This window comes from Kitasatospora sp. NPDC048722, assembly GCF_040650235.1.
GTDB lineage: Bacteria > Actinomycetota > Actinomycetes > Streptomycetales > Streptomycetaceae > Kitasatospora.
Genome location: NZ_JBEZGX010000057.1, coordinates 1 through 57,027, shown reverse-complemented (window position 1 = coordinate 57,027; position 57,027 = coordinate 1). Strand labels below are relative to the sequence as shown.

At 73.1% G+C, this 57,027-nt stretch carries 48 protein-coding genes and 1 tRNA gene; 16 read left to right on the top strand and 33 right to left on the bottom strand.

Going from position 1 to position 57,027, the window contains the following annotated elements; all coding sequences use genetic code 11:
* Nucleotides 1-102: 102 nt before the first annotated feature.
* The 15 genes from tatC to arc all read right to left on the bottom strand — a co-directional run bounded on the left by tatC (nucleotide 103) and on the right by arc (nucleotide 14,603).
* The gene (gene tatC / locus AB0C76_RS32330; RefSeq protein WP_359972421.1) at nucleotides 103-1,044 is read right to left on the bottom strand and encodes a twin-arginine translocase subunit TatC; all 942 of its coding nucleotides are present in this window, start codon (nucleotides 1,042-1,044) and stop codon (nucleotides 103-105) included.
* Nucleotides 1,045-1,120: 76 nt separating this feature from the next.
* Complete coding sequence (tatA, locus tag AB0C76_RS32325; RefSeq protein ID WP_359972419.1) at nucleotides 1,121-1,411, bottom strand: Sec-independent protein translocase subunit TatA; 291 nt, start codon at nucleotides 1,409-1,411, stop codon at nucleotides 1,121-1,123.
* A 192-nt stretch (nucleotides 1,412-1,603) separates the two neighbouring features.
* A complete protein-coding gene (locus tag AB0C76_RS32320; RefSeq protein WP_359972417.1) occupies nucleotides 1,604-1,780 on the bottom strand; it encodes a hypothetical protein in 177 nt (58 codons plus the stop codon).
* Nucleotides 1,781-1,822: 42 nt separating this feature from the next.
* Nucleotides 1,823-2,053, bottom strand: coding sequence for a hypothetical protein (locus AB0C76_RS32315; RefSeq protein WP_359972413.1), 231 nt, complete (start codon nucleotides 2,051-2,053; stop codon nucleotides 1,823-1,825).
* A gap of 3 nt (nucleotides 2,054-2,056) precedes the next feature.
* A complete protein-coding gene (locus AB0C76_RS32310) occupies nucleotides 2,057-3,013 on the bottom strand; it encodes a WYL domain-containing protein (RefSeq protein WP_359972411.1) in 957 nt (318 codons plus the stop codon).
* A gap of 73 nt (nucleotides 3,014-3,086) precedes the next feature.
* On the bottom strand, nucleotides 3,087-4,070 hold the full coding sequence (locus AB0C76_RS32305) for a WYL domain-containing protein (protein ID WP_359972409.1): 984 nt from the start codon (nucleotides 4,068-4,070) through the stop codon (nucleotides 3,087-3,089).
* Between the two features lie 175 nt (nucleotides 4,071-4,245).
* Nucleotides 4,246-4,623, bottom strand: coding sequence for an FKBP-type peptidyl-prolyl cis-trans isomerase (locus tag AB0C76_RS32300; RefSeq protein WP_359972407.1), 378 nt, complete (start codon nucleotides 4,621-4,623; stop codon nucleotides 4,246-4,248).
* Nucleotides 4,624-4,783: 160 nt separating this feature from the next.
* Nucleotides 4,784-6,088, bottom strand: a complete 1,305-nt coding sequence (locus tag AB0C76_RS32295; protein WP_359972405.1) for an FKBP-type peptidyl-prolyl cis-trans isomerase — start codon at nucleotides 6,086-6,088, stop codon at nucleotides 4,784-4,786.
* 203 nt (nucleotides 6,089-6,291) lie between these two features.
* Entirely contained in the window at nucleotides 6,292-7,278 is a 987-nt protein-coding gene (locus AB0C76_RS32290) for an FKBP-type peptidyl-prolyl cis-trans isomerase (protein ID WP_359972403.1), read from the bottom strand.
* A 139-nt stretch (nucleotides 7,279-7,417) separates the two neighbouring features.
* Complete coding sequence (gene pafA, locus AB0C76_RS32285; RefSeq protein WP_359972401.1) at nucleotides 7,418-8,779, bottom strand: Pup--protein ligase; 1,362 nt, start codon at nucleotides 8,777-8,779, stop codon at nucleotides 7,418-7,420.
* Nucleotides 8,780-8,894: 115 nt separating this feature from the next.
* Nucleotides 8,895-9,653, bottom strand: coding sequence for a proteasome subunit alpha (gene prcA, locus AB0C76_RS32280; RefSeq protein WP_359972400.1), 759 nt, complete (start codon nucleotides 9,651-9,653; stop codon nucleotides 8,895-8,897).
* A gap of 31 nt (nucleotides 9,654-9,684) precedes the next feature.
* Nucleotides 9,685-10,527 carry a proteasome subunit beta gene (gene prcB / locus AB0C76_RS32275; protein WP_359972398.1) on the bottom strand — a complete coding sequence of 281 codons (843 nt, stop codon included), beginning with the start codon at nucleotides 10,525-10,527 and terminating at the stop codon, nucleotides 9,685-9,687.
* 162 nt (nucleotides 10,528-10,689) lie between these two features.
* On the bottom strand, nucleotides 10,690-10,908 hold the full coding sequence (locus AB0C76_RS32270; protein WP_030242821.1) for a ubiquitin-like protein Pup: 219 nt from the start codon (nucleotides 10,906-10,908) through the stop codon (nucleotides 10,690-10,692).
* Nucleotides 10,909-11,082: 174 nt separating this feature from the next.
* Nucleotides 11,083-12,594 (bottom strand): depupylase/deamidase Dop, encoded by a 1,512-nt coding sequence (dop, locus tag AB0C76_RS32265; RefSeq protein ID WP_359972395.1) that lies wholly within the window; start codon nucleotides 12,592-12,594, stop codon nucleotides 11,083-11,085.
* Nucleotides 12,595-12,836: 242 nt separating this feature from the next.
* Nucleotides 12,837-14,603 (bottom strand): proteasome ATPase, encoded by a 1,767-nt coding sequence (gene arc / locus AB0C76_RS32260; protein ID WP_359972394.1) that lies wholly within the window; start codon nucleotides 14,601-14,603, stop codon nucleotides 12,837-12,839.
* 287 nt (nucleotides 14,604-14,890) lie between these two features.
* Here arc and AB0C76_RS32255 point away from each other — a divergent pair, with 287 nt between their 5' ends.
* Nucleotides 14,891-15,196, top strand: coding sequence for a ferredoxin (locus AB0C76_RS32255; protein WP_359972392.1), 306 nt, complete (start codon nucleotides 14,891-14,893; stop codon nucleotides 15,194-15,196).
* Between the two features lie 5 nt (nucleotides 15,197-15,201).
* On the opposite strand, the gene AB0C76_RS32250 is transcribed toward AB0C76_RS32255, so the two are convergent.
* The 3 genes from AB0C76_RS32250 to AB0C76_RS32240 form a co-directional block, all read right to left on the bottom strand.
* Complete coding sequence (locus tag AB0C76_RS32250; RefSeq protein ID WP_359972390.1) at nucleotides 15,202-15,843, bottom strand: hypothetical protein; 642 nt, start codon at nucleotides 15,841-15,843, stop codon at nucleotides 15,202-15,204.
* Nucleotides 15,844-15,937: 94 nt separating this feature from the next.
* Entirely contained in the window at nucleotides 15,938-16,897 is a 960-nt protein-coding gene (locus tag AB0C76_RS32245; protein WP_359972388.1) for a tRNA (adenine-N1)-methyltransferase, read from the bottom strand.
* A 48-nt stretch (nucleotides 16,898-16,945) separates the two neighbouring features.
* Entirely contained in the window at nucleotides 16,946-18,166 is a 1,221-nt protein-coding gene (locus tag AB0C76_RS32240) for a site-2 protease family protein (protein WP_359972386.1), read from the bottom strand.
* A 178-nt stretch (nucleotides 18,167-18,344) separates the two neighbouring features.
* Here AB0C76_RS32240 and AB0C76_RS32235 point away from each other — a divergent pair, with 178 nt between their 5' ends.
* Together AB0C76_RS32235 and AB0C76_RS32230 are read left to right on the top strand one after the other, a co-directional pair.
* Nucleotides 18,345-19,250: a RecB family exonuclease gene (locus tag AB0C76_RS32235; RefSeq protein WP_359972384.1), complete on the top strand. Its 906-nt coding sequence runs from the start codon at nucleotides 18,345-18,347 to the stop codon at nucleotides 19,248-19,250.
* Nucleotides 19,250-19,921 carry a response regulator transcription factor gene (locus AB0C76_RS32230; protein ID WP_030299918.1) on the top strand — a complete coding sequence of 224 codons (672 nt, stop codon included), beginning with the start codon at nucleotides 19,250-19,252 and terminating at the stop codon, nucleotides 19,919-19,921. Before AB0C76_RS32235 ends, AB0C76_RS32230 begins: the two co-directional genes overlap by 1 nt.
* Before the next feature lie 73 nt (nucleotides 19,922-19,994).
* Here the strand turns inward: AB0C76_RS32230 and AB0C76_RS32225 are convergent, their stop codons facing one another.
* From AB0C76_RS32225 to metH, 3 genes are all read right to left on the bottom strand, one after another.
* Nucleotides 19,995-21,605, bottom strand: a complete 1,611-nt coding sequence (locus AB0C76_RS32225) for an ABC transporter substrate-binding protein (protein WP_359972382.1) — start codon at nucleotides 21,603-21,605, stop codon at nucleotides 19,995-19,997.
* Between the two features lie 290 nt (nucleotides 21,606-21,895).
* Complete coding sequence (locus tag AB0C76_RS32220) at nucleotides 21,896-22,600, bottom strand: HAD family phosphatase (RefSeq protein WP_359972380.1); 705 nt, start codon at nucleotides 22,598-22,600, stop codon at nucleotides 21,896-21,898.
* A gap of 137 nt (nucleotides 22,601-22,737) precedes the next feature.
* A complete protein-coding gene (gene metH, locus AB0C76_RS32215) occupies nucleotides 22,738-26,250 on the bottom strand; it encodes a methionine synthase (protein ID WP_359972378.1) in 3,513 nt (1,170 codons plus the stop codon).
* A gap of 143 nt (nucleotides 26,251-26,393) precedes the next feature.
* On the opposite strand from metH, the gene AB0C76_RS32210 reads away from it, so the two are divergent.
* Nucleotides 26,394-27,482 carry a glycosyl hydrolase family 18 protein gene (locus AB0C76_RS32210; protein WP_359972376.1) on the top strand — a complete coding sequence of 363 codons (1,089 nt, stop codon included), beginning with the start codon at nucleotides 26,394-26,396 and terminating at the stop codon, nucleotides 27,480-27,482.
* Nucleotides 27,483-27,491: 9 nt separating this feature from the next.
* On the opposite strand, the gene AB0C76_RS32205 is transcribed toward AB0C76_RS32210, so the two are convergent.
* The gene (locus AB0C76_RS32205) at nucleotides 27,492-28,004 is read right to left on the bottom strand and encodes an SRPBCC family protein (protein WP_359972374.1); all 513 of its coding nucleotides are present in this window, start codon (nucleotides 28,002-28,004) and stop codon (nucleotides 27,492-27,494) included.
* Between the two features lie 160 nt (nucleotides 28,005-28,164).
* Here AB0C76_RS32205 and AB0C76_RS32200 point away from each other — a divergent pair, with 160 nt between their 5' ends.
* Complete coding sequence (locus AB0C76_RS32200) at nucleotides 28,165-28,962, top strand: SGNH/GDSL hydrolase family protein (protein WP_359972372.1); 798 nt, start codon at nucleotides 28,165-28,167, stop codon at nucleotides 28,960-28,962.
* A gap of 157 nt (nucleotides 28,963-29,119) precedes the next feature.
* Nucleotides 29,120-30,076 (top strand): PAC2 family protein, encoded by a 957-nt coding sequence (locus AB0C76_RS32195; RefSeq protein WP_359972370.1) that lies wholly within the window; start codon nucleotides 29,120-29,122, stop codon nucleotides 30,074-30,076.
* Nucleotides 30,077-30,150: 74 nt separating this feature from the next.
* On the opposite strand, the gene mshC is transcribed toward AB0C76_RS32195, so the two are convergent.
* The 6 genes from mshC to AB0C76_RS32165 all read right to left on the bottom strand — a co-directional run bounded on the left by mshC (nucleotide 30,151) and on the right by AB0C76_RS32165 (nucleotide 35,829).
* The gene (mshC, locus tag AB0C76_RS32190) at nucleotides 30,151-31,380 is read right to left on the bottom strand and encodes a cysteine--1-D-myo-inosityl 2-amino-2-deoxy-alpha-D-glucopyranoside ligase (protein ID WP_359972368.1); all 1,230 of its coding nucleotides are present in this window, start codon (nucleotides 31,378-31,380) and stop codon (nucleotides 30,151-30,153) included.
* Nucleotides 31,381-31,617: 237 nt separating this feature from the next.
* Nucleotides 31,618-32,460, bottom strand: a complete 843-nt coding sequence (locus AB0C76_RS32185; protein WP_359972366.1) for a carbohydrate-binding protein — start codon at nucleotides 32,458-32,460, stop codon at nucleotides 31,618-31,620.
* 131 nt (nucleotides 32,461-32,591) lie between these two features.
* Complete coding sequence (locus AB0C76_RS32180) at nucleotides 32,592-33,521, bottom strand: AraC family transcriptional regulator (RefSeq protein ID WP_359972364.1); 930 nt, start codon at nucleotides 33,519-33,521, stop codon at nucleotides 32,592-32,594.
* Between the two features lie 62 nt (nucleotides 33,522-33,583).
* Complete coding sequence (locus AB0C76_RS32175; RefSeq protein ID WP_359972424.1) at nucleotides 33,584-34,369, bottom strand: SCO1664 family protein; 786 nt, start codon at nucleotides 34,367-34,369, stop codon at nucleotides 33,584-33,586.
* A gap of 56 nt (nucleotides 34,370-34,425) precedes the next feature.
* Nucleotides 34,426-34,992: a DUF3090 domain-containing protein gene (locus AB0C76_RS32170; protein WP_329928749.1), complete on the bottom strand. Its 567-nt coding sequence runs from the start codon at nucleotides 34,990-34,992 to the stop codon at nucleotides 34,426-34,428.
* A gap of 144 nt (nucleotides 34,993-35,136) precedes the next feature.
* The gene (locus AB0C76_RS32165) at nucleotides 35,137-35,829 is read right to left on the bottom strand and encodes a histidine phosphatase family protein (protein WP_359972362.1); all 693 of its coding nucleotides are present in this window, start codon (nucleotides 35,827-35,829) and stop codon (nucleotides 35,137-35,139) included.
* Nucleotides 35,830-35,924: 95 nt separating this feature from the next.
* Between AB0C76_RS32165 and AB0C76_RS32160 the strand changes: the two genes are divergently transcribed.
* Nucleotides 35,925-36,914: a magnesium and cobalt transport protein CorA gene (locus AB0C76_RS32160; RefSeq protein WP_359972360.1), complete on the top strand. Its 990-nt coding sequence runs from the start codon at nucleotides 35,925-35,927 to the stop codon at nucleotides 36,912-36,914.
* A gap of 69 nt (nucleotides 36,915-36,983) precedes the next feature.
* Here the strand turns inward: AB0C76_RS32160 and AB0C76_RS32155 are convergent, their stop codons facing one another.
* Nucleotides 36,984-38,030 (bottom strand): LLM class F420-dependent oxidoreductase, encoded by a 1,047-nt coding sequence (locus AB0C76_RS32155; protein ID WP_359972358.1) that lies wholly within the window; start codon nucleotides 38,028-38,030, stop codon nucleotides 36,984-36,986.
* A 250-nt stretch (nucleotides 38,031-38,280) separates the two neighbouring features.
* Here AB0C76_RS32155 and AB0C76_RS32150 point away from each other — a divergent pair, with 250 nt between their 5' ends.
* The gene (locus AB0C76_RS32150) at nucleotides 38,281-39,261 is read left to right on the top strand and encodes an aldo/keto reductase (protein WP_359972356.1); all 981 of its coding nucleotides are present in this window, start codon (nucleotides 38,281-38,283) and stop codon (nucleotides 39,259-39,261) included.
* 46 nt (nucleotides 39,262-39,307) lie between these two features.
* Nucleotides 39,308-41,497 carry a helix-hairpin-helix domain-containing protein gene (locus AB0C76_RS32145; RefSeq protein WP_359972354.1) on the top strand — a complete coding sequence of 730 codons (2,190 nt, stop codon included), beginning with the start codon at nucleotides 39,308-39,310 and terminating at the stop codon, nucleotides 41,495-41,497.
* A gap of 87 nt (nucleotides 41,498-41,584) precedes the next feature.
* On the opposite strand, the gene AB0C76_RS32140 is transcribed toward AB0C76_RS32145, so the two are convergent.
* A complete protein-coding gene (locus tag AB0C76_RS32140; RefSeq protein WP_359972352.1) occupies nucleotides 41,585-42,190 on the bottom strand; it encodes a hypothetical protein in 606 nt (201 codons plus the stop codon).
* Nucleotides 42,191-42,575: 385 nt separating this feature from the next.
* Between AB0C76_RS32140 and AB0C76_RS32135 the strand changes: the two genes are divergently transcribed.
* Complete coding sequence (locus AB0C76_RS32135; RefSeq protein ID WP_359972350.1) at nucleotides 42,576-42,785, top strand: DUF5703 family protein; 210 nt, start codon at nucleotides 42,576-42,578, stop codon at nucleotides 42,783-42,785.
* A 193-nt stretch (nucleotides 42,786-42,978) separates the two neighbouring features.
* Here AB0C76_RS32135 and AB0C76_RS32130 read toward each other — a convergent pair whose 3' ends face one another.
* The 3 genes from AB0C76_RS32130 to AB0C76_RS32120 form a co-directional block, all read right to left on the bottom strand.
* Nucleotides 42,979-43,818 carry a chaplin gene (locus tag AB0C76_RS32130; RefSeq protein ID WP_359972348.1) on the bottom strand — a complete coding sequence of 280 codons (840 nt, stop codon included), beginning with the start codon at nucleotides 43,816-43,818 and terminating at the stop codon, nucleotides 42,979-42,981.
* Nucleotides 43,819-44,155: 337 nt separating this feature from the next.
* Nucleotides 44,156-44,398, bottom strand: a complete 243-nt coding sequence (locus AB0C76_RS32125; RefSeq protein ID WP_359972423.1) for a chaplin — start codon at nucleotides 44,396-44,398, stop codon at nucleotides 44,156-44,158.
* Nucleotides 44,399-44,785: 387 nt separating this feature from the next.
* The gene (locus tag AB0C76_RS32120) at nucleotides 44,786-46,117 is read right to left on the bottom strand and encodes a M20/M25/M40 family metallo-hydrolase (protein WP_329924428.1); all 1,332 of its coding nucleotides are present in this window, start codon (nucleotides 46,115-46,117) and stop codon (nucleotides 44,786-44,788) included.
* 291 nt (nucleotides 46,118-46,408) lie between these two features.
* Between AB0C76_RS32120 and AB0C76_RS32115 the strand changes: the two genes are divergently transcribed.
* From AB0C76_RS32115 to ngcE, 6 genes are all read left to right on the top strand, one after another.
* Nucleotides 46,409-46,493: transfer RNA gene (locus AB0C76_RS32115), tRNA-Leu, on the top strand.
* 187 nt (nucleotides 46,494-46,680) lie between these two features.
* A complete protein-coding gene (locus tag AB0C76_RS32110; protein WP_359972346.1) occupies nucleotides 46,681-50,217 on the top strand; it encodes a BTAD domain-containing putative transcriptional regulator in 3,537 nt (1,178 codons plus the stop codon).
* A gap of 299 nt (nucleotides 50,218-50,516) precedes the next feature.
* Entirely contained in the window at nucleotides 50,517-52,277 is a 1,761-nt protein-coding gene (locus AB0C76_RS32105) for a condensation domain-containing protein (protein ID WP_359972345.1), read from the top strand.
* Complete coding sequence (locus AB0C76_RS32100; RefSeq protein WP_359972343.1) at nucleotides 52,274-53,563, top strand: MFS transporter; 1,290 nt, start codon at nucleotides 52,274-52,276, stop codon at nucleotides 53,561-53,563. Before AB0C76_RS32105 ends, AB0C76_RS32100 begins: the two co-directional genes overlap by 4 nt.
* Nucleotides 53,564-53,575: 12 nt before the next feature.
* Nucleotides 53,576-54,607, top strand: a complete 1,032-nt coding sequence (locus AB0C76_RS32095) for a LuxR family transcriptional regulator (protein ID WP_359972341.1) — start codon at nucleotides 53,576-53,578, stop codon at nucleotides 54,605-54,607.
* 262 nt (nucleotides 54,608-54,869) lie between these two features.
* Nucleotides 54,870-56,819: an N-acetylglucosamine/diacetylchitobiose ABC transporter substrate-binding protein gene (gene ngcE, locus AB0C76_RS32090; protein ID WP_359972339.1), complete on the top strand. Its 1,950-nt coding sequence runs from the start codon at nucleotides 54,870-54,872 to the stop codon at nucleotides 56,817-56,819.
* Nucleotides 56,820-57,027 lie beyond the last annotated feature (208 nt).

The window sequence follows — 57,027 nt, the reverse complement described above, 5'->3', positions numbered from 1 at the left end:
CGCCGCCGAGCGACTCGCCGAGGGTGAACAGCTGCGCCCGGTTGCAGACCTCGACACCCGGGGGTGCGGCGGGCCGGGGCCTGCGATCAGCGGATCAGCGGATCAGGTGATGTCGTCCATCTGCTCCCGGCGCGCGGCCGGCACCGGAGCACTCGCCGCCGGCGCCGCCGAGGCCTCGACGGCCTCCGCCCCCGCGACCGTCTCGACCGAGAGGTCCACGTGCGAGGCCTCCTCGTCGTCCAGGTCGGCGTCCGGGTTGTTGCGGCGCTTGCGCCGGTCGTTGAACAGCGCGACGCCCACCGCGGCGAAGTACAGCGCCCAGATCGGCGCGGCCAGCACCAGCATGCTGACCGGGTCGGCGCTCGGGGTGGCGAACGCGGCGAACACCGTGATGCCCATGACCATCCCGCGCCACCAGCCGAGCAGCCGCTTGCCGGTGACCATGCCGACCATGTTCATCATCACGAGCAGCAGCGGGAACTCGAAGGCCAGGCCGAAGACCAGCACCATCCGGGTCGCGATGTCGAAGTAGTCGTCGGGCGGCAGGATCGGCGTGGTCTTGTCCGGGGTGAACGAGATCAGCACCTGGACCGTGGTCGGCAGGGTCAGGATCGCGCAGCCCACGCCCGCCAGGAACAGCGGGGCGCCGCACACCATGAAGATGATCGTGTACTTCTTCTCGTGCCGGTGCAGACCGGGCGCGACGAACGCCCACACCTGCCACAGCCAGACCGGAACCGCGCCGACCACGCCGGCCGTCAACGCGACCTTGAGCATCCAGGTGAAGCCGGAGGTCAGACCGATGGTGGAGACCTGGGCGCACCTGCCTGCGTACTGGCCCGACGTCTCCGCGGTGCACTGCGGCAGCGGCTCCAGCAGGAAGTGCTCGATCGGCTTGTGGTAGACCGCCGCCACGATGGTGATCAGCACGATCGCCAGGACCGACTTGACCACGCGATTGCGCAGTTCCCGCAGGTGATCGGCGAGGGCCATCCGCCCCTCAGGATCCTTGGACGCCTTCGGCGCCTTGGAGAGCTTGCTCAACCCCGGTCCTCAACTCGTGCGTCGAGGCCCGTCGGTCGACGGGCCTCCGTGGTCGCGTGCGTCACGTGCGCCGCGCTCAGTGCGGTCGGTCGCCGTCCGCGGCGGGCCGCTCGGCGGGCTCGGCCACCGGCCGGGCCGTGCCGGTGGCACCGGGCGCGGTCTGGATGGTCTTGGCCGCACCGCCGTCCACCGGCGGCGCCGGCGCGGGCTCCGCGGCCTCGCCGTCCGTGCGCATCGCCTTGGCCTCGCTCTTGAGGATCCGCATCGACTGGCCGAGGGAGCGCGCCAGATCGGGCAGCCGCTTGGCACCGAAAAGTACGATGCCGACCACCACGACCACGACGATCGCGGTCATAGAGATGCGCATGCTCGACCACCTTCAGTCAACGCGGCACCGGCGGACCGCCCGCGGCGGATGGTAACCGCTACGGATGACACCCCGACGACGTCCGCCCGAACAAGGACAGCGGCTCCCGGTTCGCAGTTCAGGAGCCACCTGAGAGCGTAACCCGCTCCTACGCCCGGGATGCAGTCCCCGTACGGCCTGGTGACGGAGCCCTCAGCGGGACGGCACCGCCGCCGCCAGCTCCTCGGCCGCGTCGGCCAGCGCCCGCGAGGCCGTGCCGACGCCCTTGGCCAGCGCCCGGACGTCCAGCCAGAGCCGGATCCCGAGGACCCCGAGGACCAGCAGGCCCGCGGTGGCGAGCAGGACGGCGGCGACCAGCATCCAGGACATGCCGCCCACCCTATACGGGCCCGGGGGCCCGTCCCCGGGCTCCTACCCCTCCGCCGGGACGAGCCGCATGGTGCGCACCCCGGCCCTGGTGAGCGCCGCCACGATCTTCTCCCCCGCCGCCTTGCGCACCGCCGCCCCGCACGACGGACAGCCGAAGCTGTAGTGCGCCTGCGCCGGAGTGCGGCCGAGGGTCAGGCGGAACTCCTCGGCCGGCAGCTCCACCTTCTCCCGGCACTGCGAGCAGTAGACCTTGAATCTGGTACCGGGCTCCACGGCTCAGTCCCGCCCCTCCCCGTAGGCGGCCAGCGCCTCCCGGGCCGCCGCACGCGCCTGCTCGGCGAGCTGCGGCGGCGACACGATCCGCCCGTCCCGGCCCAGCCGCAGCGCCAGCGGGCGCAGCTGGGAGGGGTCGGCGCTGCGCAGCGTGATCCGCAGGCCGCCGTCGGGCAGTTCCTCGGCCCGGTCGTGGGTGTAGTACTCGGCCACCCAGCGCCCGCCGGAGGACACCTCGACGACCACCTCGGGGTCGTCCGCCGCCGGGTTGACCAGCCCGCCGGACAGGTCTCGCGGCTCGCGCCGGGGCGGGTCGGCGGGCACGTCCAGGACCCGGATCTCGGCCACCCGGTCCAGCCGGAACATCCGGTGGTCCTCCGAGGTGCGGCACCAGGCTTCCAGGTAGGTGTGGCCCTCGGTGAGCAGGCGGATCGGGTCGACCTCGCGCTCGGTCATCCCGCCGCGCCCGTGCGAGTAGTAGCGCAGCCACAGCCGCCGGCCCTCGCTCAGCGCGCGGTCGATGTCGGCGAAGACATGGCTCTCGGCCTCGAAGGTCACGCCGACCCGGGCGCTGCCCTCGGCGCTCTCCCCCGCCGCGTTCTCGATCTTGGCGACGGCCCGGGTGAGCGCCTCCCGGTCCCCGGCCCGCAGACCCGGCAGCCCGGCCACCGCGCGGGCGGCGACCAGCAGCGCGGTGGCCTCGTCGGCGGCCAGCCGCAGCGGCTGCGCGACGTCGTCGACGTTGTGCCACCAGATCCGCTCGCCGTCGGTGTCGATGTCGAGCAGGTCGCCGCCGCGGAAGCTGGTGCCACACATCGGCAGCACGTTGAGGTCCCCGATCAGCTCGCGCTCGGTGATCCCGAACGCCCGGGCCACCTCGGCGACCTCGGCCCCGGGCCGCTCCCGCAGGTAGGTGACCAGCGACAGCATCCGTCGCGTCTGGTCGATGGCGTTGCTCATGCGTCCACCTCGCTGCGCTCGGCGGGCGCTCCGCACAGTGCGAACCTGCTCGTCGTTCGCTCGCTTCGCTCGTTCACGCCCGCACACCCTCCACCACATCCGGCCCGGCGACCGCCCGCAGCCGCTCGATCACGTCGGTCCGCAGCTCCTCCGGCCCGAGCACCACGACGTCCGGCCCGAACTCTGCCAGGTCGGCGCCCAGCCCGTTGCCGTACGGGATCTCCAGTTCGTCCCAGGCCTCGTCGACCCGGCCGGTGCTCAGCGCCTTGGTGCGCAGCGGGAAGCCCGCGCCCCGGCGGACCCGCACGGTCGCGGTGGCCGTGGCGCCCTCGCCGGCGAACTTGGCGACGGTCGCCCGCACGTCCACGTGCTCCGGCACGGTGCCGAGGAACGCGCCGGTCCTCGCCCGCACCTTGCCGGTGATCCGGCTGAGCCGGAACACCCGGGCGTCGCCGCGGTCGCGGTCCCAGCCGGCCAGGTACCAGTGCCCGCGCCAGCACTCCAGCGCCCACGGCTCGACGCTGCGCTGCTCGACGGCGGCGGCGCCGGCCTTGCGGTACTCGAAGGTGACCGGACGGCGGTCCCGGGCGGCGGTGAGCAGCGGCTCGAACGCGGCCTCCCGGGCGGGGATGCGCGGCTCCAGGGCGGAGCGCGACTCGGCCTCGGAGAACGGCACCCCGGCGGCCCGCAGCTTCTGCAGCGCGCCGCTGGCGGCGCCGGACATCTTGGCCTGCTGCCAGACCCGCGCGGCCAGCGTGAGGGCGGCCGCCTCCTCGGCGTCCAGCGCGATCTCGGGCAGCCGGTTGCGGTCGGCGCGGGCGAGGTAGCCGAGCTCGCCGTCCAGGGCGTTCTCGTCGACGTCGATCACCAGGCCGAGCTCGCGCAGGTCGTCCTTGTCCCGCTCGAACATCCGGTTGAAGGCGTCCTCGCTGCTGTTCTGCCAGGCCTCGCGGTACGCCTCGATCGATTCCCGCAGCTCCTTCTTGGAGAGCGGACGTCTGGTGTTCATCAGGCACAGGGCGAGATTCATCAGCCGCTCTGCCTTCGCGATCGCCATCGCTGACCCTTCCGGTGTGCCGCGCCGTGCGCGGGGTGCGCCGCCGGACGATCGTCACCCGGCGGGACCGACCGTACCGGTAGCGGTACGCACCGCAAAAGCCGCCTCCGCCTCATTCACGGACGTGCCCGTGGGCCGGGCCCCCGGAGGGGTCCGGCCCACGGCCGCGACGGGCTCAGACGCCCAGCAGGTCGACCACGAAGATCAGGGTCGAGTGCGGCGGGATGAGCGGCGACGGCGACTGCGCGCCGTAGGCCAGGTGCGACGGGATGACCAGCTCGCGGCGGCCGCCGACCTTCATGCCCTCGACGCCCTGGTCCCAGCCCTTGATGACGCGGCCGGCGCCCAGCGGGAAGCGGAACTCGTTGGGGCTCCGGTTCCAGCTCGCGTCGAACTCCTCACCGGTCTCGAAGGTCACGCCGACGTAGCGGACGCTGACGACCTGGCCCTTCTTGGCCTCCGCGCCGTCACCGACGACGATGTCGCGGATCTGCAGCTCGGTCGGAGCGTCGCCGCCCGGGAAATCGATCTCAGGCTTCTCGTTGAGGCTCACAGTCCCTCTTCTCACGGTTCTCTCTGCATCCATGACCAAGCGGCGGGCGCCCGCACCCCGGTCCGTCCGGACCACGGTACGGGCGCCCGCCGCCCGTACGGGACCGGCCACGCGGCCGGTCCCGAAGGTCACACGCACACCATTGTCACCCGAAAGTGGATCAGCCCTGACCCGCGTCCAGGATGTCGACCACGAACACCAGCGGAGCGTTGGCCGGGATGTCGCCCTGGCCCTTGTCCCCGTAGGCGAGCGCCGCCGGGATCACCAGCTCGACCCGGCTGCCGACGGTCTGGCCCGCCAGGCCCTGGTCCCAGCCCTGGATGACCTGGCCGCCGCCGACGGCGAAGCTGAACGCCTGGCCCTTGCCGAGCGAGGAGTCGAAGACCTTGCCGTCCTTGAACAGCGCACCGGTGTACTGGACGACGACCTTCTCGCCCTTCTCGACCACCGGGCCGGTGCCCTTGATCAGGACGTGCGTCTTGAGCTCGGTCGGATCGGCCGCGCCCGCCACCGGGGTGATCTCGGCCGGCTTCTTGCCGTTGTCCTTGACCTGCGGGAAGCCCGCCGGCGGCGGGGTGACCGTACCGCTGACCGTCGCGTCGGGCGCGTTGGTGTTGCGGATGTCGATCACGAAGATCAGGTTGTCCTTGGCCCCGATCGACATGTCCGGCTTGCCCTGCGAGCCGAAGGCCGCGGCCGGCGGCGCCACCACGAGGACCCGGCTGCCGGCCTTCTTGCCGAGCACCGCCTGGTCCAGCGCCGGGATCAGCGCGTCCGTGCCGGCCTGGAAGATCTGCTGCTTCTGGCCCTGGTCGAAGGAGCTCGGGATGTCCTTGCCGGTGTTCCAGTTCTTCGCCGTGTAGTCGACGGTGGTCCAGGAGTTCTTGTCCACCTTCGGGCCGGTGCCCTCGGACAGCACCTTCACCACGAACGAGCCGTCGGGCTGGTCGGACGGCACCTGGATGTCGGCCTTCTTGCCGAAGTCGCCGGTGATCGTCGGCAGGACCTTGGCATCGTCCTTGATCGGCGGCACCGGATCGGCGGTCGGCGTGGCGGGCGCGCTCTTGGCGGCGTCCGGCTTGGCCTCCGACGAGCCGTTGTCCTTGTTGACCATGTAGAGCGTCACGCCGCTGCCGACCAGCAGCACCGCGAGCACCGTGCCCAGGATCACGCCGAGGCGGCCCACCGACGGCGGGTTCTCGTCGTACCCGGCCTCGGAGGTGTCGACCTTGCGCACGTTGGAGGCGAAGATCTGCGGTTCCTCGGTCTTCGTCCCGCCGGCCGGTCGCGGCCGGTCCTCGGGGCTCGCCCAGCCGGCCTGCTGCTTCAGGATCGACGGCGGCACGACGATCGACTCACCGTCGCCCGGCATCGGCCCGCCGGGACGCGACGCCGCCGGGTCACCCGAGGATCCGTCGTTCGCCGCGGTACCCGACCCGCCGGGGTTCGGCGCTTTCTCAGTCATGACTCCCCATCCATCTCGCCACCGGTCATTCGAGCTCTGCCACCGGCACGCCCGGTGCCGGTCTGCCGTCGCACCGTCCGCCCGGGCCCCGGGCGCCGGAGGCGCCTGCCACAGTGCGAGGGCAGTATGACAGTTCAGGATGAGGGCGGGCGCTTCCGTGTGCGAGCGCCCGCCCAAGCGTACGGAATCCTGCGGGAGTCTTCCTAGACCGCTTCCAGAATGTCGATCACGAACACCAGCGTGGAGTTCGCCGGCACCGAACCCTGCGCCTGGTCCTTGTACCCGAGCGCGGGCGGCACCACCAGCTCCACCCGGCTGCCGACGTTCTGGCCCACCAGGCCCTTGTCCCAGCCCTCGATCACGCTCCCGGTGCCGATCTGCACCGCCTGCGCGCCGCCGTGCGTCCAGGACGAATCGAACTGCTGGCCGTTGCTCCAGAGCACCCCGGTGTACTGCACCACCAGCGTCTGCCCGGTCTTGACCTGCTTGCCCTCGCCCTTGATCAGCACCGCCTGCTGGAGATCGGTGGGCGGGGCCTGTCCGGGCGGGACGGTGATCGTCACCGGGGCCTTGCCGTTGTCCTTGACCTGTGGCAGGTTCGCGGGCGGCTGGGTCATCGTGCCGGTCAGGGTCGAGTCCGGCGGCAGGCTCTCCATGATGTCCAGCACGAAGACCACGGTGTCGCCCTTGGCCACGCCGAGCTGGCTGCTGCCCTGGTCACCGAAGGCCGCCGCCGGCGGGGCCACCACGAGCAGCCGGCTGCCGACCTTCTTGCCGATCACGCTCTGGTCGAAGGCCGGCACCAGCTGGCCGCTGCCCGCCTGGTACAGCTGCGGCTTGCCGCCCGCGTCGTAGGAGCTCGGCAGGTCCTTTCCGGTGGTCCAGTCCTTCGCCGTGTAGTTGACCGTGACCCAGTCGCCCTTGTTCACCACCGCCCGGTCACCCTCGCTGACGGTGTTCACCACGAACTGACCGCTGGGCTGGCCCTCGGGAAGCGTGATGGTGGCCTTACTGCCGTAGCCGCCACCCGAAAGGGTGGGCATCGGTGAGGCTTCGTTGACCGGAGTGGGCACGGTCGGGGCCGCGCTGGCCGTGGTCGGCGTCGCCGGGCCGGCCGCCTTGGTCGAACTGCTGCAGGCGACCGCCAGCAGCAGCGGAAGGGTGATCAGCAACCCGGCGGTGCGGCGCACGGTGGTCCTAACTGTCGTTCGAAGTCGGCTCTCCAGACTCGACGAACAGCGTATGCCCCGCACGGGTCCGGCCCCGGTAGACACCACCGGGGCCGGCTCCGCGGACTCGGTCATGGCTCCTTGGGCCACGACCGCTCGATCACATCCCCGCGATCAGCTTCTCCACCCGTTCGTCCACCGAACGGAACGGGTCCTTGCACAGCACCGTGCGCTGCGCCTGGTCGTTCAGCTTCAGGTGCACCCAGTCCACCGTGAAGTCCCGGCGCTGCTCCTGCGCCCGGCGGATGAAGTCCCCGCGCAGCCGCGCCCGGGTGGTCTGCGGCGGGATCGACTTGGCCTCGAAGGTCTTGAGGTCCGTCGTCACCCGCTTCGCCTGTCCCTTGCCCTGGAGCAGGTAGAACAGGCCGCGGCGGCGGTGGATGTCGTGGTACGCGAGGTCGATCTGCGCCACCCGCGGGTTGGACATGCTCATCTGGTGCTTCTCGCGGTAGCGCTCGATGAGCTTGTACTTCATGATCCAGTCGATCTCGGTGGCCACCCCGTCCAGCCGCTCGGAGCGGACGGCCTCCAGGGTGCGGCCCCACAGGTCGAGGACCTGCGCGATGGTGCCGGTGTTGATGCCCTTGCGGTCGGCGAACTCCAGCGCCTTGGTGTAGTACTCCTCCTGGATGTCCAGCGCGCTGGCCTCCCGCCCGTTGGCGAGCCGCACCTGGTGGGTGCCGGTGAGGTCGTGGCTGACCTCGCGGATCGCCCGGATCGGGTTCTCCAGGGTGAGGTCGCGCATCACCACGCCGGCCTCGATCAGCCGCAGCACCAGGTCGGTGGCGCCGACCTTGAGCAGCGTCGTGGTCTCCGACATGTTGGAGTCACCGACGATCACGTGCAGCCGGCGGTAGCGCTCGGCGTCCGCGTGCGGTTCGTCGCGGGTGTTGATGATCGGGCGGGAGCGGGTGGTGGCGGAGCTGACGCCCTCCCAGATGTGCTCGGCCCGCTGGCTCACGCAGTACACCGCGCCGCGCGGCGTCTGCAGCACCTTGCCCGCGCCGCAGATCAGCTGGCGGGTGACGAGGAACGGGATGAGCACGTCGGCCAGCCGTGAGAACTCGCCGTGCCGGGCCACCAGGTAGTTCTCGTGGCAGCCGTAGGAGTTGCCGGCCGAGTCGGTGTTGTTCTTGAACAGGTAGACGTCCCCCGCGATGCCCTCCTCGTGCAGCCGCCGTTCGGCGTCCACCAGGAGCCCTTCGAGGATGCGCTCGCCCGCCTTGTCGTGCGTCACCAGCTCGACCACGTCGTCGCATTCGGGGGTGGCGTACTCGGGGTGGGAGCCGACGTCGAGGTACAGCCGGGCGCCGTTGCGCAGGAACACGTTGCTGCTGCGGCCCCAGGAGACGACGCGGCGGAACAGGTACCGCGCCACCTCGTCAGGCGACAGCCGCCGCTGCCCGCGGAACGTGCAGGTGACCCCGTACTCGTTCTCCAGCCCGAAGATCCGGCGGTCCATGAGCACTCCTTCTTCCTGTCGGAGCTGTCCGAAACCGCCTCCACGACGGGCGAACCGCCGCAGGGGCACCGGAGTCCCGTGCGGCGATCGCTCGCCGCACGGGACTCCGAAGGCACTACTCGTCCGACGACGGGGTGGCCGCCGGACCTTCCTCGTCGTCCGCCGCGGACTGGTCCCCGTCGAGCAGCCGGCCGAGCTGGCCGCCCAGGATCCGCTTGAACTTCCGCTGCTGGAACCGCTGGCGGTCGAGGACGGCCACCTCCAGCTGTTCCGGCGTCAGGCTGCGGGCGCTGCCACCGTTGGGGTCCCGGGCCAGGGAGTCGACGGCGGTCCGCACCGCCTCGCCCAGCGCCATGCCTGCGCGGTGGCGCTGGCCCAGGTAGTTGCCGATGGAGTCGGCGTTGCCGCCGACCACCACGTAGTTCTTCTCGTCGACGATCGAACCGTCCGGCGTGAGCCGGTAGATCTGGTCCTCCTCCGTCGTCCGGCCGACCTCGGCGACGACCAGCTCGACCTCGTACGGCTTCTCGCCGACCGAGGAGAAGATCGTGCCGAGCGTCTGGGCGTAGACGTTGGCGAGGCCACGGGCCGTGACGTCGGCCCGGTCGTAGGAGTAGCCGCGCAGGTCGGCGTAGCGCACGCCGCCGATCCGCAGGTTCTCGAACTCGTTGTAGCGGCCGACCGCCGCGAAGGCGATCTTGTCGTAGATCTCGGAGACCTTGTGCAGCGCCCGCGAGGTGTTCTCCGCGACGAAGACGATGCCGTCGGCGTAGGTGAGCACGACCACGCTGCGACCGCGCGCGATGCCCTTGCGGGCGTACTCCGCGCGGTCCGCCATGGCCTGCTGGGGCGAGACGTAGAACGGTGTCGACACCGGCGGTCGTCCCTTTCCTGTGAGGTAGCGGCTAGAGCAGCGGGGCCTGCGGGCCGTCGGGGTGGGCGAGGCGCTGGTCGGTGATGGAGACGGCGATCCGCGCGACCTCCGGCTCGGTGAGCCGGCGGAAGCCGTCCTCGGTGATCAGCGAGACGATGGGGTAGATCTTGCGGGCGAGGTCGGGACCACCGGTGGCGGAGTCGTCGTCGGCCGCGTCGTAGAGCGCCTGGACGACCAGCGTGGCGGCCTGGTCGGCCGTCAGGCCCTCCCGGTAGAGCTTCTTCATCGAGCCGCGGGCGAACACCGAGCCGGAGCCGGTGGCCGCGAAGCCGCGCTCCTCGGAGCGCCCGCCGGTGACGTCGTAACCGAAGATCCGGCCGCGCCCGAGGTCGAGGTCGTAGCCGGCGAACATCGGCACCACCGCGAGGCCCTGCATCGCCATGCCGAGGTTGCCGCGGATCATGCTGGTGAGCCGGTTGGCCTTGCCCTCCAGGGAGAGCGTGGCGCCCTCGATCTTCTCGTAGTGCTCCAGCTCCAGCTGGAACAGCCGGACCATCTCGACCGCGAGGCCGGCGGTGCCGGCGATGCCGACCGCGCTGTACTCGTCGGCCGGGAACACCTTCTCGATGTCCCGCTGGGCGATCACGTTGCCCATGGTGGCGCGGCGGTCACCGGCGATGACCACACCGCCGTCGAACACCGCGGCCACGATCGTGGTCCCGTGCGGGGCCTCGACCACCGCGCCCTCGGGCAGCCCGCGCCGGCCGGGGATCAACTCCGGCTTGTGCTCGGCGAGGAAGTCGAGGAACGAGGAGGACCCCGGGGTCAGGAAGGCAGCCGGTAGACGCCCGGTGCCACGAGTGTTGGCTTCCACACGATTCCTTCCAGGTAGCTTGAAGCGTGCGATCCCCGCACCCTACCCGCCGACGATCAACGTCCACGCGTGGAGGGGCCGGAGCCGGGACGGGCGGACGGCCGAGGCCGCCCGGCCGTCCCCGACGGTCACGACCGTGAATTCCGCAATGCCCGCGGCGGACTATTGCCCACCCTTTTGGACAAATCCCCGCACGAAATCCTCGGCGTTCGACTCGAGGACTTCGTCGATTTCGTCCAGGACCGCGTCGACGTCGTCGTCGAGCTTTTCCTGGCGCTCCTTGAGGTCGTCGGAATTCTGGGTTTCCGCGGCCTGCTCCTCGACCTCCTCTGAGGAGCGGTTCGCCCGCTGCTGGCCGCCGCCGGTGTCCTTGCTCGCCATTTCCCTCACCCCGCTCGAATCGTCTGGCACGGTTGGGTCGCTGCTTACTGCACCGACCCTATACACAAGGTGCGACTGCCGCTCCCGGTTTGCCGGTGGCGCTTCGTGTCCGACACCCGCTGCCACCCCGGATGATTCCCATTCGGCGGACGTTCACCCGTGGTGATCGAAAAGTTACCCGCCGGAGAGGACCCGTAGCAGGTCCTCGGCCGTCCGGCAGCGGTCCAACAGCTCCTTGACGTGGTTGCGGGTGCCGCGCAGGGGCTCCAGGGTGGGCACCCGCTGCAGCGAGTCGCGGCCCGGCAGGTCGAAGATGACCGAGTCCCAGGACGCCGCCGCCACGTGCTCCGCGTACTGGTCCAGGCAGCGCCCGCGGAAGTACGCCCTGGTGTCGTCCGGCGGCTCGGAGACGGCCCGCTCGACCTCCTCCTCGGTGACCAGCCGCTCGAACCTTCCGCGGGCCACCAGGCGGTTGTAGAGGCCCTTCTCGGGCCGGACGTCGCTGTACTGGAGGTCCACCAGGTGCAGCCGCGGGTTGTCCCACTCCAGGGCGTCGCGGCTGCGGTAGCCCTCCAGGATCTCCCGCTTGGCGATCCAGTCCAGCTGGCGGGAGAGCGACATCGGGTCGCGCTCCAGACGGCCGAGGACGTCCTCCCAGCGCGCCAGGACGTCCACGGTCTGCGCGTCCGCGTCGGTGCCGAAGCGGTCCTCGACGTACTTGCGCGCGAGCTCGAAGTACTCCAGCTGCAGCTGGACGGCGGTGAGCTTGCGCCCGTTGCGCAGGGTGATCAGGTGCTTGAGGGTGGGGTCGTGGGAGACCCGGTGCAGGGTGCGCACCGGCTGGTCGACGGCGAGGTCGGAGGCGATGAAGGAGTCCTCGATCATCGACAGGACCAGCGCGGTGGTGCCCAGCTTGAGGTAGGTGGAGATCTCGGAGAGGTTGGCGTCCCCGATGATCACGTGCAGCCGGCGGTACTTCTCGGCGTCGGCGTGCGGTTCGTCGCGGGTGTTGATGATCGGCCGCTTGAGGGTGGTCTCCAGGCCGACCTCGACCTCGAAGTAGTCGGCCCGCTGGCTGATCTGGAAGCCGTGGGCGGAGCCGTCCTGGCCGATGCCGACCCGGCCGGCGCCGGTGACCACCTGGCGGGAGACGAAGAACGGGGTGAGGTGGCGGACGATGTCGGCGAACGGCGTCGCCCGCTTCATCAGGTAGTTCTCGTGGGTGCCGTAGGAGGCGCCCTTGTTGTCGGTGTTGTTCTTGTACAGGTGGATGGTCTGCCCGTTGGGCAGTTCCAGCGCGCGCTGCGCGGCGGCCGCCATGATCCGTTCGCCGGCCTTGTCCCACAGCACGGCGTCGCGCGGGTTGGTGACCTCGGGCGAGCTGTACTCGGGGTGCGCGTGGTCCACGTAGAACCGGGCCCCGTTGGTGAGGATGACGTTGGCGAGGCCGATGTCCTCGTCGGTGAGCTGGCTGGCGTCCGCCACCTCGCGCGCGAGGTCGAAGCCCCGTGCGTCGCGCAGCGGGTTCTCCTCCTCGAAGTCCCAGCGGGCCCGCCTGGCCCGGTGCATCGCCGCCGCGTACGCGTTGACGATCTGGGACGAGGTGAGCATGGCGTTGGCGTTGGGGTGACCGGGCACGGAGATCCCGTACTCGGTCTCGATGCCCATCACGCGCCGTACGGTCATGCGGCCCTCCTTGCCCCGGTGCGCCGCCCCCCTGGGCGGAACACGCTGACGTACCGCTGAACAACACCGGTGCCGGCGGTCTGCCCGCGAACGGTGCGTCGAGCCTAGAACGCGGGGCCGGTGGCCGGGCCCCGAGACGCGCCGTCCGGCTGCGGGGCCGCGAGGCGCCACAGCCGGACGGGGTGCGTGCTGTTCCGGGGCCGGGTGCCGGCCTCGTCCTGCGGATCGAAAGAGTGGTGCGATTACAGGTACTGCCCCGTGTTGGCGACGGTGTCGATGGAGCGGCCGGACTCGGCGCCCTGCTTGCCCGTGACCAGCGTCCGGATGAAGACGATCCGCTCGCCCTTCTTGCCGGAGATGCGGGCCCAGTCGTCCGGGTTGGTGGTGTTGGGCAGGTCCTCGTTCTCCTTGAACTCGTCCACGCAGGCGGCGAGCAGGTGGGAGACGCGCAGTCCGCGCTGACCGTGGTCGAGGAAGTCCTTGATGGCCATCTTCTTCGCGCGGTCGACGATGTTCTGGATCATCGCCCCGGAGTTGAAGTCCTTGAAGTACAGGACCTCCTTGTCCCCGTTGGCGTAGGTGACCTCCAGGAAGCGGTTGTCCTCGGTCTCCGAGTACATCCGCTCCACGACCGACTGGATCATCGCGGCCACGGTGGCCTCGACCGAGCCGTCGTGCTCCTTGAGGTCGTCGGGGTGGAAGGGCAGCGAGCCCTTCAGGTACTTGGAGAAGATGTCCTTCGCGGCCTCGGCGTCCGGGCGCTCGATCTTGATCTTGACGTCCAGGCGGCCGGGTCGCAGGATCGCCGGGTCGATCATGTCCTCGCGGTTGGAGGCGCCGATGACGATGACGTTCTCCAGGCCCTCCACGCCGTCGATCTCGGCCAGCAGCTGCGGGACGATGGTGTTCTCCACGTCCGAGCTGACACCCGAGCCACGGGTGCGGAACAGCGACTCCATCTCGTCGAAGAAGACGATGACGGGGGTGCCCTCGCCCGCCTTCTCCCGGGCCCGCTGGAAGACCAGGCGGATCTGCCGCTCGGTCTCGCCCACGTACTTGTTGAGCAGCTCGGGGCCCTTGATGTTGAGGAAGTAGCTCTTGCCCTGGGGGCGGCCGGTGACCTCGGCGACCTTCTTGGCCAGCGAGTTGGCGACCGCCTTGGCGATCAGCGTCTTGCCGCAGCCGGGCGGCCCGTAGAGCAGGACGCCCTTGGGCGGGCGCAGCTCGTACTCCTTGAAGAGGTCGGCGTGCAGGTACGGCAGCTCGACCGCGTCGCGGATCAGCTCGATCTGGTTGCTGAGGCCGCCGATCTGGCGGTAGTCGATGTCCGGGACCTCTTCGAGGACCAGCTCCTCGACCTCGGACTTCGGCACGACCTCGTACACGTAGCCGGAGCGGGGCTCCAGCAGCAGGGCGTCCCCCGCCCGGATGGTGACCTCGCGCAGCGGTTCGGCGAGGCGCACCACGCGTTCCTCGTCGGTGTGGCCGATGACCAGGGCGCGCTCGCCGTCCTCGAGGATCTCCTTGAGGGTGACGATCTCGCCGATGCGCTCGAAGGCCATCGCGTCCACGATGTTGAGGGCCTCGTTGAGCATCACTTCCTGGCCGCGCCGCAGCACGTCGAGTTCGACGTTGGGACTGACGTTGACGCGGAGCTTGCGACCGCCGGTGAAGATGTCGGCGGTGCCGTCCTCGTTCGCCTGCAGGAAGGTGCCGAAGCCGGCGGGCGGCTGGGCCAGCCGGTCCACCTCTTCCTTGAGGGCCACGATCTGGTCGCGGGCCTCGCGCAGCGTGGAGGCGAGTCGTTCGTTCTGGGCGGTCACGCCGGCCAGGTTGGTCTGGAGCTCGACGATCCGCTCTTCGAGGATTCTCGAATTGCGCGGCGAGTCGGCGAGCTTGCGGCGCAGCACGGCGATTTCCTGCTCAAGGTACGAGACCTGAGCGGCCTCGTCGGAACCACGAGCGGGCCTGCCGGTGCTGCGGTTGTAGTCGTCATCGTGGGCTGCCACGGTCCTCACCTCCTCCGGGGAGCTGGACGCTTCCAGACCCTACCTGGGACCAGGGGTCCGTAAACCCCTAGATCAAGAAAGATGGAACGGGCGTGTCCGATCTTCGCCCTCGCGTGCTTCCCCTCTGCTAAGGGGATACCCACCGCGCACCGCCCAAAGCCGACCAGATGTATCGTCGAGCGAGTCGATATCCGATCGCGACCGGGAAGCCCGGTCCGATCGTTGTACGAATGGCGGGATTGCCCTCAGACGGGGGCGACCCGGGACAGAAACGGCGGAGAACAACGATGTCGGTGACCGAGCGGACGGCGGCGAACGAGGCCCTGGAGGTGTGGATCGACCAGGACCTGTGCACCGGCGACGGCATCTGCGCGCAGTACGCGCCGGAGGTCTTCGAACTCGACATCGACGGCCTGGCCTACGTGAAGGGGCCGGACGACGAACTGCGCCAGCAGCCCGGGGAGACGGCCCCCGTGCCGCTGACGCTGCTTCAGGACGTGGTGGACTCGGCGAAGGAGTGCCCCGGCGACTGCATCCACGTGCGCCGGGTCTCCGACCGGGTCGAGGTGTACGGGCCGGACGCCGACGAATAGGCGTCTCAGGTCTCGGTGTTCGGGGCGGCGGTCTGGGTGCGCACCCAGCCGCCGCCCCTGTGCGTCCAGGTGAGGTCGAGTGAGACGTCCGGGCTGAAGCGCGGGACGTCGTCGCTCGAATACCCCTGCGCGTGGCCGGTGATGGTGCCGTCGGAGCGCAGGGCGAGCCTGGTGACGGTGAGGTTCTCGCGCTCCGAGACGAGGGTCGCGAGGACGACGGGCCGCTCGGCGGTGCCGCCGAGGAGGTAGACGGCGTCCGGCGGGGTGCCGGTCTCGGCGGCGCAGTGCGCGGCGACGACGGTGCCGGGCCGGCCGTCGCCGAGGTCGGCGGCCAGGCGGATCGTCGGCTTGACCGGGAACGGGCCGCAGTCGAGCGGGAGTTGGGCCTTGGCCGGATCGGGGGCCAGGGCCGCCGGGGCGGCCTTGGGGCCGCTGCCGTGGAGGGGCACCGGGGTGCCGGTCGCGGGCGAGGCCGCGAGGGCGCTCGCCACGACGGCTCCGCAGCCCGCCAGAGCGAGGGCCCAGTGCCACGGGGCGGTTCGAACGTGGCCGGGCCGGGTGCGGCCCGCCGGGGTCTGCTGTCCAGCCGTCGTCCCGACCGCGGTCTCCACCAGGCGTCCCCTCCAGTGGTCTGTGTGAGCTGGCATCGTCCCACATCGCGGTGGTGCTCCGGTGACCGGGGCGGGAACGCCGGAGGGGTGGCACGGCCGGGCCGTACCACCCCTCCTCGACGGTCGTGCGTCAGCCGAGGTCGGTGTCCTCGGCCGCGGCGGCGCGGGCGGCGGCCCGGGCGGCCGCGCGCTCCTGCAGGGTCGGCTCGGGCGACCCGTTGTCGTAGTCCTCGCCGTACGCGCCCTTGGCCGGGCGGCGGCGGCGCAGCGGCGGCTCGACGCCGTCGGCGAGGCGCCGGGCGGTGAGCAGGAAGCCGGTGTGGCCGATCATCCGGTGGTCCGGGCGGACCGCCAGGCCCTCCAGGTGCCAGGTGCGGACCATGGTCTCCCAGGCCTGCGGCTCGGTGAAGGTGCCGTGGTCGCGCAGCGCCTCGACGGTCTTGGACATCTGCGTGGTGGTGGCCACGTAGCAGCAGATGAGGCCGCCGGGGACGAGCGCCTTGGAGGCGACGTCCAGGCACTCCCACGGGGCGAGCATGTCGAGGATGATGCGGTCGACGTCGGTCTCGACCAGGTTGTCCTGGAGGTCGCCGACGGTGAGCTTCCACGCCGGGTGCGAGCCGCCGAAGTAGCGCTCGACGTTCCCCTTGGCGATGTCGGCGAAGTCCTGCCGACGCTCGTAGGAGGCCAGCATCCCCTGCTCGCCGACGGCGCGCAGCAGGTAGGTGCTGAGCGCGCCGGACCCCACGCCGGCCTCCACCACGCGGGCACCCGCGAAGATGTCGGCCATCGCGAGGATCTGGCCCGCGTCCTTGGGGTAGATCACGGCGGCGCCGCGCGGCATGGACAGGACGTAGTCGGGGAGCAGGGGACGCAGCGCGAGGTACGGGACGTTCCCCGTGGTGCGCACGACCGTGCCTTCGGGAGCGCCGATCAGCTCGTCGTGCGGGAACGCACCCTTGTGGGTGTGGAACTGGTTCCCGGCCTGGAGCGTGAACGTGTAGTGGCGACCCTTGGGGTCGGTCAGCTGGACCTGGTCCCCGACCTGGAAGGGCCCGCGTCGGCGGGCGGCACCGGTCGGTTCGGACATGCGGCCAATCCTAAGGGAAGTACGACCTCCCGCCCGCCGGGCCCCCTGCTAGTGCCCCGCGACGGCGGCGGTGAGGCGCTGCTCGATGTCGGTGAGCGCGACGACGCCGTACACGCGGCCGTCTGACTCGACCACCAGGTACTCCCCGGCCGGGGTGGCGCGCACGGCGTTCAGGAGGTCCTCGCCGGTGAGGTCGGCGCTGAGCCGCAGGCCGGGTTCGAGGTCGCGGGCGAGCGGTCCGACGGCGACCCACGGGCGGCGGTGCTCGGGCACGGCGCGCACGGCGGACTCGCGGACGATCGCGATCGGCTCGCTCCGGCCGTCCACCACGACCACGGCCCCGGCCTGCGCCTCGCGGGCGCGCCGCAGCGCCTCGCCGAGCGGGGTGTCTGCGGTGACCTCGACGGTGCGGCGGGCGAGGTCGCGCAGCCGCAGGCCGGGCAGGGCCTCCTTGAGCCGGGCGTTGCGCACGCTGCCGCCGGCGCCGTTCCAGATGATCGCGGCCAGGACGGCGGCGATGACGGCGTCGACGAGGGTGTCGGTGCCGGTCCGCTCGACCCCGCGGGAGGCACTGATCAGCGGCAGCCCGATGAGCACGGCGACGGCCAGCGCCCGCCCGACCCATGCGGCGGCGACCGTGCCGGTCATCGGCCTGCCGGTGACGGCCCAGACGACCGCGCGCAGCATCCGGCCGCCGTCCAGCGGCAGTCCGGGCAGCAGGTTGAAGGCGGCGACGACGAGGTTGGAGACCATCAGGCCGGTGAGCAGCACCCCGGGCACCGAGGAGAGCTCCACGGCCTGCATGGCGAGGTAGAAGACCCCGCCGAGCACGAGCGACAGCAGCGGGCCGACGAAGGCCAGCCAGAACTCCCGCCACGGCGTCTCGGCCTCGTTCTCGATCTCGGAGACGCCGCCGAAGAACTGCAGCTGGATGCGGCGCACGCCGAGGCGGTAGCGCAGCGCGACCAGCGTGTGGGCGAGCTCGTGCACCAGGACGGAGGCGTAGAAGGCGACGGCGAAGGAGAAGGCGACCAGGTAGCGCGAGCCGCCGAGGTCCGGCAGGACGTCGTTCAGCTGGCTCCCGAAGATCCAGGTGATCAGGGCCGCGATGACGAACCAGGAGGGGGTGACGTAGATGGGCACCCCGAACGGGCGGCCCATGAGGATGCCGCCGCCGCGCTCCCGCGGCTCCGGCGGCCGGCCGGGCGGGCGACCGCCACCGCCGTGCGGCGGCTGGTCGGAGGTCTGCTGCCCCCTGCTGTCGCTCACCGTGATCCCTTCGGTCGACTCCCCCGAGTTGCGCCGGTGTGCCCACGCTACGTGATCTCGGCGGCAGGGCGCCGCGCGCCCCTCTGTCTGGCTTCATACCCACTGGCGCGGGCCCTGCTCAGCTCCGTGACAGCACGGTGGCAGCGGTATGGCAGCGCGGGGCAATAGGGTCGTAGCCATGCAGCAGACCGACACCACCAGTGCCGCCGGGGCCCTGACGCGCCCGGCGGCGCCCCCGACCGGCCTGTCCCCGTCCCGCGCGGGTGACTTCCTCACCTGCCCGCTGCTGTACCGGCTGCGGGTGATCGACCGTCTGCCGGAGCCGCCGAGCGCGGCGGCGACCCGGGGCACCCTGGTGCACGCGGTGCTGGAGCGGCTGTTCGACAGCCCGGCCGTCGAGCGGACGCCGGAGCGGGCGCTCGGCCTGCTGCGCCCGCAGTGGGAGCGGCTGCTGGGCGAGCGCCCGGAGCTCGGCGGCCTGTTCCCGGAGGACCCGGACGGCGCGGCGCTCACCCGCTGGCTGGCGGACGCCGAGAAGCTGGTCGGCCAGTGGTTCCGGCTGGAGGACCCGACCCGGCTGCACCCGGTGGAGCGGGAGCTGTACGTGGAGACGGCCCTGGAGTCGGGCCTGCTGCTGCGCGGTTACATCGACCGGGTCGACGTCGCCCCGACCGGCGAGGTCCGCCTCGTGGACTACAAGACCGGCCGGGCGCCCTCGCGGGACTTCGAGGGCAAGGCGATGTTCCAGATGAAGTTCTACGCGCTGGTGGTGTGGCGCTGGAAGGGCGTGATCCCCAAGCGGCTCCAGCTGGTGTACCTCGGCGGGGGCGGGGACGTCGTCTCCTACGACCCGGACGAGGCGGACCTGCTCGCCGTGGAGCGCAAGCTGCAGGCGCTCTGGGAGCGGATCACCCACGCGGTGGCCACCGGGGAGTTCCCGGCCACCCGCAACCGGCTCTGCGACTGGTGCGACCACCAGGCCAGCTGCCCGGAGTTCGGCGGGACGCCCCCGCCGTACCCGCTGCCGCTGGCCCGTACATCGGAAGACGATCCCACGGGGGATCCGATGAGCAAGGAGTCCTAGTGACGATCCGAGTGCTGCTGGTCGACGACCAGCCGCTGCTGCGCACCGGTTTCCGGATGATCCTGGAGGCCGAGTCCGACCTGGTGGTGGTCGGTGAGGCCGGCGACGGTCAGCAGGCGCTGGACCAGGTCCGGGCGCTGCAGCCCGACGTGGTGCTGATGGACATCCGGATGCCCAGGATGGACGGCGTCGAGGCGACCCGCCGGATCGCCGGCCCGGGGCGGGACGGCCCGGCCAAGGTGCTGGTGCTGACCACCTTCGACCTGGACGAGTACGTGGTGGAGGCGCTGCGCGCGGGCGCCAGCGGTTTCCTGCTGAAGGACGTGCCGGCCGAGGAGCTGGTTCAGGCGATCCGGGTGGTCGCGGACGGCGCGGCGATGCTGGCGCCGAGCATCACCCGGCGGCTGCTGGACATGTACGCCACCAAGCTGCCCTCGGGCGAGGAGGCGCCGCCGCAGGCGCTGAACGCGCTCACCGAGCGGGAGCTGGAGGTGCTCAAGCTGGTGGCGCGCGGGCTGTCGAACGCGGAGATCGCGGCCGAGCTGTTCGTCAGCGAGACGACGGTCAAGACGCACGTGGGGCACGTCCTGACGAAGCTCCAGCTGCGGGACCGCGTGCAGGCGGCGGTGTACGCGTACGAGAGCGGTCTGGTGCGTCCGGGTGCGCTGTAGGACGTTCCGCCGACGGTGACGGCCCGTCCGCCTCCCCCTGTGCGGGAGGCGGACGGGCCGTCACCGTCGGGCGCTACTTGCTGCTGCGGCCGATCTCCCCGAAGCGGAAGACGCCGGTGGAGTCGACGGTGGACTCGACCCCGGTGATGTACGAGCGGGCCGCGTAGAACGCCTTGTCCTGGAACAGCGGGACGAGCGGCGCGTTGTCGGCGACGATCGACTGGATCTGGTTGTAGTTGCCGGCCGCCGCGCCGCGGTCGGTCATCTTGAGGCCGTCCGGCACCAGCTTCTGGCTGATCCGCGGGTCGTCCCAGCCGTCGTGGTAGACGCCGCCGTCGACGACCAGCGGGCTGATGTAGTTGTCGGCGTCCGGGTAGTCGGCGAACCAGCCGAGGATGTAGGCCTGGTACTTGCCGTCGGCGAAGCCGGCCTTGTACTTGTCCCAGTCGCTCTCCTGCTGGACCGTCACCTGGAACAGTCCGCCGGTCTCCAGCTGCTTCTTCACCGTGTCGGCCTCGGCCGCGCCGGCCCGCGAGCGGGACCACGTGAGGGTGATCTTGACGGGCAGCTGCACCTTGGCGTCGGAGAGGAACTTCTTGGCCTTGCTGACGTCCTGGTCGCCGTACTTGTCGAAGAAGACGGTGTTGTGGCCGGTGACGCCGGCCGGGACCATCGAGTACAGCGGCTGGACGGTGCGGGCGAAGACGTCGCGGGCGAGCGCCTTGCGGTCGAGCAGCGCGGCGGCGGCCTGCCGGACGGCGACGTTGCCGACGACCGCGTCCTTGGTGTTGAAGACCAGCGAACGGGTGTTGTTGCTGTCGCCCTCGACGACCTGGAGGTCGCCCTTGCCGCCCTGCTGGTCGGAGCGGATCTGGGCGGCGGCGTTCGGGTCCAGGCTGTCGTCGGTGAGGTCGACGTCACCCTTGTCGAGCGCGGCCTTCAGGTCGGCGGCCTGGTCGTAGTAGCGGACGGTGAACTTGCTGTTCCGCAGCTTGACGTCGCCGTTGTACTTGTCGTTGGCCGACAGCGCGACCTTGCCGATGCTCTTGCCGCCGCCGCCCAGGGCCTCGACCGAGTCGACCTTGTACGGGCCGGAGCCGACCACCTTGTCGTTGGGCAGCAGCGAGTCGGCCGGGTACACCTGGTGGTCGACGATCGCGCCGACCGGGCTGGCGAGCTTGGCCGGGAGGGTCGCGTCGGGCGCGGTGAGATGGAAGACCACCTCGTTGTCGCCCTTGGCCTCGACGGACTTGATCGAGGAGAGCAGCCCGGACGGGCCGTTCTTGTCGTTGATCTTCTTGGTGCGCTCGATCGAGAACACGACGTCGGCTGCGGTCAGCGGGTGGCCGTTGGAGAACTTGAGGCCGGGGCGCAGCACGCAGTGGTACTGGGTGGAGTCGCCGCCGGTGAACTCGCAGGACTGCGCGGCGTCCGGGGAGGGCGAGCTGGAGGCGGCGGGGAAGACCAGCAGCGACTGGAAGGCGTTGCGCAGGATCAGCCAGGAGCCGGAGTCGTAGGCCCCGGCCGGGTCAAGCACGCTGGTGAGCTGGGCGGTGCCCATGGTGACCGAGCTGCTGCTGCCGCCGCCCTTGACCGCGTCGGTGACGGATCCGCAGCCGGCCACCGTCACGGCGACCAGGCCGGCGCAGCCGAGTACTGCCAGGCGTTCAGCGGAAGTCTTCACGGGGCGCGTCCTTCTGGGGTGCGCGTCGTGCGACCGGCGCCCGGGACCGGGGGTACCCGTCGGCGGCGGTGGCAGGGCTGCGAGGGCGGGAACGAACTGGAGTAGCGTGCCATATCGAACACGCACGACCGATACCCACACGGATGACGTTTGGGACACGGTGATCCGGGGCAGCCCGGCCCCGCCGACGAGTTGTCACCCAATGCCCGTTTTCTCCCCCGATGACCCCCGGCCCGGGCCGCCCGGGGCCCCTTACCGGTCGGTAGACCGCCGGGGCAATGAGACCACAATCACACGCGCGAGGCGACCAGCGAGCGCAGCAGTTCGAGATCGACCTGCTCCAGCGAGGACAGCACCAGCCGTCCCGGGGCCGGCTCGATCCGCGCGACCGAGGGCACCGCGATCACCGGGCAGCCGGCCGCCTCGGCCGCCCTCACCCCGGTCGGCGCGTCCTCGACCACCACGCACCGGGCCGGCTCCGCGCCCAGCCGGTGGGCCGCCTCCAGGTACGGGTCCGGATGCGGCTTGGTGCGGGGCACCTCGTCCCCGGCGACGGTGAAGGCGAAGTGCTCGGCGCCCAGCGAGCGCAGCACGATGTCGATGATGTGCCGGTGCGAGGCCGACACCAGGGCGGCCGGGACCCCGTGCGCGGCAAGGGTGTTGAGGAGCCGCTCGGCGCCCGGCATGAGCGGCACGCCGCCGCCCAGCAGGTCGACGAAGCGCTGGTTGATGAGCACCGTCAGGTCGGCCGGGGAGAGGTCGACGCCGGTCCTGGCGAGCAGGTAGTCGATGACCCGGGTCATCGGACCGCCGACCACCTGGGCGCGGTCCGCCTCGTCGAGCGCGTAGCCGAGCTCGGCGAACAGCGAGGACTCGGCCTGCCACCAGAAGTCCTCGGTGTCCACCAGTGTCCCGTCCATGTCCAGCAGCACCGCCTGCAGGCCGCGGTCGTCCCCGTGGTCGAGCGCCGCGACGGCGGTGGAGATGCTGGTCATGGTGATCCTTCCGAGTGCCCCGCACGTGCTCCGGGGATGGCACGGGCCGACCCGCTGGTGAGCGGACCGGCCCGTTCAGGATCATCTAGGATACGCCCGGTTCGCCGGAAAAGAGCGAACGCGCCGGGACGTCCCGGTTACCGGGCGTTGAAGTACTTCGCCTCCGGGTGGTGGATCACGATCGCGTCCGTGGACTGCTCGGGGTGGAGCTGGAACTCCTCGGAGAGCACGACGCCGATCCGCTCGGGCTTCAGCAGCTCGGCGATCTTGGCGCGGTCCTCCAGCTCCGGGCAGGCGCCGTAGCCGAGCGAGAAGCGGGCGCCGCGGTACTTGAGCGCGAACATGTCCTTGACGTCCTGCGGGTCCTCGCCGGAGAAGCCGAGCTCGTAGCGGACCCGGGCGTGCCAGAACTCGGCCAGCGCCTCGGCCAGCTGCACCGAGAGGCCGTGCAGCTCCAGGTAGTCGCGGTAGGAGTTCCCGGCGAACAGCTCGTTGGCCGCCTCCGAGATCCGGTTGCCCATGGTGACCACCTGCAGGCCGACGACGTCCCGCAGGCCGGTCTCCTCCGGGCGGAAGAAGTCGGCCAGGCAGAGCCGGCGCCCGCGCCGCTGGCGGGGGAAGGTGAAGCGGGTGCGCTCGGTGCCGTCCTCGTGGAAGACGATCAGGTCGTCGCCCTTGGAGTTGGCCGGGTAGTAGCCGTAGACCACGGCAGCCTCCAGCCAGCCCTCGGTCTGCAGCCGGTCCAGCCAGGCGCGCAGCCGCGGGCGGCCCTCGGTCTCCACCAGCTCCTCGTACGACGGCCCCTCGCCGGAGCGCGCCGCCTTCAGGCCCCACTGGCCCTTGAACAGCGCGTCCTCGTCCAGCCAGGACGCGTAGTCGGCGAACGGGATGCCCTTGACGATCCGGTCGCCCCAGAACGGCGGGGCGGGCACGGTGTTGTCGACGGCGACGTCCGAGCGGATCTGGCCGAGGTTGACCTCCGGCTCCGGCTCCTCCACCTCGACCCGCGCGTGCCGGCGCTGCTTGAGCTCGGGCAGCACCGCGCCGGGCACGCCGCGCTTGACGGCGATCAGCGCGTCCATCAGCCGCAGGCCCTCGAACGCGTCGCGCGCGTACCGGACTTCGCCCTCGTAGATCTCGTGGAGGTCCTGCTCGACGTACGCCCGGGTGAGCGCGGCGCCGCCGAGGATCACCGGGTAGTCGGCCGCCAGCTTGCGCTGGTTGAGCTCCTCCAGGTTCTCCTTCATGATCACGGTCGACTTGACCAGCAGGCCGGACATCCCGATGACGTCGGCCCGGTGCTCCTGCGCGGCGTCCAGGATCGCCGAAACCGGCTGCTTGATGCCGAGGTTGACGACGTTGTAGCCGTTGTTGGACAGGATGATGTCGACCAGGTTCTTGCCGATGTCGTGGACGTCGCCCTTGACGGTGGCCAGCACGATCGTGCCCTTGCCCTCCGAGTCGGACTTCTCCATGTGGGGCTCCAGGTGCGCCACCGCGGTCTTCATGACCTCGGCGGACTGGAGCACGAACGGCAGCTGCATCTGGCCCGAGCCGAACAGCTCGCCGACCACCTTCATGCCGGACAGCAGGGTCTCGTTGATGATCTCCAGTGCGGGCCGCTCCGTGAGCGCCTCGTCCAGGTCGGCCTCCAGGCCGTTGCGCTCCCCGTCGATGATCCGCCGCTGGAGCCGCTCCTCCAGCGGCAGCGCGGCCAGCTCCTCCGCCTTGGACGCCTTCACCGAGGCCGAGGAGACCCCCTCGAACAGCTCCAGCAGGCGCTGCAGCGGGTCGTAGCCGTCCCGGCGGCGGTCGTACACCAGGTCGAGGGCGGCCTCGCGCTGGTCCTCGGGGATCCGGGAGATCGGCAGGATCTTCGACGCGTGGACGATCGCCGAGTCCAGGCCGGCCTCCACGCACTCGTGCAGGAAGACCGAGTTGAGGACGACGCGGGCGGCCGGGTTGAGGCCGAAGGAGATGTTGGACAGGCCGAGGGTGGTCTGCACGTCCGGGCGGCGGCGCTTGAGCTCGCGGATCGCCTCGATCGTCTCGATGCCGTCCCGGCGGGACTCCTCCTGGCCGGTGGCCAGGGTGAAGGTGAGGCAGTCGACCAGGATCGAGCCCTCGTCGATGCCGTAGTCCGCGGTGAGCTCGGCGATCAGCCGCTCGGCGATCTCGACCTTCTTGTCCGCGGTGCGGGCCTGGCCCTCCTCGTCGATGGTCAGCGCGATCAGGCCGGCGCCGTGCTCGCGGGCCAGCGAGGCGATCCTGGCGAAGCGCGAGTCGGGGGCGTTGCCGTCCTCGTAGTTGACCGAGTTGAGCACCGCACGCCCGCCGAGTGCCTCCAGGCCGGCACGCAGGACGTCCGGCTCGGTGGAGTCCAGGACGATCGGGAGGGTGGAGGCGGTGGCCAGGCGGCCGGCGATCTCCTTCATGTCGGCGACACCGTCGCGGCCGACGTAGTCGACGCACAGGTCCAGCAGGTGGGAGCCGTCCCGGATCTGGTCGCGGGCGATCTCCACGCAGGCCTGCCAGTCGCCGGCCAGCATCGACTCGCGGAACTTCTTCGAGCCGTTGGCGTTGGTGCGCTCGCCGATCGCGAGGTACGAGGTGTCCTGGCGGAACGGCACCGCCTGGTACAGCGACGCCGCCGACGGGTCCGGCTGCGGCGTGCGCGGGGCGATCGCGCGGCCCTGGACGCGCTCGACCACCGCGCGCAGGTGCTCCGGCGTGGTCCCGCAGCAGCCGCCGACCAGCGACAGGCCGTACTCCCGGGTGAACACGTCGTGCGCCTCGGCCAGTTCGGCCGGGGCCAGCGGGTAGTGGGCGCCGTCCTTGCCGAGCACCGGCAGGCCCGCGTTCGGCATGCAGGACAGGCCGATCCGGGCGTTCTTGGCCAGGTAGCGCAGGTGCTCGCTCATCTCGGCCGGGCCGGTGGCGCAGTTGAGGCCGATGTAGTCGACGCCGAGCGGCTCCAGCGCGGTGAGCGCGGCGCCGATCTCCGAGCCGAGGAGCATCGTGCCGGTGGTCTCCACCGTCACCTGCACCAGCACCGGGAGGTCCAGGCCGGCCGCGGCGAGGGCGCGCTTGGAGCCGAGGATGGCGGCCTTGGTCTGCAGGAGGTCCTGGCTGGTCTCGACCAGCAACGCGTCGGCGCCGCCGGCGATCAGGCCGGCCGCGTTCTCCTGGAAGCCGTCGCGCAGCGCCTCGTACGGGGCGTGGCCGAGGGTGGGCAGCTTGGTGCCGGGCCCGATCGAGCCGAGCACCCAGCGGGTGCGGCCGTCGGCGGCGGTGTGCGCGTCGGCGACCTCGCGGGCGATCCGGGCGCCGGCCTCGGACAGCTCGAAGATGCGCTCGGGGATGTCGTACTCGCCGAGCGCGGCGAAGTTCGCGCCGAAGGTGTTGGTCTCGACGCAGTCCACACCCACGGCGAAGTAGGCCTCGTGGACGGACCGGACGATGTCGGGGCGGGTGAGGTTCAGGACCTCGTTGCAGCCCTCCAGGTGCTGGAAGTCCTCCATGGTCGGGTCCTGGGCCTGGAGCATGGTGCCCATCGCTCCGTCGGCGACCACCACCCGGGTGGCGAGGGCCTCGCGCAACGCGTTCGCGCGGCTCTGCTGAGTGATGGACGGTTCGGCTGCAGTGGCCATGGGGCTTCTCCCTGGTGCGACGGCTGTCGGCTTTGCGCTCCCGCTTGGTCGGGCGCGCACGTGGCCAGGGTATCCGTCCCACGGCCCGGCGCGACTGTGCATTCCGTATCCTGAACGCTCGGTCGCAAGGGGGGAGCAATCGGTTGGGGCGCGCACGCACGTCCGCGGGGCGGATCGGCCGGGCACTGACGGTGCCGTTCCGGGCCCACCGGGCCCGCTGGCGGGGCTGGCCGTGGTGGCGCAGGGCTCTGGTCGCGCTCGCCGTGGCTGCGGCCGTTCCGGTGGCCACGATCGGGGGACTGCTCGTCGCGCTGCGCCTGCACGACGTCGGCCGGCTCTCGCCCGACGCCCGCACCCGCGGCCGGGACGCCGTCTGGCTCGGCCACGCCTGGGTGGACGGCCGCAAGACCGACGCCGACGTCGCGGCGCTCGCCCGGCAGCTCGACGGCACCGGCATCCGCGACCTGTACGTCCACACCGGCCCACTGGAGCACGACGGCTCGCTGCCGCCGTCCGTCCACCCGCGCGCGCAGTGGTTCGTCGACGCGGTGCACCGGGAACTGCCGAAGATCCGGGTGCAGGGCTGGCTGGGTGACGAGGTCAAGCCCGAGAAGGACGCCCTCGACCTGGAGGACGCGGCCACCCGCGACCGGGTCACCGCCTCCGCCCGGCAGGTGCTGGACCTCGGCTTCGACGGGGTGCACTTCGACATGGAGCCGATCCGCCCCGGCTCGGCGGGCTGGCTCGCCCTGCTCGACCAGGTCCGCGCGGTAACCGCCGGGCGGGGCGCCGAGCTCTCCGTCGCCGCCCCGCAGATCGACCCGCTGCCCGGCCTGCACGCCGCGGGGATCGCCCTCAGCGGGCACGGCAAGTGGTGGGACCAGGCCTACTTCACCGAGACCGCCCGCCGGGTCGACCAGATCGCGGTGATGACGTACGACACCAGCATGCAGACCGAGCCGCTGTTCGGCGGCTACGTCGCCCTCCAGACCGAACTGGCCCTGGAGGCCACCCCCGAGGACGTCGACCTGCTGATGGGCCTGCCGTTCTACTGGGACGACACCTGGGCGCACCGGGGCGGCGCCGAGACGGTGGACGCGGCCGTGCGCGGCGTCCGGCTGGGCCTCGCCCGCGAGGACCTGCACCGCCCGGCCTTCGGCGTCGCGCTGTACGTGGACTTCGCGGCGACGCCCGAGAACTGGGCGCAGTACCGGCGGGGCTGGGTCGGCTAGTGCCGTGGCTCAGGCCATGCGGTGGGCGAGGGCGCCGAGGTAGCGGCGGACGGTCGCGTCCTCGCCGGTCACGTAATGGGAGACGGCGCGGTACAGCGGCTTGCGGACCTCGCCGCGCTCGGTGACGGTCAGCAGGCAGCCCCGGCCCGCCGGCGTCAGGACGTACGTCCAGGTGCCGCCGTACGGCAGGTCCGGGTCGGCGATGCCGGTCACCAGGCGGTGCGGGGCCTCGCTGTCGACCACCTCGTACGTGGTGTGCCCGTACCGGTCGTACTCGCGCCAGCGCTCCCGGCCGCCGGCCGCCGCGGGCAGCCGCTCGACGTGGGTCAGGCCGGGGCGCCAGGCGGGGTAGAGGTCGATGTCGGTCAGCACGTCCCAGACCGCACCGGGCGGCTGGGAGAGTTCCAGCCCGCCCTCGGTGACGTGCTGCACCGGGAGCCGGCGGCCCGCACGGTCCGCCACCACCACGGCGCAGGCGGCCACCGCCGCCACGCCCGCGCCGATCCACACCCGTCGGTTCATCCGTCCGGCTCCTCACACCCGCCGCCCGGCCCCGTTGTCCATCATCTCGCCGCCCCGCCCGGCGGGCGCGCCACGACGCCGAGTGCTCGATCGGTTACGATCCGTGCCCGATGGGCCGAGGCGGACCGCGCCCGGCCCGCCCGGACCCCGGAGAACCGCCGTGCCGCTCCCCCGCCCGGTCGCCGCCCTGGCCGCCGTCCCCCTGCTCTGCGCCGCCCTCGCCGCCCCGGCCGCGGCCGACCCGGCCCCCAGGTACGCCGCGCTCGGCGACTCCTACGCGGCCGGGGTCGCGGCCGGCTCCTACGACCCCGCCAGCGGCGACTGCCACCGCAGCGGCCGCGGCTACCCCGCCCTGTGGGCCGCGGCGCACGGTGCCGTCCTCACCGACGCCGCGTGCAGCGCCGCCGGGACGGACGAGGTCCGCCGCGACCAGCTGCCGAAGGTCGCCGCGGACACCACGGTGGTCACCCTCACGGTGGGCGGCAACGACCTCGGCTTCACCTCGGCGGCCGTCGACTGCCTCCAGCCGCTCACCACCGACGCCCGCTGCGACCGCACCCTCGACACCGCCGCGCACCGCCTGGACGACGAGCTGCCCGGCCGCCTCGACGCGCTCTACTCGGCGGTCCGCGCCGCCGCCCCGGCCGCCCGGGTCGTCGTCACCGGTTACCCCCGGCTGCTCCAGACCGGCACCACCTGCCTGATCGCCACCGAGTCCCGGCGGCAGCGGTTCAACGCCCTCACCGACCGCCTGGACGAGCTGATCCGCCGCCAGTCCGAGGCCCACGGGTTCGCCTTCGCGGACGTCCGGGCGGCCTTCGACGGGCACGGCACGTGCGGTGGCGGCAAGGAGGAGTGGATCAACGGCATCGTGGTCTCCCGCCTGTGGGAGTCCTTCCATCCCACCGCCGACGGCCAGGCCCGCGGCTACCTGCCGACGGTCGCCGCCCTCATGTGACCGGACCTGCGGATAACCGCTGGATCACGGCGTCCCGGTCCCCCAGACTGTCCCGGTGCCCCGGCCGTGACGCGCATCAAAGCCCGTAGGCTGGGCAGGTAGGGACCGTGGAGCGAGGAGTTCCATGGGCGACGAGGAGTTCGGAGGGAGACGCCGGGTGATCGAGCTGGAAGATGTCCCCGAGTTGATCGACCCGGTGATGGTCTGCGCCTTCGAAGGCTGGAACGACGCGGGCGACGCCGCCTCCGCGGCCCTGGCGCACCTGGACGAGACCTGGGGCGGCAAGGTGTTCGCGGCCCTGGACGCGGAGGACTACTACGACTTCCAGGTCAACCGTCCCACGGTCTGGATGGACGGCGGCATCCGCCGGATCACCTGGCCCACCACCCGGCTCTCGGTGATCCGGGTGACGGAGCCCAAGACCCGGGACGTCGTCCTGGTGCGCGGCATCGAGCCGAGCATGCGCTGGCGCTCGTTCTGCAACGAGCTGCTGGGCTTCGCGCACGAACTGGGCGTCGAGCTGGTGGTGGTCCTGGGCGCGCTGCTCGGCGACACCCCGCACAGCCGCCCGGTGCCGGTCAGCGCCGTCACCTCCGACCCCGATCTGGCCCGCCGGCTGGACCTGGAGGAGAGCCGGTACGAGGGCCCGACCGGGATCGTCGGGGTGCTGCAGGAGGCCTGCACGCACGCCGGGGTGCCGGCCGTGACGCTGTGGGCGGCGGTGCCGCACTACGTCGCGCAACCGCCCAACCCCAAGGCGACGCTGGCCCTGATCAACAAGCTGGAGGACCTGCTCGACCTGCGGATCCCGCCGGGCGAGCTCGGCGAGGACGCCCGGGCCTGGCAGCTCGGCGTCGACCAGCTGGCCGCCGAGGACAGCGAGGTGGCCGAGTACGTCCAGCAGCTGGAGGAGGCGCAGGACACCGCGGAGCTGCCGGAGGCCTCCGGCGACGCGATCGCCCGCGAGTTCGAGCGCTACCTGCGCCGCCGGGAGAACGTCGGTCCGACCGGCGAGAAGCCGGTGGCCGGGCACGCCACGGCTGAGCGGCCGGCCGAGCCGGAGTCGCCCGGGACCACCCGGGAGGCGCCGGAGGGCTCCGCGGACGACGAGTAGGACGGAACGGCCGAAGGGGCGTCAGGACGATCGGTCCTGGCGCCCCTTCGGCGTGTGACGGTCCTGCAGTGGTGCTAGAGCGCGACGCCGAGCAGGGCGTCCACGGTGCGGGTGACCAGGCCGGGGGCTCCGGTGTCGGTGCCGCCGACGGTCTCCTGGAGGGCCGCCCAGCGGTCGACGGCGGCCAGGGCGGCGGGCGCGTCGAGGTCGTTCGCGAGCGCGGCGCGGACCTCGGCGAGCAGCGCCTCGGCGGCCGGGCCGTCCGGCCGGGAGACAGCGGCGCGCCAGCGGGCGAGGCGCTCGACGGCTTCGTCCAGGACGGACTTGGTCCACTCCCAGTCCTCGCGGTAGTGGTGCGAGAGCAGGGCCAGGCGGATCGCCGCCGGGTCGACGCCCTCGCGGCGCAGCGCCGAGACGAAGACCAGGTTGCCGCGGGACTTGGACATCTTCTTGCCGTCCAGCGCGACCATGCCGGCGTGCACGTACGCCTTCGCGTACGGGTGGTCGCCGGTGGCGACCTGGGCGTGCGAGGCACCCATCTCGTGGTGCGGGAAGGAGAGGTCGCTGCCGCCGCCCTGGATGTCGAAGGACATGCCGAGGTACCGCAGCGCGATCGCGACGCACTCGATGTGCCAGCCGGGGCGGCCGCGGCCGAGCTCGGTGTCCCAGGCGGGCTCGCCGGGGCGGGCGGCCAGCCAGAGCAGCGCGTCGAGCGGGTTGCGCTTGCCGGGGCGGTCCGGGTCGCCGCCGCGCTCGGCGAAGACCGGGCGCATGGCCTCCCGGGTCAGGCCGGAGACCTCGCCGAAGTGCGGGTCGGAGTCGACCGAGAAGTAGATGTCGCCGTCGACCTCGTAGGCGGCGCCACCGGCCAGCAGCTTCTGGACGATCGGCACGATCCACGGGATGGACTCGACGGCGCCGATGTAGTGGGCCGGCGGGAGCAGCCGCAGCGCGGTCATGTCCTCGCGGAAGAGCGCGGTCTCGCGCTCGGCCAGGGCCGTCCAGTCCTGCCCGGTGGCGACGGCGCGCTCCAGCAGCGGGTCGTCGACGTCGGTGACGTTCTGGATGTACAGGACGTCGTGACCGGCGTCCTTCCACACCCGCTGCACCAGGTCGAAGGCGTTGTAGGTGGCGGCGTGGCCCATGTGGGTCGCGTCGTAGGGGGTGATGCCGCAGACGTAGATCCGGGCGGTGCCGTCCTGCGGCACGACCTCGCGGACCGTGCCCGCTGCAGTGTCGAAGATGTGGAGGGGGAGCCCCTGACCAGGCAGGGCGGGAACCTCGGAGGCGGGCCAGGCATGCATGGGAACGACTTTAACCTTGCGAACATTTGAAAGCCTAACCAATGCACGAGAATGCACAAGATCGACTGGATTCGCTTGCTGTCGTGGCCTGAGCACTCCTTGACCGGTGCGGTCCGGATTCCGGCGGTTCCCGTGCGCAACGGGTCCGCACGGGCACCGGCGACCGCACGGCTGAGCGCCCGGCCGGCCCTGCCGCCGACCGGGCGCCCGGCCCTCGGGTGTGCGCGGCCGGAGCCGCTACGACCGCAGCCAGAGGGCCGGTACGTTCGGCGGCTCCCAGCCGGCCATGGCGGTGTGCGCCTGGAGGCAGACGTAGGAGGCGCCGGAGTAGGTGACGCGGTCACCCGCGGCGTAGGTCCGGCCCGGGGTCCAGCTGCCGCCGGGTGGCGGGGTGGGCGTGCCGGTCGGGGTCCCGGTGGGGGTCGTGGTCGGCGTCGGGGTCGGGCCGCCGGGGGTCTGCGGGACGTCCAGGACGAAGTCGTACGAGCCCTCTTCTCCGGGGCCGGACTGGCGGACGTTCATCAGCAGCCGGGCGTCGAAGATGGTGTCGGTGTTGTTGCGGGGCTCGCCGGGGAAGTAGAGCTGGGTGGTGAGCACCGGCCGGCCGGGGGCCTGGAGCTTGACGTGCAGGTGCCGGGTGCGGCCGGGGTAGAGGCCGGGGACGATCGTGGTGAGCTTGAACGCGCCCTGGGCGTCGGTGAACTGGTGGCCGCGGAAGGTGTAGCCGGCGTTGTCGTAGGTGCCGCCGTCGTCGGCCTGCCAGAAGTCCAGCAGCACGCCGGAGATCGGCAGGCAGGCCCGGCCGAAGACGTAACCGCTGACGGTCAGCGGGGTGCCGGGGCCGTCCGCCGACAGGTCGGCGCGCAGCGGGGAGTCGGGCTTGAAGTAGGGGCCCTCGGTCTGCTCGATGGTGGGTTCGTCGCCGTCGTGGCAGGCCGGGGTGGGGGTCAGGGCGCGGCCGCTGCCGGCCTGTTCGCGGGCGAGCGCGACGCCGCCGCCGAACAGCAGCGGGGCGGCGCCGAGCGCCGCGGCGGCCTTCAGGACGGTCTTGCGGCTGATCCTGCCGTCGGGGGTGGGCATGTGCCTGCTCCTTCGGGGGCGCGGGAGGGCGGAAGCGGGGGGCGGCCCTTGCCATGGTGGGGGCATGACAAGGACCGGACCGGTCGGCCGCCCGCGCGCGCCGGCGCGGCCACCGGTGGCCACCGGCAAACCTACGGGCCGTCCGGGCGCGCGGCGATGGACGCGATCCCGGGATCGTGGTGATTTCCGCCGACCCCGGCCCGGAACTCCCCCGGCGTCATACCGGTCTCCCGCCGGAAGAAGCGGCAGAAGTAGGCCGGATCGGCGAACCCGGCCTCCTTGGCCACCTGACGTATCGTCAAATCGGTGCAGGCGAGCAGGCGTTTGGCCTCCAGGGTCTGCTGGCGGCGGATCAGCCCGCCCGGCGTGCGGCCGGTGGCCTGCTTGACGAGCGTCTGCAAGTGCCCCGGAGACACGCCGAGTTCCTGCGCGCTGGAGGCAACCGAGTGCCGCACCCCTCCGGGCCGGGCGATCAACCGGGTGAAGGCGGCGGCCAGTTCGCCCGGGCGGCCCGGGGTCGCCCCCGGCTCGCCCGGAGTGGCGGCACGCAGGGCGCGGACGATCAGGATGTGCAGACTGGCCCGCAGGACGCCCTGGAACCCGGGCGGCGTGGTCAGGAACTCGTGCTCCATGTCGGCGAGCAGCGCGCCCACCGCGTCGGCCTGGTCGCCGAGGTCGAGTCCCGGCCGGGCGGCCAGGGCCCGCAGCGCGGCGAGGTCGCGCGGCCGGCCGAGCAGGAAGTCCTCGTTGAACAGGACGACCCGGCCCGCGAGCTCGTCCGCGTCCGCCCAGTAGTGCACCTGGCCGGGCGCGATCACGCACAACTGCGGTGGCGCCAGCGGCCGGTGGACCAGGTCGAGGACGTGTGCGCCGCGCCCGCCGGTGACGTGCACGATCTCGTAGAAGGAGTGCCGGTGGGGGAAGCCGGCCCGGGAGAGCGGGCCGATCGTGTCGAAGGTGCCGATGGCGAACGGGAGCAGGTGCGGCAGCGGGACCTGGAGGCGGTGCAGCGGCAGGTCCGGCGTGGCACGGGGAGTGGGGGTGGTCCGTCGTGCGTCCATCGGAGCAGTGTGCTCCGGTCCGCCTGACAGGTCCATACCACTGAGGTTCCCGCCGGCCCGCCCTAGACCGGCGGCCAGGGGATCGCGGGCCAGTCCTCGGACGGCAGCGGGTGCAGCCCCGTCCCGCGCAGCGCGTCCACCCGGGCGCGCGTCGCGGCCAGTTCGGCGGCCGTCAGGTGCGGGGACAGGCGCGCACCGAGCTCGCCGTCCAGCTCCCCGGCCAGCCGGGCCAGCATCTCCAGCGCCTCGGCCGGCAGCGGATCCCCCGCCCAGCCCCACAGCAGCGTGCGCAGCTTGCCCTCGGTGTTGAAGGTGACGCCGTGGTCGATGCCGTAGACCCGGCCGTCGGCCGCCGGGATCAGGTGGCCACCCTTGCGGTCGGCGTTGTTGAGGACGGCGTCCAGCACCGCGAGCCGGCGCAGCCGGTCGTCGTCGTGGTGGACCAGCAGCGCGGTGCGCCCGCCGCCGACCTCGGCCCGGACGATCGGCAGCCAGCCCGGCTCCGGGCCGGACGGGTCCTGGAGGGCCAGCAGCGGCGTGGCCTCCGGGTCCGGCTCCACCCACAGCTGCACCATGCCGGGCCCGTGCGGCCCGTCGCGCAGCACCGTCGGCGGGACCAGCGCCCAGCCGGTGGCGGTGGACAGCTCGTACGCGGCGACCTCACGGCCCGCGAGCGTGCCGTCCGGGAAGTCCCACAGCGGGCGCTCGCCGGACACCGGCTTGTAGACCACCTGCGCGCTCAGCGAGCCGAGCGCGACCGTGCAGTAGAGGGCCGCGTTGGAGGCCTCGGTGAGGCGGCCGTGCACCGTCAGCCCGCCCTCGCGCAGCAGCGCCAGGGCGGTGGGCACGTCGGCGGCGAGGGCCGCGGCCGCGGCCGGGTCCGCCTGGGGCGGGGTCTCGGTGTTCAGCGCCGGTAACCGTTCGCGCGCGGGCACAGGTGGCCCTCCGGGTCGAGCGGCAGGTTGCAGAACGGGCAGGGCTTGCGGCCGGCCGCGACGAGGTCCAGCGCGCGCTTGGCGAACACCCGGGCCATCGCCCCGGACAGCCGCACGCGCAGCATGTCCGGGCCGTTGTCGTCGTCCTCGAACACCGCCTCGGCGGCCTCCTCGTCCTCCTCCTCGACCAGCGCCTGCGCCTCGACCACGAGGCAGCCGTCCACACTGTCCCAGGCCAGGGCCATCGTGCCGACCCGGAACTCCTGCTCCAGCGGCAGGTCCAGCGGCGCGGTGTCGAGCAGGTCCTGCGGGGCGGCGGCCGGGATGGCGGGGTCCCCGCCGCTGCGCCGCAGCGCCTCGTCCAGGACCTCCTCGATCCGCTCGGCGAGCGCGGCGACCTGGGTCTTCTCCAGCAGCACGCTGGTGATCCGGCCCCGCGCGCTGGCCTGCAGGTAGAACGCCCGGGCGCCGGGCTGGCCGACGGTGCCGGCCACGAACCGTTCGGGCTGGTCGTAGAAGAAGACCTGACGGGGCACGCTCTCGCTCCGGATCGTGTCGCTCGGTTGCGGATCCGCCGGGGGGATCGCGCGGGATCGTTGGACTCGTTAGTCACCCTACGACCTCCGGGCCCCACCGGGGGAGCCGAGCCGGAGGCCGGGGCCGGGATGGCACCCGGTGGGTCAGGCGGTGCCGCCGACCACGGCGTCACCGGCCGGCGCGGTCGACGCCGCGCCGTGCCGGGGCGCGAGCGAGGCCAGGTCACCGGTGTCGCCCATTCTCAGCACGAAGGGGCGCTGCGGCGTGTAGCGGATCACGGTGACCGAGCACGGCTCGACGCTGATCCGCTGGAAGTGGTCCAGGTGCAGGCCGAGCGCGTCGGCGACGACCGCCTTGATGACGTCCCCGTGCGAACAGGCCAGCCAGACCGCGTCGTCGCCGTGCTCGGCGGCGATCTTCCCGTTCCACTCGCGCACCGCGTCGACCGTGCGGTGGCTCAGCTCGCGCAGCGACTCGCCGCCGGGGAACGCCGCGGCGGCGGCGTGGTCCTGGACGGTGCGCCACAGCGGCTCCTTGGCCAGCTCGGCCAGCGGGCGGCCGGTCCAGTCGCCGTAGTGGCACTCCCCCAGCCGCTCGTCGACGGCGGGATCGCCCAGTTCGGGCCGGGCGGCGAGCAGCGGCTCCAGGGTCTGCCGGCAGCGCTCCAGCGGGCTGCTGACGGCCTGCGCCAGCGGAATGCCGGCGAGCCGGTCCGCGAGCGCGGCGGCCTGCGCACGCCCGGTGTCGTCGAGGTCCACCCCGGGCGTCCAACCGGCCAGGATCCCGGCGGTGTTCGCGGTCGAGCGGCCGTGGCGGACGAGCAGCAGGGTCGGCATGGGGCCTAGCCTACGGCCTCCGCGCGCCGGCGCGGGCGGCGGGCGGCTCTCCGTGACGGCCTCGGTCCGGGGCGGGCCGGGGCCCTCGGGCGACAATGGCCCGCATGATCGTCCACTGCGCCATCTACCGCGACGGCCGCCTGGTCGAGGAGTTGCCCGGCCCTGCGGGCACCCGCGAAGCCGCCAGGACCGCCGGGCCCGGCGGCTTCGTCTGGATAGGCCTCTTCGAGCCGACCGCCGAGGAACTCGGCCAGGTCAGCGCGGAGTTCGGGCTGCACCCGCTGGCCGTCGAGGACGCCGCGAGCGCCCACCAACGGCCCAAGGTCGAGGCCTACCAGGGCTCGCTGTTCGTCGTGCTCAAGTCGCTCGGCTACCGCCCGGACACCCGTGAGGTGACCACCGGCGAGGTGATGGTCTTCGTCGGCGCGGACTTCGTGCTGACCGTCCGGCACGGCGAGGACAGCCCTCCCGACGGCCTGCGGCGGGCACGTGAGCGCCAGCCCGACCTCGCCACGTACGGCCCGAGTTCGGTGCTGCACTCCGTCTGCGACACCGTCGTCGACAGCTACGTGGACATCGCCGCCGCGCTCCAGAACGACCTGGACGAGCTGGAGGCGGAGATCTTCGCCCCCGGCCGCACCGGCGCCGACGCGGCCGGGCGGATCTACGGCGCCAAGCGGCAGGTGATGACCGTCCGCCGGGCCACCGGCCCGCTGCTGGAGCCGATGCTGCGCCTGGAGCGCGGCGCCGCCTTCGTGCGCCCCGAGGCGGCGCCCTACCTGCGGGACGTCGCCGACCACCTGGCCCGGGTGAACGACCAGGTGGACGGCATGGACCGGCTCCTGTCCGACATCCTCGCCGCCAACCTGGCGCAGGTCAGCGTGCAGCAGAACGACGACATGCGGAAGATCTCCGCCTGGGCGGCGCTCGCCGCGGTGCCGACGCTGATCGCCGGCATCTACGGCATGAACTTCGACGACATGCCCGAACTGCACCAGCCCTGGGGGTACCCGGCGGCCCTCGGGCTGATGGCGGTCGTCTGCGTGGTGCTGCACCGGGTGTTCAAACGGCACGACTGGCTGTGAGCTCCCGGGCCGCTCCCCGCCGGTGCCGTGCAGGGCGTGGCAACACGGTGGACCCGTCCGGCCACGGCCCTAGGCGAGGCCGGCGCGCTCCAGGGCCTCGACTCCCGTGCGCAGCGCCTGGATCCGCTCGTCCAGGCCGAAGCCGCCGGGGGCCAGGGTGAGCGTGGTGACGCCCGCCTCGGCGTAGGCCTGCATCCGGTCGGCGATGCGGGCGGTGTCGCCGATCAGCGCGGTGGCGTCGATCAGGTCGTGCGGGACGGCCGCGGCGGCGCCCGCGTAGTCCTTGGCCAGGTACTTCTCCTGGACCTCGTCGGCGGCCTGCTCGTAACCCATGCGCCGCGCGAGCTGGTTGTAGAAGTTCTTCTCCTTGCTGCCCATGCCGCCGATGTACAGCGCCGCGTAGGAGCGCAGCGAGTCGACGCCGGCCTTGATGTCCTCGCCGACCACGACGTTCACCGTCGGGCAGAGGTCGAAGCCGTCCAGCGTCAGCCCGCTCTTCTCGCGGCCGGCCCGCAGCGCGTCGATGGAGAGCCCGGCGTGCTCGGGCGAGAAGAAGATGCCGAGCCAGCCGTCGGCGATCTCGCCGGTCAGCTCCAGGTTCTTCGGGCCGATCGCGGCGATGTACAGCGGGATGTGCTCGCGCACCGGGTGGACGGTCAGCTTGATCGGCTTGCCGGGGCCGCCGGGCAACGGCAGCGTCCAGTGCCGGCCCTCGTGCACCAGGCGCTCGCGGGACATCGCCTTGCGGATGATCTCCACGTACTCGCGGGTGCGGGCGAGCGGCTTGTCGAACTTCACGCCGTACCAGCCCTCGGAGACCTGCGGGCCCGAGACGCCGAGGCCGAGCCGGAACCGGCCGCCGGACAGGGTGTCCAGGGTCGCGGCGGTCATCGCGGTCATGGCCGGGGTGCGGGCCGGGATCTGGAAGATGGCCGAACCGACGTCGATCCGCTCGGTCCTCGCGGCGACGAAGCTGAGCACGGTCGCCGCGTCCGAGCCGTACGCCTCGGCCGCCCAGCACACCGAGTAGCCCAGCCGGTCCGCCTCCTGGGCCACGGCGATGTTGTCGGCGTCCATGCCGAGTCCCCAGTAGCCGAGGTTGATGCCGAGTCGCATGTGCCGAACCTTCCAGTCGGGTGGGCTTGGTGGTGAGGGTAACCGGGTGCCCCGCGGTGATGCTACTGGTCGGTAGCGGTGGATCCGGCCACCGCGCCGCCGGCCGCCCGGCGTTGATCGTCCTGCGGGTCTGCGCACCTGTCCGTGCACCGGCCGCTACGCTCAGCCGACGTGGGGAGTCCCGTCCCCACCTGCGCGTTCACAGGGCCATCGGGGGCGCCCCGGGCCCGCCGAGTGGAGGGCCCGTCGGATGGAACATCGTCACCTCGGCCGTACCGGCCTTCAGGTCTCCCGGCTCGGGCTCGGCACCATGACCTGGGGCCGCGACACCGACGAGCACGAGGCCGGCGAGCAGCTCAAGGGGTTCGTCGACGCCGGCGGCAACCTGGTCGACACGGCCGACGTGTACGCCGACGGCGGCGCCGAGTACCTCCTCTCCCGCCTCACCGACGCCCTCGTCCCCCGCTCCGAACTCGTCATCGCCACCAAGGCCGGCAGCGTCCCGGAGTCCCGCCGCCGCTTCGACTGCTCGCGCGGCCACCTCCTCGCCGCCCTCGACGCCTCGCTGCGCCGACTCGGCACCGACTACGTCGACCTGTGGCAGGTGCACGCGTTCGACCCCGGCACGCCCGCCGAGGAGACGCTCAGCGCGCTCGACATCGCCGTCAACTCCGGGCGCGCCCGTTACGCCGGGGTCTGCGACTACAGCGGCTGGCAGCTCGCCAGGGCCGCCACCTGGCAGAGCGCGCACCACGGACGGACCCCCCTCGCCGGGGTGCAGCTGGAGTACTCGCTCCTCCAGCGCGGCATCGAGCGCGAGGCGCTGCCCGCCGCCCTGGACGCCGGGGTCGGACTGCTCGCCTCGTCGCCGCTCGGCCGCGGGGTGCTCACCGGCAAGTACCGGCACGGCGTCCCGCAGGACTCGCGCGGCGCCTCGCCCTACCTGTCCGGCTTCGTCCAGCCCTACCTCGGGGAGCGCTCGCGGCGGATCGTCGACGCCGTCGCGACCGCCGCGGACGGGCTCGCCAGCAGCCCGCTCGCGGTCGCCCTCGCGTGGGTGCGGGACCGGCCCGGGGTGGCGAGCGCGCTGGTCGGGGCGCGGACGGCGGCACAGCTGCAGGCGGCGCTGTCGGTGGAGGCGCTTACGCTTCCGGGTGAGATCCGCGGCGCGCTGGACGACATCTCGTCCCCGGTGCACCGCTACCCGGACCAGGGGTGGACCGAGCTCTGACCCCTGTCGAGCAACACACGCAGTGGAGTGACCTTTGGAGCGGACGATGAGTGACACGGAGAACGGCGCTCCGGAGGCCGACTCGGCGGGTCCGGCGGGTCCGGTGAGTCCGGCGGACAAGGCCGCGGCGATCGCCGAGCTGGCGCAGCGGATCCGCAGCGTCGGGCCGCAGGCGGCGACGCCCGCTTCGACGGCTGCTCCGGCGGGTGCGGCCGCCGCCGGGCCGCGGCCCGCAGCGAGCTCCGGCCCCGCGGCCCCGTCGGCGGCCGTCGCGTCGTCCGCGCGCGCCGGCGGCGGCGAGCAGCCGGCCGACGCCCTGCGCGCCACCGCCGAGGTCCTCACCGCGGGCGGCGCCCCCACCGAGCTCGCGGCCGCCGCCGTCGCCGAGTTCGGCGACGACGCCGCCGAGCGGCTGCGGACGGACCCGTGGGCCGTGCTCGGTCTGCCCGGCGTCCGCCCGGAGCACGCGGACCGCTTCGCCCGCGCGCTGCTCGGCCCCGACGCCGAAGCGGGCGACTCCCGCCGCGCCCAGGCCCTCGTGCTGTGGCTGCTGGAGCAGGCCGTGCTGCGCGGGCACTCCGCCCTGGAGCTCGCCGAGGTCGCGGCCGGGCTCGAACGCCTCCGCATGCCGGAGCCGGCCGCCGCGATCCAGGCCGCCGTCGAGGACGGGCGGGTGCTGCCCTTCCAGGAGGAGCTGACCGGGCCCGAGGCGCACGGATCGGGCGACGAGGACGACGAGCCGCCGACCCGGACGCTGCTCGCACTGGAGCGGCTGGCGATGGCGGAGGACAGCCTCGCGGAGGGGCTGCTCCAGCTGATGGCCACGTTCGTGCCGGGCGAGGACCCCGAGGAGGCCGAGAACCTCTCGGAGGTGGAGGACGCCCCCGAGGTGAAGGATGCCGCCGAGGCGGAGGAGGAGGGCGGCGCGGAGGACGAGGCCGCCGCTTCCGAGGCCGCCGCTTCCAAGACCGACGGGTCCGAGACCGACGGGTCCGATGGCGAGGGCGCACAGGACGCCGCCGCGCCCGTCGAGGCCCCCGCACCCGCCCCCGGCCCGACGGCGTGGGCCGCCGCCGCCGAGGCCGCGCCGTCCTCGTCCGCGACGGCGCTCGTCCGGGCCGTCGCCGACAGCGCCCTCGTCCTGCACACCGGCGGCGAGGCCGCCCGCGCCGAACCGGCCGCGCTGCTCACCGCCGCCGCCGGCCTCGGGCTGCGCGCCTGGGCCGCCACCTGGACCGACCAGGGCCGCGCCTCCTTCGCCGCCCTGGCCGGGCCCGACGCCCGGGTCGTCACCCTCGCCGAGCTGCTCTCCGGCACCGGCGGCCCCGGCCGCTCGTCCGACGGCACGCTCGCCCTGGACCTCCTGGTCGTCCTCGACGCCCCGCTGCTGGACGTCGAACTCGCCGCCACCGTCCTGGAGTCGCTCGCCGACGGCACCCGGCTGGTGCTCAGCGGCGACCCCGGCCAGCTCTGGTCGGCCGGCCCCGGGCGGTTCTTCGCCGACCTGCTGGCCGCCAGGGTCTGCCCGGCGGTCGCCTCCCGCACCCCGGACTTCGGCCCGATCGGCGAGCTGGTCTCGGGCATCGGCATCGGCGAGCTGCAGCCGGTCGAGGCGCCGGACAAGGAGGTGGTCATCCTGACCGCCAGGGACGGCGCCGAGGCGGTCCACCGCGCCGTCCAGCTGCTCACCGACTCGATCCCGCGCGCCCTCGGCATCCCGGCCGAGGAGGTCGTCCTGCTCACCCCCGGCCACGGCGGCCCGGGCGGCACCCGGGCGCTCAACGCCGCCGCCAAGGCCCGGCTCAACCCCGGCCCCGGCCGGTTCGGCGGCTTCGACCCGGGCGACCGGGTGGTCGAGTCCCCCGCCCCGGGCATCACCCGTCCGGCCCGGGTCCTCGACGGCGACGCCGCCGGGCTGCACCTGGAGTACGCGGACGGCACCCGCCGGACGGTTCCGCCCGCGGACGCGGCGCGGCTGCGGCACGGCTGGGCGCTCACCGTCCACCAGGCGCTCGGGCGGCACTGGCCCGGCGCGGTGGTCGTGCTGCCGGAGGACGCCGGCCCGGCGCTGACCCGGCAGTGGGTCTACACCGCCTTCGGGCGCGGCGAGCGTCACCTGTCCGTGGTGCACGCGGCTGGCCCGGCGCTCGCCCAGGCCGTCGCCGAGCGCCCGGCGCAACCGCGCACCACCCGGCTGCGGGCGATCCTCGCGGAGAACGCCGCCGCGGAGTACTGAGGCCGGTACGGAGAGCGGAGACGGGAACGAAAGCGAGCGGGCGGCTCCCACGAGGTGGGGGCCGCCCGCTCGCACGTCCTGGCCGCGTCAGTCGTCGAGGTCCTCGTCGTCGTAGACCTCGCTCACGTCGAACCGGCAGATGAGCAGCTGCGGGTCGGCGTGGTCGAAGGGCTCCGGCAGCCACTCCCCCGGCTCGGTCGGCTCGGCCGCCGCGACCCAGAGCGTCGAGTCGGCCTCCTCCAGGCCGAACTCCTCGCTGCGGGCCGCGATCTCGTCCGGCTCGTACTCGCCGAACAGCACGCCGATCGCGGCGTTCACGCCGCCCTCGCCGCCCCCGCCCGGGGTGAGCGACTCGTCGAGCCGCTCGGCCTGGGCGCGCAGCCGCTTGGGGTCGACGACGTGGTAGTCGCGGCGGATCAGCACGCTGATCGCCTCGGGCTGTTCGGGTCCGTGGTAGCCCCCGGGGCCCTCGTCCCCGGGGACCTCGAAGGGGGTGACCTCGTCGTAGACCTCGTACAGGAGTTGGTCGTAGGCGATGGCCGCCGTCGCGAGCTGCTCGTAGGCGGCGGACACAGCGGGATCATCCGCTGCGCTGGGGCTTGACACCGCTTCCAGATGACGGTCGATGGCGGCCTTGACCGCCTCGGCGGCGGCGCGTACCTCGGCAATGGTGGGCTGCGCGGCATCAGACATGGTGCAGACGCTATCTCCCCGCGGTGTCGGTACGCACAGCGGTTGTCACCTACACCCGCGATTTCACCGCAACTTCCCCCCTGATGTCCGATCTACATGCATTCATCCCCGCGCGAACCCGGCGCACGAGGAGCGCGGAGGGCTCACCTCGGCCGTTCACGGACGGCTTCGCGCGCCGGGATCGGGGTATCCCGTCCACAGGAGCAGCGGAACTGATGCACAGTCAGCGGAGCGGGTGGCCGGACGGCCGTCGAGTGGCTCCCGAGCGGCCCGCCGGCGGCCTTCGGGACCGGACCCGCCGGCGGGAGGTCGACCGGAAATACCCGGGCCCACTGTCGGAGCCAGGCCGTAGGCTTGCAGGCAGGCGAACCCCAGGAGGAGCGTTTTGACCCCACCGAAGACGGTCCGGCAGCCGGAGTACGAGTACCAGTCCCTGCGCATGCCGCGCGGCACCTCGCGGAACGCGGCGCGCCAACTGCTCACCGAGCACGCCGAGTACGGACACTGGGAGCTCGACCGACTGCGGCTCTTCCCGGACGGGAGCCGGACGGTCCGGCTGCGGAGGCGGATCATCCGGCAGGTCCGCAACTGGTGACGGGCGGGGCCGTCCGCACTGGACGGCCGGTCCGGGACGGCCGGCCGCGCGGCGCGTCGCACCGCTCGCGTCGAACCGCTCGCGACACCCAGGACTCCACGCACGACACGGCTCGCGCCCGGCGTTCACGCGCCCGCGGCCGTCCGGTCCTCCCGGAGGCCGCGGGCGCGCGTCGTTCCGCGCCCGGGACGCCTCAGCGGGCGCCGGCGCGGGCCCGGCGGTAGAGCACACCGCCGCCGAGCAGCAGCGCGAGGCCGGCCGCGCCGAGCAGCTCGACGTCGCCCGCGCCGGTCGACGCCAGCTGGCTGCCGGGGGCTCCGGCGGCCGTGGTGGCCACGCCGTTCGTGCGGGCCGCGGCCGGGACGGCACCGGTGCCGGGCCCGCCGCTGTTGCCGCCCGCGGCCGACCCGACGGCCGGGGTGGAGGCGGCCGGGGCGCCGGGGGTGGTCCCGGTGGACGAGCCGCCGGTGCGACCGCCGCCCGGCGAGGTCTCACCGCCGCCCTGCGGCGGGGTGGTGGACGGGGTTCCGGACGGCGGGGTCGGGCCGTGGCTCTCGGGGCAGTCGTCGGTCGGCCGGGGAGCCGGCGGAGCGACGTTGCCGCAGGCGTTGCCGAAGGCCGGGTTGCCGACGCCGACCACGTCCACGGAGTTGCCGCAGGCGTTGACCGGGATGTGCACCGGGGCCTGGACGCTGTTGCCGGAGGCCACGCCGGGCGAGTCGGCCGCGGCACCGGAGGCCGAGGCGCCCGAGGCGGAGGAGCCGCGGGTGGCACCGCCGTTGTCGCTCCTGCCGCCGCCCTGACCGCCCCCGCCGCCCTGGTGGCCGCTCACGTTGGCGCAGTGGTTGCCGTAGGCCGGGTTGAGCACGCCGATCACGTCGACGGTGTTGCCGCAGGCGTTGATCGGCACCTCGACCGGCACCTGCACCGAGTTGCCCGAGGCCACGCCCGGCGAACCGGCGGCACCCCCCTGCGCCTCGGCGCCCGCGTAGGCGTAGCCGGCGGTCGAGGCCAGGACACTGCCCGTGGCCACGGCCGTGAGGATCCCCTTCTTGGCTACATTCCTCATGTATTCCCCTGACGTATGACGTATCCGTATGACGTATCGAAACGACGTGATGACCTTCCGGACATCCGAAAGTCGGACTTTCTGAATATCCGGATATCCCGCGAGGTCTTCGACTGCACAGGAGTAAACGAGGAAGTCATGGCGAGGTTGGGCCGAACGCATCAGCTTCACCCGATCGAGTGGACGTGTCTGTTTGCCGCATCCGGGCACCCCCGACCCGCCGCCGTCCTGCTCGCCCTCCCGAAACGCAAGAACCCCCGGCGGCGGGGAGTCCCGCCGCCGGGGGCCGAGCTTCTGGGCCTTAGAAGTTGGCGCAGTGGTTGCCGAACGCCGGGTTCAGAACGCCGATCACGCTGACGGTGTTGCCGCAGACGTTGACCGGGACGTGAACCGGGACCTGCACCAGGTTGCCGGAGACCACACCCGGCGAGGCGACCGCAGCACCCTCGGCCGCCGCACCGCCGTGGGCGGACGCGACACCGGCGGCGGCGAGGACCAGCCCACCGGTGGCAGCGGCGACGGCGGCGATCTTCTTGACCTTCATCATTCCTCCTGTTTGGACACCGCAACCCGTTCGGCGGGCTGCACAGGGATGAACGACGGTGTGGCAAACGGGGTACGGAACAGATTTGCCATTCACCCGCAACGGTGATGACTCGCACACATGCCCACCGCAGAATTCCATGCAGGATCGTTTCTGTCGATCTCCCCGACCACGTCCCAAATCATTAGCTCCGACAATGCGGACGGCCCGCACCCGGAACCCCGGGGCGGGCCGTCACGGCGCGGTGCCCGGCCCGCACCGATCGACTCGGCAGGCGTCGACTCGGCGGGCGTCGACTCGGCAGGCGTCGGCTCAGCGGGCGTCGACTCAGCGGGCGTCGACTCGGCAGGCGTCGGCTCAGCGGGCGTCGACTCGGCAGGCGTCGGCTCAGCAGGCGTCGATGAACCGGTCCAGCACGCGCACGCCGAACTTCAGCCCGTCCACCGGCACGCGCTCGTCGACGCCGTGGAACATCCCGGCGAAGTCCAGCTCCGGCGGCAGCTGCAGCGGCGCGAAGCCGAAGCAGCGGATCCCGAGGTCCTGGAACGACTTGGCGTCCGTCCCGCCCGACAGGCAGTACGGCACCGCGCGGGCGATCGGGTCCTCCGCGCGCAGCGCCGTCTGCATGGCCTCGACGAGCGCGCCGTCGAAGCTCGTCTCGATCGCCTTGTCCGCGTGCAGGCTCTCGCGCTTCACACGCGGGCCCAGGACGCTGTCCAGCTCGGCCAGGAACTCCTCCTCGTAGCCGGGCAGGAAGCGCCCGTCCACGTGCGCGGTGGCCTGGCCGGGGATGACGTTCACCTTGTAGCCGGCGCCGAGCATGGTCGGCTGGGCGGTGTTGCGCAGCGTGGTGCCGATCATCTTGGCGATGCCGCCGAGCACCCGCAGCGTCTCGTCCATGTTCTCCGGGTCCAGCTCGACCCCGAGGGCGTCGGACAGCTCGTCCAGGAAGGCCCGGACGGTCTTGGTGATCCGCAGCGGAAAGGTGTGCCGGCCCAGCCGGGCGACCGCCTCGCACAGCTCGGTGATGGCGTTGTCGTCGTTCTCCATCGAGCCGTGGCCGGCGCGGCCCTCGACCGTCAGGCGCATCCAGTGCATGCCCTTCTCGGCGGTCTCCACCAGGTAGAGGCGCACCTGGTCGTTGACCGTGAAGGAGAACCCGCCGACCTCGCCGATGCCCTCGGTCACGCCCTCGAACAGCTCCGGGTGCTTGTCCACCAGGAAGCGCGCGCCGTACGTGCCGCCGGCCTCCTCGTCCGCGACGAAGGCCAGCACCAGGTCGCGCGGGGGCTTGCGGCCGGTGCGCAGCCGGTCGCGGACGACGGCGAGGGTCATCGCGTCCATGTCCTTCATGTCGACCGCGCCGCGGCCCCACACGCAGCCGTCCGCGATCTCGCCGCCGAACGGGTCGTACGTCCAGTCGGCGGCGTTCGCCGGGACGACGTCGGTGTGGCCGTGGATCAGCAGGCCCGGGCGGGAACGGTCCTCGCCCTCGATCCGGACGACGGTCGAGGCCCGCCCCTTGGCCGATTCGAAGATCTGCGGTTCGACGCCGAACTCGGCGAGCTGCTCGGCCACGTACTCGGCGGCCTTCCGCTCGCCCGGCCCGGAGCCGTCCCCGTAGTTGCTGGTGTCGATCCGGATCAGGTCGCGACAGATCCCGGCGACCTCCGACTCAGCCGTCACCCTCGGCGTCGCCGACTCGCTCCGCTCGCTCACGGTCACTCCTCGTCTCTGGCCCGCACCGGCGCACCAGCGCGCCACCCCCGGGATCTGCACCCGGGCCGTACGAGCACGTCCGCCCATCCTCCCCCAGGCCCCCACCGGGATCCACCCCCCGCACGGGCCCGAAACCCCCTGGTCACGCCCCCGCCACACGCGGCCCCTTGCCCGCGTCACCGCCCCCGCTCCCCCGCGCGGAACCGTTTTGGGAACGCAAGCCGATCTTTGCTACAGTTACATCTGTCAGCGCGGCCGACGGAAAGACGGAAGCCGCAAAGGCAACACCCGGTCCGGGTGGCGGAATGGCAGACGCGCTAGCTTGAGGTGCTAGTGCCCTTTATCGGGCGTGGGGGTTCAAGTCCCCCCTCGGACACGGAACATCCCCTCGGGGCTCGCGAGAGCGCCGGGGGGATTTCGCGTTTTCCGGGGCAGTTTCCGAGGCGTTGCGGGGAGGGTGGGGGAAGCGGACATGACATGGACACCCTTGCCCGACGGAATGGTCTAGTCCACACTGGCGTCGGCCCGGGAGGGCCCCGGGACGGGCGGACGAGGGGGAGGCCATGGGGGGACGGGACGCGGCGCCGGGGCTCCCTTGGGACGGTCCGGAGACGGGGGGCCAGACGCTCGGCGCGCAGGTGCAGGGGCACCGGCGGCGGGCGGGGCTCAGCCAGGAGGAGGCGGCGGCCCGCGCCTCGATCAGTGCCCGGGCGCTGCGCGACATCGAGCGCGACCGGGTCAACCGGCCGCAGGCCGGGACGCTCCGGCGGCTGGCCGCGGCCCTCGGGTTGAGCGGCACCGACGTCGAGCGGCTGCTGACCGCCGCCCGCGCGCGGCCGGCCAGGAACACCGGTCGGCTGCGGTTCCTGATCCTCGGCCCGCTCGTCGTGCAGCGCGACCAGACCCCACTCGCGGTCACGAGTCCGATGCAGCGCCGCCTGCTCGGACTGCTCGCGCTCAAGCACCCCGAGCCGGCCACACAGCAGGAGATCGCCGAGACGCTCTGGCCCGCAGGGCCGCCCAGTTCACGGCAGAGCCTCATCCACACGTACGTCAGCCAGGTCCGCCAACTCCTCGAACCCGCCGCGCCCCGGGCCGGGGCGAAGCCCGCCGTCGCCCGCACCCCCACCGGCTACCTGCTGGAGGCCACCTGGAGCCAACGCGACCTCGGGCACTTCGACGAACTCCTCGCCCGCGCCAAACGCGCGCTCGCCGCGACGGACCCCGTCCTCGCGTACGAGTCGCTCACGCGCGCCCTGGAGTGGTGGCGCGGGCCCGTGCTCGCGGACGGCGACCCGGCGCTGCGCAACCACCCGGCCGCCGTCGCCGCCAACGAGCAGCGGACCGAGGCCGTCCTGCTGCACGCCGACGCCGCACTCCGGCTCGGCCGCCCCGAGGACGCCGTGCGCCGGCTCTGGGAGATGGTGCGGGAGGAGCCGCTGCACGAGGGCCTGCACGCCCGGCTCGTCCTCACCCTCGCCAGCTGCGGCGAACAGGCCGCCGCGCTCAAGGTGTTCACCCGCTTCCGCGACCGGCTGGACGAGGAACTGGGCATCGCGCCCAGCGAGGAACTGCGCGAGGCGCACCTGCGGGTGCTGCGCCAGCAACTGCCCCGCGCGCGGCGCACCGGGACGGACGAACCGTGGCCCCCGGCGGCACCGGGCCCGGCCGTCGCCGTCCGGCCGGCCCAACTCCCCGCCGAGGCCGGGGCGTACGTCGGACGCCGCCGCCAGCTCCGGGAACTGGACGGCCTGGTGGCCACGGACCCGGCCGTCCGGCAGAAGGTCGTCGCCGTGGTGGGCGCGCCGGGCGTCGGCAAGACGGCGCTGGCGATGCACTGGGCGCACGCGCGGCGCGACCACTTCCCGGACGGGCAGCTGTTCGTCGACCTGCGCGGACACTCCCCCGTGCCCGCGCTGCGCCCCGGCGACGTCCTGGCCCAGTTCCTCCGCGCCCTCGGCGTGCCGCCCGACCGGATGCCGGCCGACGAGGACGAGGCCGTCGCGACGTACCGCACGCTGCTCGCCGACAAGCGGATGCTGATCGTGCTGGACAACGCCCGCGACCCCGAACAGGTCCGGCCGCTCATCCCCGGTGCGCAGGGCTGCGGCGTCGTCATCACCAGCCGCACCAGGATGGCCGGGCTGGTCGTCAGCGACGGCGCCCGGCAGCTGGCCCTCGACGTGCTCGGCCCGGACGACGCCCTTAGGCTGCTCGCGCACACCGCGGGCGCCGAGCGGGTCGCCGCCGAGGAGGAGGCCGCGCGGGCGCTGGTCCAGCTGTGCGGCGGGCTGCCGCTCGCGATCAGGATCGCCGCCGCCAACCTGCACGCCCGCAACACCGGCATCACCGCGTACTGCACCGAGCTCGCCGGCGACGACCTGCTCAGCCGGCTGCGCGTCGAGGGCGACCGGCACGCGACCGTCAGGGCCGCGTTCGACCTCTCCCACCGTGCCCTGCCCGAACCGGCCCGGCGGATGTTCCGGCTGCTCAGCCTGATGCCCGGGGCGGACGTCACCGTCCACGGCGCCGCCGCCCTCGCCGACACGACCTCCGCCGAGTCCGCCCTGCTCATGCACCGGCTGACCGACGCCCACCTCGTGCAGGAGCGCTCCCCCGGCCGGTTCGGGCTGCACGACCTGCTGCGCTCCTACGCCCGCGAGCTCGTCGTCGGCGACGAGGTGCACGGCGCCCGGGAACGGCTCTTCGAGTGGTACCTGCGCCACGCCGAGGCCGCGGCCCGGCTGCTCGACCCGACCAGGCCCGCGGCCGGCCCCGGACCGGCCGCCGCCACGCTCGTCCCGGACCGCGCCCAGGCGGCCGCGTGGCTGGACGCCGAACGGGACAGCCTGGTCGGCGCCGTCCTGCACGCGGCCCACTCCGGCTTCCCCACCGTCGCCTGGCGCCTCGCCGAGAGCCTGCACGGCTACCTCTCCCGTGGCATGTACACCATCCAGCGGCTGCGCGTCGCCACCGCGGGGCTCGCCGCCGCCGTCACCGACGGCCGGCTCCGCGCCCAGGCCACCGCGCAGCTGCAGCGCGCCGACTGCCACTGGACCCTCGGCAACAACGCGCTCGCCGTCACCCTCTTCGGCAAGGCCCTCGACCTCGCCGGGCGGGCCGAGTGGCCGGCCGGCCAGGCGACGGCGCTGCGCCGGATCGGCGCCGCCCACCAGGAGAACGGCAGCATGCGCCTGGCCTCCGACTACCTCTCCCGGGCCCGCGAGCTCACCGAACGCGCGGGCGGCGCGGGCACCGCCGACGACCTCACCGACCTCGGCCTGATCTGCTGGAAGCTCGGCCGCCTGCCCGAGGCCGCCGACCACTTCACCCACGCCGCCCGGCTCTACCGCGACCTCGGCTCGGTCCGCGGGGAGGCGATCGCCCACACCAACCTCGGTATCGCCCACCGCGCCATGGGCCGCTCCCGGGAGGCGATCCGGGTGGCCGGCGCCGCACTGGCCGTCCACGAGGCCACCGGCAACCGGACCAGCGAGACCGTCGCCCTGAGCTGCCTCTCCCGCGCCCACTCCGACCTCGGCGACCACCACACCGGCCGGCGGCTCGCCGAGACCGCCCTCGCCACCGCGCGGGCACTCGGCAACCGCCGGCTGGAGGCGAACGCCGCCTTCGTCCTCGCGATCGCGCTGGAGCGGGCCGAGCGACTGCCCGAGGCCGCCGACAGCTACCGGCAGGCGCTGCACCTCGCCGAGGTGGTCGACGACCGCTTCCCGCAGGTGTCCGCGCTCGTCGGCCTGGCGACCGTCCAACGGCGGCTCGGCGAGCCGCAGTTCGCCCTGCTCACCGCCCAGCAGGCGCTCGCCCTGGCCCGCGAGTCGGAGTTCCGGCTGCTGGAGGCCTGCGCACTCGACGTGCTCGCCCACGTCCGCGTCCTGCTCGGCGACCCGCGCGCCGGCGCGGACCTGGCCGCGGACGCGCTCGCGCTGCACCGGGAGACCGGCCACCGGCCCGGCGAGGCGCGCAGCCACCACGTGCTCGGGCACGCGCACGCGGCACTCGGCGCACCGGAGGAAGCGCTCGCGCACCGGCGCGCGGCGGAGCGGATCGGCGAGGAGACGGGGACCGGGGCCGTCCTCTGAGTCACGGCCGGGCCCGTGCGGCCGGGGACAGCGGCTCGGACGGGACGCGCGGACGGGACGCGCGGACAGGACGTTGGCGCCGGAACAACTGCTCCGGAAGTTGCGGCCACTTCTTCCGGTCGCCCGGCCGCCGCCCGCCCGCCCGCCGGATCGCCGAGCTCAGCCCCCGTAGACGGCCCCCGTCGACCGGAGGTTCCGGCCGCTCGGCCTCTGGTGCGACTACAGCCGGTCCAACAGCCGCCCTCCGTACCGTGATCCAGAACCCCCCACACGACCGCCGCGATCCATGAGGTGACACGTTGCCACAGCTCACGGTCGACTTCGCCGGTGCCCGCCCCGCACGGTCGGGCCCGCTCTCGTTCGGTCACGCCAACATCGTCCGTGCGATCAGCATCGACGACGACCCCACGCGCCTGAACCTCGCCATGGTCTTCGGCGTCCCCGCCGACGGCGGCCCGGACCGGATCGCCGCCCAGCTGCGCACCCTGCTGGAGCGCCACGAGTCGCTGCGCACCACGTACGTCCTCACCACCCCGCCCACCCAGCGGGTCGCCGCCTCCGGCACGCTCGTGGTCGAGCTGGTCGAGTCGGACGGCGACCCCCTGGGGACGGCCGAGCGCACCGCCCGCCGGCTGCGCGCCCGCCCCTTCGACCTGCAGTCCGAACTCCCCTTCCGCGCCGCCGTGGTGACGGCGGACGGCGTCCCGAGACAGCTCGTCTGGGTGGTCACCCACGCCGCCATGGACGTCGCCGCGTGCGAGGTGCTGCACGCCGAGTGGGCCGCGCTGTGCGCCGGCCGCGAGCTGCCGGAGCCGCCCGCGCTGGAGCCCGTCGACGTCGTCGAGCTGGAGCGCTCGGCGTCCGTCCAGCGGATCGGCGCGGGCGCCGTCCAGTACTGGGGCGGCCAGATCGGCCGGGTGCCGCAGGCCGTGTTCCCGCCGCCCACCGGCACCCCGGCCAAGTCCGACTGGCTGCACCCCGGCCTCGCCGTCCGCTCCGCGGCCGCCCCCGCCCAGCTGGCGGCCGTCGCCGAACGGACCGGCGCCAGCGCCTCCACGGTGGTGCTCGCGGCCCTCGCGGTGCTCGTCGGCCACCGCACCGGGCACGGGACCGTCGCGGTGACCTCGCTCTCCGGCAACCGCGTCGTCCCCAAGCTGCGCGGTTTCTTCGGATCGCTCGCACAGGACGCGCTGCTGCCGCTCGACCTCGACGGGCTGACCGGCTTCGACGACGTCGTCCGGCGGGTGCGGGCGGCCGGGCTGCCCGCGTACCGGCACAGCTGGTTCGACCCGACCGCGGTCTGGCGGGCGATCGAGGCGGCGAGCACCGAACGCGGCATCTCCTTCGCACGCGACCTCGTCTTCAACGACATGAGCGCGCTGGCGGCCGCGGCCGACTCCCCCGACGAGTCCGCGCGGGGGCGACTGCCCGGTGTGTGGATCCCCGGTCACCAGGAGCCGGCCGTCCCCGAACCGGGGCTCGGCGGCAGCGTCGGGTGGGTGCCCGCCGAGGACGTGCCCTGCCGCTTCTTCGCATGCCTGTACCGGCTCGCCGGGGAGTTCGAGCTGACCCTGTGGCTCGACCCGCAGACCCTGCCCGGGGCCGAGGCCGAGGAGTTCGGGCGCGCCCTGCTGCGCCTGTTCGCGGCCGCCGCCGAGGAGGACGTGGCGCTCGAGGAACTGCCCTCGCTCACCACGCTCGCGCCGGTCGAGCGCGGCCCCGGCTGGTACCTCAGCGACCGCTCCTGGGTGGAGCTCGCCGCCGTCCGGACGCTGCTCGCCGAGGTGCTGGCCGACACCCCGCACCTCGTCACCGCGGAACCGGACGACGACCTCGGTCACCGACTGGTGTGCCGCCTCGCCGGGCCGGCCGACCCGCGGGACGTCCAGCGGCGCGCACTGGCCGCGCTCCCCGGGCGGGTCAGCGCCGTCACTCCGCACCGCTACGTGGTGCACGGCGGCGCCCCGGAGCCGGCCCGTGCCGACGACCCGCAGGCCTGGGCCGAGCTGCCGGTGCTGTCCGACTCCTCGGGCCGACCCGCGGAAGGCGACCTGACGTGAGCGCCACCGACACCAGCGCCGACGAGGCGGGTTCCCCCGGCACGGACACCGAGGACACCGGTGCTCCCGGCGCCGCCCTGTGGTCAGGCAACTTCCGCCTCTACTTCGGCGCCCGCACCGGCTCGCTGCTCGGCGACGCGATGCTGCCCGTGGCGCTGTCCGTCGGCGTCCTGGACAGCGGCTACGGCACCGCCGGGGTCGGCTACGCGCTGGGCGCCTGGATGGCGGCGCTCGCCATGGGCGTGCTGTTCGGCGGCGTGCTCGCCGACCGGTTCACACCCCGCCGGATGATGGTCCTGGCCGACCTCGTGCGCCTGGGCATCCAGGGCACGCTGGCCGTCGCGTTCGCCCTCGGCACGCCGTCGCTGGCCGCGGTCGTCGCGCTGCAGTTCGCGAGCGGCCTGGCCACCGCGCTGTTCCAGCCCGGGGTGGCCGGGCTCGTCCCGCAGGTCGCGCAGGACGTCCAGCGGGCCAACGGCGCGCTGCGGATCGCCGAGTCGCTGGCCGGGGTGGCCGGGCCCGCCCTGGCCGGGGTCCTCGTCGGCTTCTCCGGGCCGGCCGTGGTGTTCGCCCTCTACGCGGCCACGTACGGGATCAGCGCCGCCTGCCTGTTCGCGCTGCGGCTGCCGCCGCGCGCGGGCGAGCCGGCCGGGGAGTCGTTCCTGCGCCAACTGATCGAGGGCTGGCAGGAGTTCCGGGCCCGCTCGTGGCTGTGGGGCGTCATCTCGGTCTTCCTGCTGTACGGCTGCTTCGTGGCCGGCCTCTCGCTGCCGGTCGGCACGAACCTCGTCGTCGCCGCCCACGGCTCCGCCGTGCTCGGCACCGGCCTGGCCGCCATGGGCGCCGGCGGACTGGTCGGCGGCGCCGTGGCGATGCGGCTGCGCCCCGCCCGTCCGCTCGCCTTCGGCACGATCGGGTGGGTGCTGTTCGCGCTGTACCCGCTGACGGCGGCGATCCGGCCCGACGTGCTCGTGCTGTGCTTGGGTTGGGGCCTCGCCGGGGCCGGTCTGGCGCTGTGGTCGGTCCTGTGGGCGACCACCGTCCAAACCCGGATCCCGGGAGACCTGCTCAACCGGGTCTACGCGTACGACGTGGCCGGCTCACTGCTGTCGATGGCCCTCGGCCGCGCGCTGGCCGGGCCGATCGCCCGCCTGACCGGGGAGCGGACGCTGATGTTCGCGTCCTTCGGCGTCGGGCTGGCCTGCAGCGCCGTCCTGCTCGCGGCACCGGCCATCCGCAGGCTGCGTGCCGCCGGCCCGGGCGGCGGACGACCGGACGAGGACTGAGTGGAGGCGATCATGGCACACGCGGCACCGACCGTACGACAGGACTCCGCGAGACACCCCGGCGAACCGGACCAGTTCGTGGTCTGGCTCTACGAACGGGCCCTCGGCCGACCGCACTTCACCCCCGCCGGGATCGCCGCCGAACTCGGCCTCCCGCTCCCCAGGGTCCTGCGGGCGCTCGACGAACTGCGCGAACTGCGCCTGGTGCGGCCGGCCGAGGACGGCGGGAGCCTGCTGGTCGCGGTCAGCCCGGACACCGCCCAGGTCGAGCTCCTGGTGCCGCTGGAGCGGGCGATCCACGACCAGCGGCGCCGGCTCGCCGGTTTCAAGGGCCAACTGCGGTCGTTCGCCGCCGCGTTCGACAAGCAGGCCAAGGCCCGTACGGAGAGCGTGGTGATCACCGACGACCCGCAGGAGCTCCGGCTGCGGCTCCTCGAGGCGGCCCAGCGCTGCACCGGGGAACTGCTGGTCATGCAGCCCTGTGTGGCGCAGGAGACGGCCGAGCTGCGGCTGGCCCGGCCGCTCGTGCTGGAGGCGCTGCAACGCGGCGTCCGGGCCCGGGTGCTCTACCCGCACACCGCCCGCGGCGACGCCGGGACGCGGGCCCACATCGGCGCGCTGATGGCGGTCGGCGGGCAGGCCCGCACCACCAAGGAGGTGCACGACCGCTTCCTGGTGTTCGACCGGCAGGTCGCGTTCATCCCGGCCGGCGAGGGCGACGCGATCGCCGTCGTGTACGACGGGGCGGTGGCGGCCTTCCTCGGCGGGCTGCACGAGCGCTACTGGGCCTCGGCCTTCGAGTTCGACTCCGCGGCCGGCGGTTACGCCGGGACGATCGAGGAGGTGAAGGCGACCATCCTCGAACTGCTGGCCTCCGGTGCCAAGGACGACGTGATCGCCCGGCGGGTGGCGATGTCGGACCGCACCTTCCGCCGGCACCTGGCCGCGATCATGCAGGACCTCTCCGCCACCAGCCGGTTCCAGGCCGGCGTGCTGGCGGCCCGGACCGGGCTGGTCGGCCCGACGCCGAGGAACGCCGCCTGAGCCGACGGGCCGCGCCGGTGCCGCGGCCGGGTGGGTCCACCGTGTTGCGGCCCCCGGCCACGGCACCGGCACCCGGCGGGCGGGCACCGGGACGCACCACCGAACCTCTCCGCACCACACCCGACCCCGCTGCTCCGAGCGGGGACCGTCCGCTGCCCGGCTCGATCCGCGGGCGCGGTGACCGGCCCGAGCGGGAGAACGTCCCGCCCCGGCCGGTCCCGGACCCGCGGCGGCCGGGCGACCCTCCGATGGAAGGAAACCGATGTCCACCGCCCTTCAGCACCACCTGTTCGCGAGCGACGACGGCGGCAACGACCTGCCGTACGTCCTGTCGCTGCCGGACGGCTACGCCGACGCGACCGAGCCCTGGCCGCTGCTGCTGTTCCTGCACGGCGCCTCGGAACGCGGCGAGGACCTGGCCGGCATCGCCGCGCACGGCCCGCTCAAGCAGATCGAGGCCGGCGCGGACCTGCCGTTCGTCGTGGTCGCGCCGCAGTGTCCCTCGTACAGCACCTGGGCGGCCGAACTGAGCGCGCTGGCCGCCCTGGTCCGGGAGGTGGCCGACGCCCACCGCGTGGATCCGGACCGGCTGTACGTCACCGGGCTCAGCATGGGCGGCACCGGGACGTGGGCGCTCACCGCCCGCTACCCGGGCCGGTTCGCGGCCGCGGTGCCGATCTGCGGCTCCTGGCTGCCGGAGGCCGCGCCGCGGATCGCCCACCTGCCGGTGTGGACCTTCCACGGCGCCGACGACCGCAACATCCCGGTCTCGCACACCGAGAAGATCGTCGCCGCGCTGCGCGAGGCGGGCAACCCCGTCCGCTTCACCCGGTACCCGGACACCGGACACGACTCGTGGACCAGGACGTACGACGACCCCGAGGTCTACGCCTGGCTGCTCGCGCAGTCCCGGTCCGCCGCAGGGGAGCCGGCCGGGCGCGCGAACCCGCTCGGCGTCGACCCTGCGGCGCCGCTGGACGTGCTGGTCTTCGACGGCGGCTTCGGCGACGGCTACGTCCGGGACGCCGAGGAGCGCTACCGCGCGGCGTTCCCGCACGCGGAGGTCGCACACACCGCCGCCGCCGAGATCCGGCCGCTGCTGGAACCGCGCCTCGCCGGCGGGAACCCCCCGGACCTCGTGGACAACACCGGCCCGGCCTCGGTGGCCACCGCCGAGCTGGCCGCCGCCGGCCGACTGACCGACCTGCGGCCGCTGCTGGCCGCACCGGCCTACGACGATCCGGACCGGAGCGTCGCCGACACGCTGATCCCGGCGGCGATCGCCAAGGGCCGGTTCGGCGGGGAGGAGGTCTGGGCGCTCAACCACGCGTACACGGTGTTCGGCCTCTGGTACTCCAAGTCGACGCTCGCGAGGCACGGTTGGGAGTACCCCAGGACCTGGGACGAGATGCTCGCGCTGTGCGAGGAGGCCAAGCACGAGGGCATCGCGGGCTGGACGTTCCCCGGCAAGTACCCGTTCTACCTGCAGTGGACGCTGTACCCCTTCATCGCCAAGATCGGCGGCCCCGAGGTGCTGCGGGCCATCGACAACCTGGAGCCGAACGCCTGGCACCACGACGCCGTCCGGCAGGCCTTCGAGGCGTACCACGAACTCGCCGTCCGCGGACACCTGCTGGCGGGCACCGCGGACCTCGACCACCTCCAGGCACAGGCCGCGTGGACGGCCGGGAAGGCGCTGTTCATCCCGAACGGCTCCTGGGTGGAGAACGAGGCCAAGGACACCACGCCGCCCGGCTTCGACATGGCCGTGGCGCCGCCCCCCGGGCTCGGCGACACCGACCGGATGCCGTTCGGGACCATCTGGGCGGCGGCCGGCAGCGCGTTCGTCGTCCCGCGGGCCGCCCGCAACCCGCAGGGCGGGCAGGAGCTGCTGCGCGTCCTGCTCGGCCGCACGTCGGCACGGGAGTTCACCCGCCGGGTGTCCTCGCTGACGGTGGTCGGCGAGGCCGCGGACGACCTCGAACTGCCGCCCGGCCTCGCCTCGGCCCGCGACCTGCTCAAGGCCGCCGGCGAGCACGTCGTCGCGCCCCGCACGGACTGGTACCAGGACCTCAACCGCGAGGTCATCGCGGGCTACATCGGCGAACTGACGACCGGCCGGCTGAAGCCCGCCGAGGCCGTCCGGCTGATCCAGCAGGCGGCGGACCGGACCGCCCAGGACGGTTCCGTCACGAAGTACCGGCACCCCTGAGCCTTCCGCTCCCCCCTCTCGGGGATCCGGTCGCTGACCTAATTCGGCAGCCGGTTCCGGGCGTTGAGGAAGGTCTGCACCAATCCATAGCCTGGAGGCACACCACGAAGCCCCCGAGGCGAACGGAGACATCGCCCATGGTCAGCGATGTGATCGACCGGAACGGCCGGTTCCAGGAAATCATGGACCGCCTCACCGTCAAGTCGAT

Bases quoted from the DNA above. Each gene is read 5' to 3' on its own strand.
- tatA (WP_359972419.1), bottom strand. From the start codon at position 1,411: ATGCGCATCTCTATGACCGCGATCGTCGTGGTCGTGGTGGTCGGCATC.
- AB0C76_RS32320 (WP_359972417.1), bottom strand. From the start codon at position 1,780: ATGTCCTGGATGCTGGTCGCCGCCGTCCTGCTCGCCACCGCGGGCCTG.
- AB0C76_RS32310 (WP_359972411.1), bottom strand. From the start codon at position 3,013: ATGAGCAACGCCATCGACCAGACGCGACGGATGCTGTCGCTGGTCACC.
- AB0C76_RS32305 (WP_359972409.1), bottom strand. From the start codon at position 4,070: ATGGCGATCGCGAAGGCAGAGCGGCTGATGAATCTCGCCCTGTGCCTG.
- AB0C76_RS32295 (WP_359972405.1), bottom strand. From the start codon at position 6,088: ATGACTGAGAAAGCGCCGAACCCCGGCGGGTCGGGTACCGCGGCGAAC.
- pafA (WP_359972401.1), bottom strand. From the start codon at position 8,779: ATGGACCGCCGGATCTTCGGGCTGGAGAACGAGTACGGGGTCACCTGC.
- AB0C76_RS32270 (WP_030242821.1), bottom strand. From the start codon at position 10,908: ATGGCGAGCAAGGACACCGGCGGCGGCCAGCAGCGGGCGAACCGCTCC.
- dop (WP_359972395.1), bottom strand. From the start codon at position 12,594: ATGACCGTACGGCGCGTGATGGGCATCGAGACCGAGTACGGGATCTCC.
- AB0C76_RS32255 (WP_359972392.1), top strand. From the start codon at position 14,891: ATGTCGGTGACCGAGCGGACGGCGGCGAACGAGGCCCTGGAGGTGTGG.
- AB0C76_RS32250 (WP_359972390.1), bottom strand. From the start codon at position 15,843: ATGCCAGCTCACACAGACCACTGGAGGGGACGCCTGGTGGAGACCGCG.
- AB0C76_RS32245 (WP_359972388.1), bottom strand. From the start codon at position 16,897: ATGTCCGAACCGACCGGTGCCGCCCGCCGACGCGGGCCCTTCCAGGTC.
- AB0C76_RS32235 (WP_359972384.1), top strand. From the start codon at position 18,345: ATGCAGCAGACCGACACCACCAGTGCCGCCGGGGCCCTGACGCGCCCG.
- AB0C76_RS32220 (WP_359972380.1), bottom strand. From the start codon at position 22,600: ATGACCAGCATCTCCACCGCCGTCGCGGCGCTCGACCACGGGGACGAC.
- metH (WP_359972378.1), bottom strand. From the start codon at position 26,250: ATGGCCACTGCAGCCGAACCGTCCATCACTCAGCAGAGCCGCGCGAAC.
- AB0C76_RS32205 (WP_359972374.1), bottom strand. From the start codon at position 28,004: ATGAACCGACGGGTGTGGATCGGCGCGGGCGTGGCGGCGGTGGCCGCC.
- mshC (WP_359972368.1), bottom strand. From the start codon at position 31,380: ATGCATGCCTGGCCCGCCTCCGAGGTTCCCGCCCTGCCTGGTCAGGGG.
- AB0C76_RS32185 (WP_359972366.1), bottom strand. From the start codon at position 32,460: ATGCCCACCCCCGACGGCAGGATCAGCCGCAAGACCGTCCTGAAGGCC.
- AB0C76_RS32180 (WP_359972364.1), bottom strand. From the start codon at position 33,521: ATGGACGCACGACGGACCACCCCCACTCCCCGTGCCACGCCGGACCTG.
- AB0C76_RS32165 (WP_359972362.1), bottom strand. From the start codon at position 35,829: ATGCCGACCCTGCTGCTCGTCCGCCACGGCCGCTCGACCGCGAACACC.
- AB0C76_RS32160 (WP_359972360.1), top strand. From the start codon at position 35,925: ATGGCCCGCATGATCGTCCACTGCGCCATCTACCGCGACGGCCGCCTG.
- AB0C76_RS32155 (WP_359972358.1), bottom strand. From the start codon at position 38,030: ATGCGACTCGGCATCAACCTCGGCTACTGGGGACTCGGCATGGACGCC.
- AB0C76_RS32150 (WP_359972356.1), top strand. From the start codon at position 38,281: ATGGAACATCGTCACCTCGGCCGTACCGGCCTTCAGGTCTCCCGGCTC.
- AB0C76_RS32145 (WP_359972354.1), top strand. From the start codon at position 39,308: ATGAGTGACACGGAGAACGGCGCTCCGGAGGCCGACTCGGCGGGTCCG.
- AB0C76_RS32140 (WP_359972352.1), bottom strand. From the start codon at position 42,190: ATGTCTGATGCCGCGCAGCCCACCATTGCCGAGGTACGCGCCGCCGCC.
- AB0C76_RS32125 (WP_359972423.1), bottom strand. From the start codon at position 44,398: ATGAAGGTCAAGAAGATCGCCGCCGTCGCCGCTGCCACCGGTGGGCTG.
- AB0C76_RS32110 (WP_359972346.1), top strand. From the start codon at position 46,681: ATGGGGGGACGGGACGCGGCGCCGGGGCTCCCTTGGGACGGTCCGGAG.
- AB0C76_RS32095 (WP_359972341.1), top strand. From the start codon at position 53,576: ATGGCACACGCGGCACCGACCGTACGACAGGACTCCGCGAGACACCCC.
- ngcE (WP_359972339.1), top strand. From the start codon at position 54,870: ATGTCCACCGCCCTTCAGCACCACCTGTTCGCGAGCGACGACGGCGGC.